General features: G+C 33.0%; 47 protein-coding genes and 1 tRNA gene (1 of these 48 running past the window's edge). 30 read left to right on the top strand and 18 right to left on the bottom strand.

Annotated features, from left to right (window positions below; all coding sequences use genetic code 11):
* The 14 genes from rsmH to ACIQ66_RS04320 form a co-directional block, all read left to right on the top strand.
* Positions 1–274: the 3' end of a 16S rRNA (cytosine(1402)-N(4))-methyltransferase RsmH gene (gene rsmH / locus ACIQ66_RS04385; RefSeq protein WP_396211617.1), read on the top strand. It extends 629 nt beyond the left edge of the window; only the last 274 of its 903 coding nucleotides appear in the window; its start codon lies beyond the left edge, outside the window; it ends in the stop codon at positions 272–274.
* Between the two features lie 75 nt (positions 275–349).
* A complete protein-coding gene (locus ACIQ66_RS04380) occupies positions 350–703 on the top strand; it encodes an FtsL-like putative cell division protein (protein ID WP_396211591.1) in 354 nt (117 codons plus the stop codon).
* Positions 694–2,709, top strand: a complete 2,016-nt coding sequence (locus ACIQ66_RS04375) for a penicillin-binding protein (protein WP_396211590.1) — start codon at positions 694–696, stop codon at positions 2,707–2,709. The genes ACIQ66_RS04380 and ACIQ66_RS04375 overlap by 10 nt, the downstream gene beginning before the upstream one ends.
* Complete coding sequence (locus tag ACIQ66_RS04370) at positions 2,706–4,169, top strand: UDP-N-acetylmuramoyl-L-alanyl-D-glutamate--2,6-diaminopimelate ligase (protein WP_396211589.1); 1,464 nt, start codon at positions 2,706–2,708, stop codon at positions 4,167–4,169. Before ACIQ66_RS04375 ends, ACIQ66_RS04370 begins: the two co-directional genes overlap by 4 nt.
* Positions 4,170–4,211: 42 nt before the next feature.
* Entirely contained in the window at positions 4,212–5,438 is a 1,227-nt protein-coding gene (gene mraY, locus ACIQ66_RS04365) for a phospho-N-acetylmuramoyl-pentapeptide-transferase (RefSeq protein ID WP_396211587.1), read from the top strand.
* A gap of 56 nt (positions 5,439–5,494) precedes the next feature.
* Positions 5,495–6,850, top strand: coding sequence for a UDP-N-acetylmuramoyl-L-alanine--D-glutamate ligase (gene murD / locus ACIQ66_RS04360; protein WP_396211586.1), 1,356 nt, complete (start codon positions 5,495–5,497; stop codon positions 6,848–6,850).
* A gap of 64 nt (positions 6,851–6,914) precedes the next feature.
* Positions 6,915–8,222 carry an FtsW/RodA/SpoVE family cell cycle protein gene (locus tag ACIQ66_RS04355; protein ID WP_396211585.1) on the top strand — a complete coding sequence of 436 codons (1,308 nt, stop codon included), beginning with the start codon at positions 6,915–6,917 and terminating at the stop codon, positions 8,220–8,222.
* A 41-nt stretch (positions 8,223–8,263) separates the two neighbouring features.
* Entirely contained in the window at positions 8,264–9,355 is a 1,092-nt protein-coding gene (gene murG, locus ACIQ66_RS04350) for an undecaprenyldiphospho-muramoylpentapeptide beta-N-acetylglucosaminyltransferase (RefSeq protein WP_396211584.1), read from the top strand.
* Positions 9,356–9,416: 61 nt separating this feature from the next.
* A complete protein-coding gene (murC, locus tag ACIQ66_RS04345; protein WP_396211583.1) occupies positions 9,417–10,757 on the top strand; it encodes a UDP-N-acetylmuramate--L-alanine ligase in 1,341 nt (446 codons plus the stop codon).
* Positions 10,758–10,759: 2 nt separating this feature from the next.
* The gene (locus ACIQ66_RS04340) at positions 10,760–11,485 is read left to right on the top strand and encodes a cell division protein FtsQ/DivIB (protein WP_396211582.1); all 726 of its coding nucleotides are present in this window, start codon (positions 10,760–10,762) and stop codon (positions 11,483–11,485) included.
* A 6-nt stretch (positions 11,486–11,491) separates the two neighbouring features.
* Positions 11,492–12,862: a cell division protein FtsA gene (ftsA, locus tag ACIQ66_RS04335; protein WP_396211581.1), complete on the top strand. Its 1,371-nt coding sequence runs from the start codon at positions 11,492–11,494 to the stop codon at positions 12,860–12,862.
* 85 nt (positions 12,863–12,947) lie between these two features.
* On the top strand, positions 12,948–14,849 hold the full coding sequence (gene ftsZ / locus ACIQ66_RS04330; protein WP_396211580.1) for a cell division protein FtsZ: 1,902 nt from the start codon (positions 12,948–12,950) through the stop codon (positions 14,847–14,849).
* A 336-nt stretch (positions 14,850–15,185) separates the two neighbouring features.
* A complete protein-coding gene (locus ACIQ66_RS04325; RefSeq protein ID WP_396211579.1) occupies positions 15,186–15,635 on the top strand; it encodes a GatB/YqeY domain-containing protein in 450 nt (149 codons plus the stop codon).
* A 71-nt stretch (positions 15,636–15,706) separates the two neighbouring features.
* Positions 15,707–15,780: transfer RNA gene (locus ACIQ66_RS04320), tRNA-Arg, on the top strand.
* Between the two features lie 94 nt (positions 15,781–15,874).
* Here the strand turns inward: ACIQ66_RS04320 and rpe are convergent.
* The 7 genes from rpe to ACIQ66_RS04285 all read right to left on the bottom strand — a co-directional run bounded on the left by rpe (position 15,875) and on the right by ACIQ66_RS04285 (position 22,530).
* Positions 15,875–16,534, bottom strand: coding sequence for a ribulose-phosphate 3-epimerase (gene rpe, locus ACIQ66_RS04315; RefSeq protein WP_396211578.1), 660 nt, complete (start codon positions 16,532–16,534; stop codon positions 15,875–15,877).
* 232 nt (positions 16,535–16,766) lie between these two features.
* Positions 16,767–17,630, bottom strand: a complete 864-nt coding sequence (locus ACIQ66_RS04310; RefSeq protein WP_007804760.1) for an RNA polymerase sigma factor RpoD/SigA — start codon at positions 17,628–17,630, stop codon at positions 16,767–16,769.
* A gap of 362 nt (positions 17,631–17,992) precedes the next feature.
* Positions 17,993–18,259 carry a hypothetical protein gene (locus tag ACIQ66_RS04305; protein ID WP_396211577.1) on the bottom strand — a complete coding sequence of 89 codons (267 nt, stop codon included), beginning with the start codon at positions 18,257–18,259 and terminating at the stop codon, positions 17,993–17,995.
* A gap of 175 nt (positions 18,260–18,434) precedes the next feature.
* Entirely contained in the window at positions 18,435–20,585 is a 2,151-nt protein-coding gene (locus ACIQ66_RS04300; RefSeq protein WP_396211576.1) for a polyribonucleotide nucleotidyltransferase, read from the bottom strand.
* A 163-nt stretch (positions 20,586–20,748) separates the two neighbouring features.
* Positions 20,749–21,015, bottom strand: coding sequence for a 30S ribosomal protein S15 (gene rpsO, locus ACIQ66_RS04295; RefSeq protein ID WP_396211575.1), 267 nt, complete (start codon positions 21,013–21,015; stop codon positions 20,749–20,751).
* Between the two features lie 100 nt (positions 21,016–21,115).
* Positions 21,116–22,060, bottom strand: coding sequence for a toxin-antitoxin system YwqK family antitoxin (locus tag ACIQ66_RS04290; protein WP_396211574.1), 945 nt, complete (start codon positions 22,058–22,060; stop codon positions 21,116–21,118).
* A gap of 14 nt (positions 22,061–22,074) precedes the next feature.
* A complete protein-coding gene (locus ACIQ66_RS04285) occupies positions 22,075–22,530 on the bottom strand; it encodes a GAF domain-containing protein (RefSeq protein ID WP_396211573.1) in 456 nt (151 codons plus the stop codon).
* 71 nt (positions 22,531–22,601) lie between these two features.
* On the opposite strand from ACIQ66_RS04285, the gene xrtF reads away from it, so the two are divergent.
* The 6 genes from xrtF (at position 22,602) to ACIQ66_RS04255 (ending at position 27,515) form a co-directional block, all read left to right on the top strand.
* The gene (gene xrtF, locus ACIQ66_RS04280) at positions 22,602–23,159 is read left to right on the top strand and encodes an exosortase family protein XrtF (protein ID WP_396211572.1); all 558 of its coding nucleotides are present in this window, start codon (positions 22,602–22,604) and stop codon (positions 23,157–23,159) included.
* The gene (locus ACIQ66_RS04275) at positions 23,134–23,574 is read left to right on the top strand and encodes an exosortase F system-associated membrane protein (protein WP_396211570.1); all 441 of its coding nucleotides are present in this window, start codon (positions 23,134–23,136) and stop codon (positions 23,572–23,574) included. The genes xrtF and ACIQ66_RS04275 overlap by 26 nt, the downstream gene beginning before the upstream one ends.
* A 45-nt stretch (positions 23,575–23,619) precedes the next feature.
* The gene (locus tag ACIQ66_RS04270; protein ID WP_396211569.1) at positions 23,620–24,066 is read left to right on the top strand and encodes an HYC_CC_PP family protein; all 447 of its coding nucleotides are present in this window, start codon (positions 23,620–23,622) and stop codon (positions 24,064–24,066) included.
* A 51-nt stretch (positions 24,067–24,117) separates the two neighbouring features.
* Positions 24,118–26,124, top strand: a complete 2,007-nt coding sequence (locus ACIQ66_RS04265) for a TonB-dependent receptor plug domain-containing protein (RefSeq protein WP_396211568.1) — start codon at positions 24,118–24,120, stop codon at positions 26,122–26,124.
* Between the two features lie 56 nt (positions 26,125–26,180).
* Positions 26,181–26,570: a heavy-metal-associated domain-containing protein gene (locus tag ACIQ66_RS04260; protein WP_396211567.1), complete on the top strand. Its 390-nt coding sequence runs from the start codon at positions 26,181–26,183 to the stop codon at positions 26,568–26,570.
* A gap of 264 nt (positions 26,571–26,834) precedes the next feature.
* Entirely contained in the window at positions 26,835–27,515 is a 681-nt protein-coding gene (locus ACIQ66_RS04255; RefSeq protein ID WP_396211566.1) for a DedA family protein, read from the top strand.
* A 106-nt stretch (positions 27,516–27,621) separates the two neighbouring features.
* On the opposite strand, the gene groL is transcribed toward ACIQ66_RS04255, so the two are convergent.
* The 7 genes from groL to miaB all read right to left on the bottom strand — a co-directional run bounded on the left by groL (position 27,622) and on the right by miaB (position 34,380).
* On the bottom strand, positions 27,622–29,253 hold the full coding sequence (gene groL, locus ACIQ66_RS04250; RefSeq protein ID WP_396211565.1) for a chaperonin GroEL: 1,632 nt from the start codon (positions 29,251–29,253) through the stop codon (positions 27,622–27,624).
* A gap of 90 nt (positions 29,254–29,343) precedes the next feature.
* Positions 29,344–29,619, bottom strand: coding sequence for a co-chaperone GroES (gene groES / locus ACIQ66_RS04245; RefSeq protein WP_396211564.1), 276 nt, complete (start codon positions 29,617–29,619; stop codon positions 29,344–29,346).
* Positions 29,620–29,761: 142 nt separating this feature from the next.
* The gene (gene secG, locus ACIQ66_RS04240) at positions 29,762–30,109 is read right to left on the bottom strand and encodes a preprotein translocase subunit SecG (RefSeq protein WP_396211563.1); all 348 of its coding nucleotides are present in this window, start codon (positions 30,107–30,109) and stop codon (positions 29,762–29,764) included.
* 2 nt (positions 30,110–30,111) lie between these two features.
* The gene (locus tag ACIQ66_RS04235) at positions 30,112–30,966 is read right to left on the bottom strand and encodes a tetratricopeptide repeat protein (RefSeq protein ID WP_396211562.1); all 855 of its coding nucleotides are present in this window, start codon (positions 30,964–30,966) and stop codon (positions 30,112–30,114) included.
* 35 nt (positions 30,967–31,001) lie between these two features.
* Positions 31,002–31,505 (bottom strand): LPS assembly lipoprotein LptE, encoded by a 504-nt coding sequence (gene lptE / locus ACIQ66_RS04230; RefSeq protein WP_396211561.1) that lies wholly within the window; start codon positions 31,503–31,505, stop codon positions 31,002–31,004.
* Positions 31,506–31,570: 65 nt separating this feature from the next.
* Positions 31,571–32,833 carry a sigma-54 interaction domain-containing protein gene (locus ACIQ66_RS04225; RefSeq protein ID WP_396211560.1) on the bottom strand — a complete coding sequence of 421 codons (1,263 nt, stop codon included), beginning with the start codon at positions 32,831–32,833 and terminating at the stop codon, positions 31,571–31,573.
* A 98-nt stretch (positions 32,834–32,931) separates the two neighbouring features.
* The gene (gene miaB / locus ACIQ66_RS04220) at positions 32,932–34,380 is read right to left on the bottom strand and encodes a tRNA (N6-isopentenyl adenosine(37)-C2)-methylthiotransferase MiaB (RefSeq protein ID WP_396211558.1); all 1,449 of its coding nucleotides are present in this window, start codon (positions 34,378–34,380) and stop codon (positions 32,932–32,934) included.
* Positions 34,381–34,593: 213 nt separating this feature from the next.
* On the opposite strand from miaB, the gene topA reads away from it, so the two are divergent.
* The 7 genes from topA (at position 34,594) to ACIQ66_RS04185 (ending at position 44,237) form a co-directional block, all read left to right on the top strand.
* The gene (gene topA, locus ACIQ66_RS04215) at positions 34,594–37,110 is read left to right on the top strand and encodes a type I DNA topoisomerase (protein ID WP_396211557.1); all 2,517 of its coding nucleotides are present in this window, start codon (positions 34,594–34,596) and stop codon (positions 37,108–37,110) included.
* A gap of 3 nt (positions 37,111–37,113) precedes the next feature.
* A complete protein-coding gene (locus ACIQ66_RS04210) occupies positions 37,114–38,268 on the top strand; it encodes a formimidoylglutamase (protein WP_396211556.1) in 1,155 nt (384 codons plus the stop codon).
* A 236-nt stretch (positions 38,269–38,504) separates the two neighbouring features.
* On the top strand, positions 38,505–39,914 hold the full coding sequence (gldK, locus tag ACIQ66_RS04205) for a gliding motility lipoprotein GldK (RefSeq protein ID WP_396211555.1): 1,410 nt from the start codon (positions 38,505–38,507) through the stop codon (positions 39,912–39,914).
* Between the two features lie 47 nt (positions 39,915–39,961).
* On the top strand, positions 39,962–40,597 hold the full coding sequence (gene gldL / locus ACIQ66_RS04200; protein WP_396211554.1) for a gliding motility protein GldL: 636 nt from the start codon (positions 39,962–39,964) through the stop codon (positions 40,595–40,597).
* A gap of 48 nt (positions 40,598–40,645) precedes the next feature.
* Positions 40,646–42,184, top strand: a complete 1,539-nt coding sequence (gene gldM, locus ACIQ66_RS04195; RefSeq protein ID WP_396211553.1) for a gliding motility protein GldM — start codon at positions 40,646–40,648, stop codon at positions 42,182–42,184.
* A gap of 47 nt (positions 42,185–42,231) precedes the next feature.
* A complete protein-coding gene (gene gldN / locus ACIQ66_RS04190; protein ID WP_396211552.1) occupies positions 42,232–43,122 on the top strand; it encodes a gliding motility protein GldN in 891 nt (296 codons plus the stop codon).
* 68 nt (positions 43,123–43,190) lie between these two features.
* Complete coding sequence (locus ACIQ66_RS04185; RefSeq protein WP_396211551.1) at positions 43,191–44,237, top strand: NAD(P)/FAD-dependent oxidoreductase; 1,047 nt, start codon at positions 43,191–43,193, stop codon at positions 44,235–44,237.
* Here ACIQ66_RS04185 and ACIQ66_RS04180 read toward each other — a convergent pair.
* Positions 44,234–44,611 carry a DUF983 domain-containing protein gene (locus ACIQ66_RS04180; protein ID WP_396211550.1) on the bottom strand — a complete coding sequence of 126 codons (378 nt, stop codon included), beginning with the start codon at positions 44,609–44,611 and terminating at the stop codon, positions 44,234–44,236. The two genes, ACIQ66_RS04185 and ACIQ66_RS04180, sit on opposite strands and share 4 nt — an antisense overlap.
* Before the next feature lie 161 nt (positions 44,612–44,772).
* Here ACIQ66_RS04180 and ACIQ66_RS04175 point away from each other — a divergent pair, with 161 nt between their 5' ends.
* On the top strand, positions 44,773–46,689 hold the full coding sequence (locus ACIQ66_RS04175) for an ABC-F family ATP-binding cassette domain-containing protein (RefSeq protein WP_396211549.1): 1,917 nt from the start codon (positions 44,773–44,775) through the stop codon (positions 46,687–46,689).
* Positions 46,690–47,079: 390 nt separating this feature from the next.
* Here the strand turns inward: ACIQ66_RS04175 and ACIQ66_RS04170 are convergent, their stop codons facing one another.
* Positions 47,080–48,225 (bottom strand): 8-amino-7-oxononanoate synthase, encoded by a 1,146-nt coding sequence (locus ACIQ66_RS04170; protein ID WP_396211548.1) that lies wholly within the window; start codon positions 48,223–48,225, stop codon positions 47,080–47,082.
* Positions 48,226–48,944: 719 nt separating this feature from the next.
* Here ACIQ66_RS04170 and ACIQ66_RS04165 point away from each other — a divergent pair.
* Positions 48,945–49,814, top strand: coding sequence for a Two component regulator three Y domain protein (locus ACIQ66_RS04165; protein ID WP_396211547.1), 870 nt, complete (start codon positions 48,945–48,947; stop codon positions 49,812–49,814).
* A gap of 274 nt (positions 49,815–50,088) precedes the next feature.
* Here the strand turns inward: ACIQ66_RS04165 and ACIQ66_RS04160 are convergent, their stop codons facing one another.
* A complete protein-coding gene (locus ACIQ66_RS04160; RefSeq protein ID WP_396211546.1) occupies positions 50,089–51,417 on the bottom strand; it encodes a TlpA family protein disulfide reductase in 1,329 nt (442 codons plus the stop codon).
* The gene (locus ACIQ66_RS04155; protein ID WP_396211545.1) at positions 51,417–52,484 is read right to left on the bottom strand and encodes a helix-turn-helix domain-containing protein; all 1,068 of its coding nucleotides are present in this window, start codon (positions 52,482–52,484) and stop codon (positions 51,417–51,419) included. Before ACIQ66_RS04155 ends, ACIQ66_RS04160 begins: the two co-directional genes overlap by 1 nt.
* A gap of 520 nt (positions 52,485–53,004) precedes the next feature.
* Between ACIQ66_RS04155 and ACIQ66_RS04150 the strand changes: the two genes are divergently transcribed.
* The coding region (locus tag ACIQ66_RS04150) for an FG-GAP-like repeat-containing protein (protein ID WP_396211544.1) at positions 53,005–57,671 on the top strand (4,667 nt) is incomplete at its 3' end.

Below are 57,671 nucleotides of genomic sequence, written 5' to 3'. Positions count from 1 at the left end.
AATGGATGTTTTGAAAGAATTTTTATCACAGTCATTAGAGATTCTAAAACCTGAAGGACGATTAAGCGTGATATCGTATCATTCGTTAGAAGATAGATTAGTAAAACGATTCATGAAAAACGGATTGTTTGAAGGTGAGCCAGAACGCGATTTCTTCGGGAATTTTTCAGTTCCATTCAAGTTGGTAGGAAAGTTAATTGTTCCTTCAAATGAGGAAATAAAAATAAACAACAGAGCAAGAAGCGCAAAGTTGCGAATATCAGAAAAAAAATAGTTTCAGTTTAATTGTAAAAAAATAAGACCCGTAAAAATGTCCCTCTACTTTGAAGAGGTACTTAGGGTGAGGAAAATGAAAAGCGGCATCTACGATATATTAAAAGCAAGGTTTCTTATAAATGAAGAAGCAAATGCAGCCAAAAATTGGCGATTTATCGTTTTTATCATTTTTCTAGCAATACTAATGATTGCTAATACACAACGTTACGAACAAAAAGTTTTTAGAATCGTTGCCCTAACAAATGAAGTAAAAGAGTTGCGTTCAAAATTTGTAGACAAACGTTCTCAATTAATGAAACTCAAAATGGAATCGACTGTTTCTCAAAAAATGGAAGCAAAAGGAATTTTTCCTGCATCAGTTCCACCAGTAAAAATTAAAGTAAGTAAAGAAGAAGAAAAAAGTTTTTTCAATAAAATATGGCATTAGAAGATAAATATATTTCCTATCGTATATACCTAGTGGCGTTTGTTATCTTTTTGATGGCAATTGCGGTTACGGTAAAACTCACTAATATACAGTGGGTAGAAGGTGATTATTATCGAAAATTAGCGAAAGACAAAACGGTAAAACGCGTTCCAATTCCAGCCAACAAAGGGAATATTTATTCGTCTGATGGAAGTTTGTTAGCAACATCTATTCCTAATTATATAATTCGTTTTGATGCATTAGCGCCAAAAGCAGAAGTTTTTGAAAAAAATGTAAAAGCACTTTCTGATTCATTGTCAAAAATGACTGGAAAACCGTCAAGTCAATACCAAGCTGAATTCAGAAAAGCAAGAGCTAGCAAAAATAGGTATTTATTGGTGGTAAAAGATTTGAGTTTTACCAAATATATGAAAGTGAAAAAATTTCCACTATTCGAATTGGGAGCTTATAAAGGTGGAATTATTATCGATCAAGAAACAGTAAGAGAACATCCAATTGGAAAAATAGCCGAAAGAACAATAGGTTACGAAAGAGTGGACCCTAAAACAGGCGTTCTAACTGGTAAAGGAATTGAATGGGCTTTTAGAAAATACATCAATGGAAAAGATGGCGAAATTCTAAAACAAAAAATCGCAAAAGGTCAATGGAAACCTATTCGCGATGTAAATGAATTAGAACCTCAAGACGGATACGATATTATTTCAACAATAGATGTTTATATTCAGGATATTGCACATCATGCACTACTAAAACAACTTGAGCTTTTCAATGCAAATCACGGTTGTGTGGTTGTAATGGAAACTAAAACAGGGCAAGTCAAAGCAATTTCTAATTTAGGAAGAGCTTCAGATGGTTCGTATTATGAAACCGAAAATTATGCTGTAGTTGAATCGCATGAACCTGGTTCAACGTATAAATTGGCAGATTTAATTGCGCTTTTAGAAGATAAGAAAGTTGATACAAGTCATGTTTATAATACGTTTGGTGGAACAGTAATGTATTCTGGAAAAAAAGTTAGGGATTCTAACGATGAAGGCTATGGCAAAATATCATTAGCACGAGGTTTTGAACTTTCTTCCAACACGGTTATGGTGCAAGCGGTTTATGAAAATTACAAATCAAATCCGTCGCAATTTGTAAATCATCTTACCAATTTCGGATTAAGCAAACCACTTAGATTGCAACTTAAAGGCGAAGGTATTCCTTATGTTCCAAATCCTAAAGACAAAACTTGGAGTAATATTTCGCTTCCTTGGATGGCTTTTGGTTACGGAGTTTCTTTAACCCCTTTGCAAACATTGTCATTTTATAATGCGGTTGCTAATAATGGAAAGATGGTTCGTCCGCAATTTGTTTCTGAAATAAAAGAATGGAACAAAACCATCAAGAAATACGATACTGAGATTATCAACCCAAAAATATGTTCGCAAGAAACTATTGATAAAGTGAAAGCGGTTTTAGAAAATGTTGTAAAACGAGGAACGGGCTCTAAGTTGTATTCAAAAGATTTTTCAATGGCAGGAAAAACAGGAACAGCGCAGGCAAATTACGGTTCAAATGGTGGTGCAAATAAGCACTATATTTCTTCATTTGTTGGTTATTTTCCAGCGGATTATCCTAAATATTCTTGTATTGTGGTAGTTCATGAACCTGACACTTCTTTGAATAATTATTATGGAGTTGATGTAGCTGGACCAGTTTTCAAAAGAATTGCGCAAAAAATATTTACCGATTCGCCATCAACAAATGAAATTAAAAATTTGAATAAGAAAAACGGCAAACAAGAAATTAATTACGCCGATTATTCTGTAAAGATTTCAAAAACACAAGAAAACAAAAAAACAGTACCTAACCTAAAAGGAATGTCGGGAATGGATGCCGTGGCAATTTTAGGAAATATGGGTGTAAAAGTTAAAATAAAAGGAACGGGCAAGGTCAAATCGCAGTCGTTACAACCAGGTGAAGCTTTGACCAGAAACACAACAATAGTATTAGAATTATCGTGAATTTACTAAAAGACATATTATATAAAGTTGCTATTGAAGCTGTAAATGGTTCAACAGAAATTCTTGTGAATAAAATCGAATTTGATTCGAGGAAAATCCAGGAAAACGATGTCTTTGTAGCTATTCGAGGAACGGTTTCTGATGGTCATGATTTTATTGAAAAAGCTATTAATCTTGGTGCGACTACCGTTGTTTGCGATACATTTCCAACAATAATAGTTTCAGGAATTACCTATGTAAAAGTAAAAGATACAAACGCTGCTTTGGCCTTTATGGCAACAAATTTTTATGACAATCCATCGGCAAAATTAAAGTTAGTCGGAATAACAGGAACCAACGGAAAAACAACAGTTGCTTCTTTGTTGTACCAATTATTCAAAAAAGCGGGCTATAAAGTTGGGTTGCTTTCAACCGTAAAAATAATGGTTGATCATCTGGAACATAAAGCAACACACACAACGCCAGATTCATTGACAATAAATCACTATCTAAACCAAATGATTGAAGCTGGGTGCGATTATTGTTTTATGGAAGTGAGTTCACATGGTGTGCATCAAAAACGTACTGAAGGATTGCTTTTTGCAGGGGGCGTTTTTACCAATTTATCGCATGATCATTTAGATTATCATCCAACTTTTGCTGAATATAGAGATGTGAAAAAACATTTTTTTGATAATTTACCTAAAACAGCTTTTGCATTAACCAATATTGATGACAAAAATGGTCTGGTAATGTTTCAAAATACAAATGCTAAAAAACTGACTTATGCACTAAAATCTTATGCCGATTATAAAGCACAAATTCTAGAAAATCAGTTGTCAGGGTTGTTGTTGAAAATCAATGAACACGAAGTTTGGGTTAGACTAATAGGAACTTTTAATGCTTACAATCTACTAGCAATTTATGGAACTGCTGTTGAACTGGGATTAGAAAATCTTGAAGTCCTTAGATTATTATCAGAATTGGAAAGTGTTTCAGGTCGTTTTCAATTTATTGTTTCTGATAAAAAAATAACGGCAATTGTTGATTATGCTCATACACCAGATGCTTTAGAAAATGTTTTGAAAACCATCAATGATATTCGAACCAAAAATGAGCAACTCATTACGATTGTTGGTTGTGGTGGCGATAGGGATAAAACAAAACGTCCAATTATGGCAAATATCGCTTCATCAATGAGCGATAAAATAATCATTACATCAGATAATCCAAGAACAGAAGATCCAAAAGTGATTATTGCCGAAATGGAAGCCGGTGTTGAGCCTCAAAATTATAAAAAATCGCTTTCTATTGAAGATAGAAAGCAAGCCATAAAGACCGCATGTCAACTAGCCAATCCAAATGATATTATTTTGATTGCTGGAAAAGGACATGAAACGTATCAAGAAATTCAAGGCGTGCGCCACGATTTTGATGATATGAAAATTGTAAAAGAAATTTTAGAACAACTAAACAAGTAAAAGAAATTGAGATTACTAGCTAAACTCATAAACTCATAAACTATGTTATACTACTTATTTGAATATTTAGATAAAACATTCGACCTTCCAGGAGCTGGGGTGTTTCAATATATTACGTTTCGCTCCGCAATGGCGTTGATTCTTTCACTAATGCTTTCAACTATTTTTGGAAAAAAAGTAATCAACTTTTTAAGAAATCAGCAAGTAGGAGAAACCGTAAGAGAACTTGGTCTTGAAGGACAAACGCAAAAAGCTGGAACCCCAACAATGGGTGGGCTTATAATCATTTTTGCAACTTTAATTCCGGTATTACTTTTTACCAAATTAGATAATATTTATATCATTTTGCTTGTTGTTACAACACTTTGGATGGGAACTATCGGTTTTGTCGATGATTATATCAAAATATTTAAAAAAGACAAACAAGGTTTAAAAGGAATTTTTAAGGTAATTGGTCAAGTCGGACTAGGATTAATAGTTGGTTCGGTTTTGTATTTCAGTCCAGCGGTAACCATCAGAGAAAAATCAGCTAAACCCATTACTTTCAATCAAACTGAAAACATAATTGCTCCAGTTGCAAAAGATATAAAATCGACTACAACGTCAATTCCGTTTACTAAAAATAACGAACTTGATTATGCCAAAATACTTGAACCCTTTACCGATGATTATCAAAATTGGGCTTGGTTAGTTTTTATTCCAATAGTAATTTTTATAATTACTGCGGTGTCAAACGGTGCCAACTTAACAGATGGAATAGATGGCTTAGCAGCTGGAACTTCAGCAATATCGGTAATCGCTCTCGGAATTTTCACATTCGTTTCGGGTAACTTGATTTTATCGAGCTATCTCAACATTATGTTTATTCCTAATTCGGGTGAAATGACCGTGTTTATAGCAGCATTTGTTGGGTCATTAATCGGTTTTCTTTGGTATAATTCATATCCAGCATCTGTGTTTATGGGTGATACAGGTAGTTTGACTATTGGTGGAATTATTGCTGTATTAGCCATTTCGGTTAGAAAAGAAATGTTATTACCACTTTTTTGTGCCATTTTCTTTGCCGAAAGTGCTTCTGTAATTATTCAGGTAACGTATTTTAAGTACACAAAGAAGCGTTTTGGAGAAGGTAGAAGAATTTTCCTAATGTCGCCATTACACCATCATTACCAGAAAAAAGGCTATCACGAAAGTAAAATAGTAACACGTTTTTGGGTAGTAACGATATTATTTACAATTGTTTCGATAGTAACATTAAAATTGAGATAATAAAATGAATACTATAAAAATTTTTTCTTTAAAAAAGTAAATTGTATCGAATACAAATGAATAATAAAATAAATGAGATGAAAAGGTTAGTAGTGTTAGGTGGTGGTGAAAGTGGAGTAGGAACAGCCATTTTGGGAAAGAAAAAAGGATATGATGTTTTTGTATCTGATTTTGGAAAAATAAAAGAAAAATACAGACAAGTTCTTATAGATAATGAAATAAAATGGGAAGACGAACAGCACACAGAATCATTAATTCTAAATGCTAATGTGGTAATGAAAAGCCCAGGAATTCCAGATAAAGCGCCAATTGTAAAAAAACTGCTGCAAAAAGGAATACCTGTAATTTCAGAAATAGAGTTTGCTTCTGAATTTACAAATGCAATTACCATCGGAATTACTGGTAGTAATGGTAAGACAACCACAACAATGTTGACGTACCATTTGTTAAAAGAAGGTGGATTGAATGTAGGTTTAGGCGGAAACATCGGAAAAAGTTTTGCTTGGCAAGTAGCAAATGAAGAGTATGATTATTATGTGTTAGAGTTAAGCAGTTTTCAGCTAGATGGTATTGTAAAGTATAAACCACATATTGCAATTTTAGCCAACATAAGTCCAGACCATTTAGATAGATACGATTACAAATATGAAAATTATATAGAATCAAAATTTAGAATAACATTAAACCAAACTGAAGACGATTATTTTATTTATGACGCAGATGATCAAACAATCAAAAATTGGTTAACAAACAACAAAACTAAAGCACAACTAATTCCTTTTTCAATTACCAAACAGGTTGAAAACGGAGCATTTTTAAAAAACAATACTATGGAAATCAACATTAATCAAGAAGAGTTTTTAATGGAAACAGCTCAAATTGCACTTGAGGGAAAACACAACATGAAAAACGCAATGGCAGCAACATCGGTTGCACAGTTAATGCGTATTAGAAAACAGACTATTAGAGAGAGTTTGTCAAATTTTCAAGGCGTAGAACATCGTTTAGAGAAAGTGTTAAAAATACAAAGTGTGCAATATATTAATGATAGCAAAGCTACCAATGTAAACGCTACTTTCTTCGCGTTAGATAGCATGACTACACCAACTGTTTGGATTGTTGGAGGTGTTGATAAAGGAAATGATTATACCGAATTAATGGCTTTAGTTCATGAAAAAGTAAAAGCAATTATATGCCTTGGTGTTGATAATAAAAAAATAATTGATGCTTTCGGAAACGTAGTAGATGTAATGATTGAAGTTTCAAGTATGAATGATGCTGTAAAAATGAGCCAACGCCTTGCCGAAAAAGGAGACACGGTTTTATTATCACCGGCATGTGCCAGCTTCGATTTATTCGAAAACTACGAAGACAGAGGAATACAATTTAAACAAGCAGTAAAGAATCTTTAAAAAAAGTTTCAAGTTTCAGGTTTCAAGTTGTGTAACCTGAAACCTGAAACTTGAAGCAAAAAAAATGAAAGAACTTGTAAACAGATTAAAAGGAGATAGAGGCATCTGGTCATTCGTGGCCTTGCTTGGCCTGTTCTCGTTTATGCCTGTTTTTAGTGCAAGTAGTAATTTAGCTTATATAGGTCTAGGAACCGGAAATACTTTAGGTTATTTGGCAAAACATTTAGTTCATATATCTATCGGTTTCTTAATGATTTATTGGGTTCATAAAGTACCGTATCATTATTTTAGAGCGATTTCTTTGATTGGCTTGCCTTTTGTCTGGGTACTTTTAGCCTACACATTGGTAAAAGGAACTGTCATTGCAGGAGCCAACGCAAGTCGGTGGATTCAAGTACCATTTATTGGTGTTTCGTTTCAAACATCTACTTTGGCGTTTATCGTTTTAATGGTTTTTGTGGCACGTTATTTATCTAAGAAAAGAGAAGCAGCCATAAGTTTTCAAAATTCTTTATGGGAATTATGGACACCAGTTTTTGTGACATTAATGTTTATTTTGCCTGCCAATTTCTCCACTGCAGCTTTGATGTTTTCAATGGTCTTGATGTTGGTTTTTGTAGGTAAATACCCGATTAAATATATCGGATTTATTCTTGGAATGGGTCTAGCAGCTTTGATGATTTTTGTTTTGTTGAGCAAAGCATTTCCAGACAATAAACTCTTTAGTAGGGTAGGAACTTGGGAAAGTAGATTTGAAAATTTCACAACAGACAAGCCAGGTGAAGATGATTATCAAATAGAAAAAGCTAAAATAGCAATTGCAACTGGCGGAATTCAAGGTGTTGGTCCTGGAAAAAGTGTTCAGAAAAACTTTTTACCACAATCATCTTCGGATTTTATTTATGCCATTATTGTTGAAGAATATGGATTAATAGGCGGAATCGCAATTCTAACGTTGTATTTATTGTTGTTTTTTAGATTCATAATTGCATCGCACAAAGCCAATACGCTGTTTGGAAAATTAGTAGTTGTTGGACTCGGATTTCCAATCATTTTTCAAGCATTAATTAATATGGCGGTTGCAGTCGAATTGCTTCCGGTAACCGGACAAACATTGCCATTAATAAGTAGCGGAGGGAGTTCTATCTGGATGACATGCATTGCGCTGGGAATTATAATTAGTGTGACCAAAAAAGACGAAGAAATTGCCGAAGAAAAGGCAGAAAAAGATAGAAGAGAAGAAACATTACGTCGAATGATAGACGAACAAATTGCAAAAGAGGAAAGAGCAGAAGCGCAATTGTTAGAAGATTTTTCAATTGAAGATAATGCTGAAAACCCAATGAATGCAGTTATTAATAATAAAATATAATCTGTGCTAATCTGTGTAATCAGTGGCAAAAAAAATAAAAAATGAGAAACTATAAATTCATATTAAGCGGCGGCGGAACAGGAGGACATATCTATCCTGCGATTGCAATTGCTAATGAATTAAAATCTCGTTTCCCAAATGCAGAAATCCTTTTTGTAGGAGCGCAAGACAAAATGGAAATGCAAAAAGTTCCTCAAGCAGGCTACAAAATTGATGGTCTTTGGATTGCTGGTTTACAACGAAAATTGACATTGCAAAACATCCTATTTCCATTAAAACTAATGAGTAGTTTGTGGAAATCAAGAAAGATTATTAGAAGCTTCAAGCCAGATGCTGTAATCGGAACTGGCGGTTTCGCAAGTGGACCATTGTTGCAAGCCGCAAATAGTTTCAATATCCCAACAGTAATTCAGGAACAAAATTCGTATCCTGGCATTACTAACAAATTGTTGAGCAAAAAAGCCAATGTCATTTGTGTGGCTTATGAAAATTTAGAACGATTTTTTCCAAAAGAGAAAATTGTTTTTACCGGAAATCCAGTACGTCAAGATTTGGTAGAAGTTAATTCTAAAAGAAAAGAAGGAATTGAGTATTTCAAATTGGATTCAAACAAAAAAACGATTTTAGTTCTCGGTGGAAGTCTTGGAGCAAGAAGGGTAAATCAACTAATTGAAAAAGAATTAAATTTTTTACTAGAACAAGGAATTCAAGTTTTTTGGCAATGTGGAAAATTGTATTTTGAAGACTATAAAAAATACAACGACAAGCAAAACGTGCAAGTCGTATCGTTTATAGATAGAATGGATTTGATATACGCAGCTGCCGATTTCGTGATTTCACGTGCCGGAGCATCATCGGTTTCAGAATTATGTTTGGTTGGAAAACCAACTATTTTTATTCCTTCGCCAAATGTGGCCGAAGACCATCAAACCAAAAATGCCAAAGCAATTGTAGATAAAAAAGGGGCAATTCTTCTAAAAGAAAATGAATTAGATGAAAAGTTTGAAACTACTTTTTCTGATTTAATTTCAAATGAAAAATGGCAAAATGAAATAAGTAACAATATCAAAAGCTTGGCAAAACCAAATGCAACAAAAGAGATAGTTGAAGAAATAGTAAAACTAATACAATAGCAATAGCAATTTCAATAATAAAGTTTGAAATTGATATTGAAGTTGAATTTTGAAATTTAAAATGAATTTAAACCAAATACATAACGTCTATTTTATAGGGATTGGAGGCATCGGAATGAGTGCTTTGGCTCGTTATTTTCAAAATATTGGAAAAAATGTTTCGGGTTACGACAAAACACCTACCATGCTAACTAACGAACTTATTGCTGGCGGAATAGAAATTCATTTTGAAGATAAAATAAGTTCAATTCCAACCGATTATTATCCCGAAAATACATTAGTAATTGTTACGCCAGCCGTTCCAACGTCGCATTCGGAGTGGAACTATTTCGTCGAAAGAGAATATACTATAAAAAAACGTGCTGAAGTTCTCGGAATTATAACCAAAGATACTTTCTGTTTCGCAGTGGCTGGAACTCATGGTAAAACTACAACATCAAGTATTCTTGGGCATATTTTATACGAAAGCGCTGAAGATGTAACGGCTTTTTTAGGTGGAATTGTAGAAAATTACAATTCTAATTTGATTGGAAGTGGCAAAACTATAACGGTTGTCGAAGCCGATGAGTTTGATCGTTCGTTCTTGCATTTGCATCCAAATATCGCTTGCGTAACTTCGATGGATGCAGATCATTTAGATATTTATGGCGATAAAAATGCAATTGAAGATTCGTTTAGAGAATTTGCCAATAAAGTAACTGACAAAACCAAATTGTTTGTCCCAAAAGGATTGCCGCTTGAAGGTTTAACAATTGCCATAAATGAAGAAGCAACTTTCAAAGCTTTCAATATCAGAATTGAAAATAGTAGTTATGTTTTTGATGTGCAAACGCCAACAGAAACGATTCAAAATATAGCGTTCGGGTTACCAGGGCATCATAATTTAATGAATGCTTTAATGGCTTTAGCTATGGCTGTAACGTACGGTTCCTCAATCGAATCCATTGTTAAAGCTTTAGCCTCATTTAAAGGAGTTCAACGTAGATTTTCGTATCAAATAAAATCGGAAAATCTTGTTTATATTGATGATTATGCGCATCATCCAACCGAAATAAATGCGGTGCATCAAGCGGTGCGCGAATTGTATCCAAATCAAAAAGTCCTGGCTATTTTTCAACCGCATTTGTTTAGTAGAACTAAAGATTTTGCCGATGATTTTGCTAAAAGTCTTAGTCAATTTGACGAAATTTTGTTGCTAGATATTTATCCAGCACGCGAACTGCCAATGGAAGGCATAACATCAACTTGGTTGCTCTCTAAAATAGAGAATGTTTCCAAACGTTTAATCTCTAAAGTAGATTTGATTCCGGCCATTTTGCAAAATGAGGCAACGGTAATTGTTACCATTGGAGCTGGCGATATTGGTGAGTTAGTGCCGTTAATTAAAGAAGCATTACTGTAAATATGAAAAAGCACTTTAATTGGACAAATGTTAGAATCGTGTTACTTCTAGGAGTAATGGTGTTTTTGTATGCTTTTACTTCATACAGAAATGGAAATCGAAATTTAATTAAATCCGAAGTGTTTTTTATCGATGAAAATGGTGCTTTTATCGAACATGAAACGGTTAATAAATTGTTAATAGAAAATAATACAGATGTAAAAAGTATTAAAAAAGTAGAAGTAAATTTGAACAAATTGGAAAAATCGGTAAACAGTAATCCTATGATTGAAAGATCAGAAGTTTATCTGGGTATAGATGGTGTGCTTAAAGCAAAGGTTAAACAAAAAAATCCTATTGCGAGAGTGTTTAATGAAAAAAGCTCATTTTATATTGACTATAAAGGAAATAAAATGCCTTTGTCAGATAAGTTTACAGCCCGTGTTCCAATTGTTTTGGGGGAAATCAATAAAGAATTTAAAGACGAGTTTCAAAAGTTATTACAATTTGTGTACAACGACGATTTTTTAAAAAAAAATATAATTGGAATACAAATTTATTCTAACGGAAGTATAAGAATGCAAAATAGAAGTTTTGATTTTGTGATTGAATTCGGAAAAGCTCAAAATATAGAAACAAAGTTTAATAATTATAAAGCTTTTTTTCAAAAGACAACAGCCGATAATTCGATTAGTAAATACAAAAACATAAATCTGATTTTTACGCAACAAGTAGTTGGCACAAAATAATAGAATATGGAAAAAGAAACAATTGCAGTTGGACTAGATATTGGAACTACCAAAATCGTTGCCATGATTGGTAAAAAAAACGAATACGGTAAATTGGAAATTCTAGGCGTTGGAAAATCCAAAAGTCTTGGAGTGGCTCGTGGCGTTGTAAACAATATTACACAAACGATTCAATCTATACAGCAAGCAATTCTGGAGGCAGAAGAAAATTCAGGTTATCAAATTAAAGATGTGGTTGTTGGAATTGCAGGTCAACACATTCGTAGCATTCAACACAGTGATTATATCAGTCGTAGCAATCCCGAAGAAGTAATCGGTGGAAAAGATATCGACTTGTTGATTAATCAAGTACACAAATTAGCTATGCTTCCAGGAGAAGAAATCATACACGTTTTGCCTCAAGAATTCAAAATCGATGGGCAATCGGATATAAAAGAGCCAATCGGAATGTACGGCGGAAGATTAGAGAGTAGCTTTCACGTAGTAGTAGGGCAAGCATCATCTATTCGTAATGTTGGACGTTGTGTTCAAAGTTCAGGAATTGAATTATCAGGCTTGACATTAGAACCATTAGCGTCATCAGATGCGGTTTTAAGTCAAGAGGAAAAAGAAGCAGGTGTTGCTTTAATAGATATTGGTGGTGGAACAACAGATTTGGCCATTTTCAAAGACGGAATTATTCGTCACACAGCAGTAATCCCCTTTGGAGGAAATGTAATTACCGAAGATATCAAAGAAGGTTGTTCTATTATAGAAAAACAAGCAGAATTATTGAAAGTAAAATTCGGTTCGGCTTGGCCAGGCGAAAACAAAGACAACGAAATTGTTTCTATACCAGGATTAAGAGGTCGTGAACCAAAAGAAATTTCGCTTAAAAACTTATCCAAAATAATTCATGCTCGTGTAGTAGAAATTATTGAACAAGTTTTTACCGAAATCAAACTTTATGGACACGAAGATCCAAGAAAAAAACTAATTGCAGGTATTGTATTAACAGGTGGTGGAGCACAATTGCAACACATCAAACAATTGGTAGAATACATCACTGGAATGGATACTAGAATTGGGTATCCAAACGAGCATTTAGCAGGAAATTCAAGCGAGGAACTTTCAAGTCCATTATACGCTACGGCTGTTGGATTAATGATGAATAGCATCGAAAATCAAACGGAAAGCGCCGTAAAATTTGAAAAATCAGTTCCAGAAAAAGTTTCTTTTCAAAGAGAAAAAATTATAGAACCTGTTCAAGAAGTGTTACAAGAAGTGGTACAAGAAGTTGAAAAAGTAGAAGTAGAATCTACTGAAACTAAAATAAGAAGATCTTTTTTTGAGAAGTATGTAGATAAAATAAAAGACTTCTTAGATAACGCAGAATAAAGAAAATAATAACCGCATAATAATGAATTAATTTCACAACTTCCTTTTCTTTAGAGAGGGTTGGGGTGAGGAAAAACCAAAAAGTATGACAAGCAACTCAGATTTTGGAAACATTACATTTGACTTACCAAAAAATCAATCAAATGTAATTAAAGTAATCGGTGTAGGTGGAGGTGGAAGTAACGCAATCAACCACATGTTTAAACAAGGTATCAAAGGTGTAGATTTCATCGTTTGTAATACCGATGCGCAGGCTCTTGATAATAGTCCTGTTCCTAACAAAATTCAATTAGGTGTTAACCTTACTGAAGGTCTTGGAGCTGGTGCTAATCCTGAAGTTGGGCAACAATCAGCAATTGAAAGCGTTGCTGATATCGAAAAAATGTTGGATAGCAATACCAAAATGGTTTTTATCACCGCAGGTATGGGAGGTGGTACTGGAACGGGTGCCGCGCCTGTAATTGCTCAATTGGCTAAAGAAAGAGATATTCTTACCGTTGGTATAGTAACAATTCCGTTTCAATTTGAAGGAAAATCGCGTCAAGAACAAGCATTAGCGGGTGTTGAACGTTTAAGAAGACAAGTTGATTCATTAATTGTTATCAATAATAACAAGCTTAGAGAAGTTTACGGAAATCTTGGTTTCAAAGCTGGATTTTCTAAAGCGGATGAAGTTTTAGCTACTGCCTCTCGTGGAATTGCAGAAGTTATTACGCATCACTATACTCAAAATATTGACTTAAAAGATGCTAAAACCGTATTGTCTAATAGTGGAACTGCTATTATGGGATCGGCAACAGCTATCGGTGATAACAGAGCCAAAGAAGCTATTATAGCTGCTTTAGATTCGCCATTGTTAAATGATAATAAAATAGCAGGTGCCAAAAACGTATTGTTGCTTATTGTTTCTGGAACTAATGAAATCACAATAGACGAAATTGGAGAAATCAATGATCATATCCAAGCGGAAGCTGGTTTTAATGCTAATATTATTATGGGTGTTGGTGAAGATGAAACACTTGGAGACTCTATAGCAGTTACTATTATCGCTACTGGTTTTAATCCAGAACAACAAAGCGAAATCGTAAACACAGAACCAAAAAAAATCATTCACGCTCTTGAGGATAATCAAAAAATTGAAAGAGACTTAACCGCTGCCAACTTTGTTCCAACAACTCCAGTTATTGAAAATGTAGCTGTAGAAGAAAAAGTAGTTTTCGAACTAGTTGAAGAGTTTGTAGAAGCGCCTCAACCTGTAATTTCAGAAAACGAATTGGTATTTATAACTGATTTAATTAGAAATATTGATGTTGACTTTGAAATCGTTTCGCCTGTCAAAGAAATCGATTTTACTTTTACTAAACCAACTATCGAAATCAATGATATTCCTGTTGTTGATTACAAAGAAGTTGAACAAGTTGCTTTTTCTTTCGACTTACCAATTAGCGAAACTAAATCAGTTGAAGAAAATAAATTTGTTTTTGATTTATCGCCTGAAACCAAAAATATTGACGTAAAAGAAGCTATCGAATTTATTCCTATTACTGAAGTACAAGAAAACGGAATAATAAAATATTCATTAGAAGAATACATGGAAATCGAATCAGATTTAATTGGCTCAAAACCTGTTGCGGCTGTCCAAGAACCAGTTAATGAAGAGCTAAATATCACAATCAAGCAGGTAGAAACAAATGCTGTTACTTCAACGCATGGAACAATTTCGCCAATGGAAATGTCAATCGAAGAAACTTTACGATTCCGTGCCGAAGAAAGAAGACGTAAATTAAAAGAGTTCAATTACAAATTCCACAACAATCCATCAAAAGTTGAAGAGTTTGAAAAAGAACCAGCTTACAAACGCTCAGGTATTGACATCACTACCAACCAAGCGTTAAACAATAATTCGCGCATGTCGTTGGGAACAGACAGTAATGACGATATTCAATTGCGTTCTAATAATTCTTTTCTACACGATAATGTAGATTAAGAACTAAATATCCAAAACCTAACTAACCCGAATTTTCTTCTGAATTTTCGGGTTATTTGTTTTTGTTAGGGTCTAAGCAATCTTCAAATTATTAATAAAAATTTCACTAAATTTGCAAAGCTTATGAGCGAAAGTGTTGGGCTTTTTCGACAAACCATTCTTGTCCGCCGAAGGAGGATTCCTGCTTTCTATTGCAATCTTTTCCTTTTTAAAGAAAAAAGAAAAAGGATTTCCATTGCAAACGAAGTTCACTGAACTCCAATGGAAATAAAAATATGTGAAGTAATCAGTGCTAATTAGCAAACTATAAGTACAAAATCTAAAATCTAATATAAAATGAGTTTATCAGCAAAAATAATGGAAGTAATGAAAGATGCTATGCGTTCAAAAGATACCATCGCATTAGAAGCATTGAGAGCCATCAAATCGGAGTTACTATTAGCGCAAACAGCATCGGGAAGCAAAGAAGATATTTCAGAAGCAGACGAAATCAAAATTTTGCAACGATTAGTAAAAATGAGAAAAGACAGTTTTGAAATCTTCACAGCTCAAAACCGTCCAGACTTAGCCGAACCAGAATTGGCGCAAATCGCTGTAATCGAAAAATTCCTTCCAGCACAACTTTCAGAGACCGAAGTAGAAGCAGTCGTTTCCAAAATCATTTCCGAAACTGGAGCATCAGGCATAGCCTCAATGGGAAAAGTAATGGGACTAGCCTCAGCTCAAATAGGCGGTCAAGCAGAAGGAAAAACCATTTCAGCAATAGTGAAAAAACTTTTAATATAAATGTGAAGTGCAAAATACGAGGTACAAGAAAAAACTTCGTACTTCGTATTTTGTTCCTCGTACCTAAAAAAGGCTGCGTAGTTCAACTGGATAGAATATCAGATTTCGGCTCTGAGGGTTGAGGGTTCGAATCCTTCCGCGGTCACAATTAAATATTTACTAGTCTTAAATAATCGATACAGATTATTTAGGACTAGTCAATTGTTTTTAAAGCAAAGCTTTAAGGAATATTAAGATTTTTATTTAGTTATTTGTTTCAAATCAGCAATGGTAGCAACTGGGTCTTGCGCGCCAAAAACAAAACTACCTGCCACTAAAACATCTGCACCAGCATTAACTAATTTTGAAGCATTTTTATCTGTAACACCACCATCAATTTCAATTAGTGTTGAAGCATTTTTTCTAATAATTAATGCTTTTAGCTTTTCAATTTTTGAATAGGTGTTTTCTATAAATGATTGTCCGCCAAAACCAGGGTTAACACTCATAAGGCATACCAAATCTATATCTTGAATTACATCTTCAAGTAAATCTATAGTAGTATGTGGGTTTAAAGCAACGCCAGCTTTCATTCCTTCCGCTTTTATAGCTTGCAAAGTTCTGTGAAGATGTGTACAGGCTTCATAATGAACGGTAAGGATATTGGAGCCTAATTGTGCAAAAGTTTTAATGTATCGGTCAGGATCAACAATCATTAAGTGAACATCTATTGTTTTTTTAGCATGTTTAGAAATAGCTTCTAAAACGGGCATTCCGTATGAAATATTCGGAACAAAAACACCATCCATAATATCAATATGAAACCAGTCGGCTTCACTGTTATTAATCATTTCGATGTCGCGTTGTAAGTTGGCAAAATCTGCAGCGAGGATAGAAGGTGCAATTAATGTGTTTTTCATTTTGTAGTTAGGTTGTTTTGACAAAGATAGTTTTTAGTTTAAAAGTTTAAAAGTTTATGAGTTTAAAAGTTCGGATATTAGAATAAAATGCAAATTCTCATAAACTCAAGTAAAGTGAACAGAACTAAATTTTGTTTTTCATATAAAGTAAAAAACCTCGGTAATCAGCCGAGGTTTCAATCATCAATCAAAAAACGAACAGTTTTAAACTGTTGTTATCGTGAATTAGGTATTATCCTAAATACGTTTTCAAGATTTTACTTCTTGATGTATGTTTTAATCTGCGAATTGCTTTTTCTTTAATTTGACGTACACGCTCACGAGTTAAATCAAACGTTTCTCCAATTTCTTCTAGAGTCATTGGGTGTTGGTCGCCTAATCCAAAATACAAACGAACTACGTCTGCTTCTCTTGGAGTTAAGGTTTCTAACGAACGCTCAATTTCTGTACGTAAACTTTCGTGAATCAATTCTCTATCAGGATTTGGAGACTCACCAGAGCGTAAAACGTCATAAAGGTTAGAATCTTCACCTTCTACAAGTGGCGCATCCATTGATAAATGACGACCAGAGTTTTTCATAGACTCTTTTACATCATTTACCGTCATATCTAGCTCTTTTGCAATTTCCTCAGCACTTGGTGGACGCTCGTTAGATTGCTCTAATAATGCGTACATTTTGTTGATTTTATTGATAGAACCAATTTTGTTTAATGGCAAACGAACTATACGAGATTGTTCTGCAAGCGCTTGAAGAATCGATTGACGGATCCACCAAACGGCATAAGAAATAAACTTGAAACCACGAGTTTCGTCAAAACGCTGAGCTGCTTTTATCAAACCTAAATTTCCTTCATTAATCAAATCTGGAAGGGTTAGACCTTGATTTTGGTATTGTTTTGCAACAGAAACCACAAAACGTAAGTTAGCTTTAGTCAATTTCTCCAAAGCGCGTTGGTCACCAGCTTTTATTCGTTGCGCTAATTCTACTTCTTCATCAGCAGTAATAAGGTCAACTTTTCCAATTTCTTGAAGGTATTTGTCTAAAGAAGCAGTTTCACGATTGGTTACCTGCTTGGTGATTTTAAGTTGTCTCATGTATATTTTTTTCCTTTACTTTAAAGTGTTCAGATGGTTATACGTAAACGGTTGCAAAAAAGTTACAAAATGAAATGAAAAATTATTTCTTCAAGCTTTTTCAAAATTTCAAAACTTTGCTAAAACCAATATTCAAACTTTAAAACCAATCAGTTTTCAAAATCAAAATCACCCCAATTTATAGGATCATTGTAGTCATCATCACTTGGACGAATTGCGCCTGGTGGATTGAACAATTCCCATTCGTCCCATAAATAATCTGATTTATCAAAACTAGCTACCCAGTCTATAAAGAGTAATCTAAATTCTTCAATTTCTTTGCGAATTAGCTCTACATAATCGTTTGAAGTAAAACCTTCATGTTAGCGCAAACCACCAACAAAAACGTACAAATCCATGGCGCATTGTCTTATGATTGCTGCATTTTGCATTCTTATACTATACAAGCCAACACTACTCTCGCCCGCTAATTTTGAACAAATCATCATGCTATCGCTCATCATCAAGCCAGCTTGCGATTGTAAAAAATCATCTTCTTCTGGAATGGCGTTTACCAAAGCTTCAACTTGTTTAAAAATGGAATCTGCTTTTTGGATTATAGGAGAATCTTCTTTTCTTTTTTTAGGCATTGTTTTAAATATTTTACGAGTATCAAATTTAATTATTTTTGCTTCAAAATTAAAAAACGAAGAGATTAAATTATTTTTAGTTATATATACTTTTTCTAAAAAAAAGTTGAATCTAAAACCAAAAACCCCAACTCAACTAAATGAATTGGGGTCCTTATATTTTGAAAAATTTGAATTATTCCGCTTTAGGAGTAATTTTATTTTCTTCTCTTGGAGGTCTTGGTAAAAGTGCTTTTCTAGAAACTTTCTCTTTTCTAGTTTTTGGATCAACACCTAAGTATTTCACTTGGAATATATCGCCCATATTTACTACATCGGCAACATTTTCAGTTCTTTCCCAAGCTAACTCAGATACGTGTAATAAAACTTCGTTTCCTGGAGCAGCAGTATATTCAACAACAGCACCAAAATCTAACATTTTAATTACTTTTACTTCATAAGCTTCTCCCATTGCTGGTTTGAAGATGATTGAGTCAATTTTAGCTAAAACAGCTGCAATTCCGTCTGGGTCAGTTCCTAAGATTTCAACTACACCTTGCTCGTCAACTTCGTTAATAACGATAGTACAACCCGTAGCTTTTTGTAGTTCTTGAATTACTTTTCCACCAGGTCCAATTAAGGCACCAATAAAAGCACCAGGAATGGTTCGCATGATGATTTTTGGAGCGTGAACTTTAACATCACTATTTGGTTGAGGAAGCGTTTCTAATATTTTACCTAAAATATGCAAACGTCCATCACGAGCTTGAGCCAAAGCTTGCTCCATGATTTCGTATTTCAATCCGTCAATTTTGATGTCCATTTGACAAGCTGTAATTCCTTCAGAAGTTCCAGTTACCTTGAAATCCATATCTCCTAAATGATCTTCATCACCTAAAATATCAGATAAAACCGCAAAACGTTCCCCGTCAGTAATCAATCCCATCGCAATTCCAGAAACTGGACGAATCATTTGAATTCCAGCATCCATTAATGATAATGTTCCAGCACAAACAGTAGCCATTGAAGACGATCCGTTAGATTCTAATACTTCCGAAACCACACGAATGGTATAAGGACAATCAGCAGGAATCATGTTTTTTAATGCTCTTTGTGCCAAGTTTCCGTGACCAACTTCTCTTCTTGAAGTTCCTCTCAATGGACGAGCTTCTCCTGTTGAAAATGGTGGAAAATTATAGTGTAAATAGAATTTTTCTTCTCCTTGTTCAGATGGTGAATCAATTTGGTTTGCTTCTCTAGAAGTTCCTAAAGTTGCTGTTGCCAAAGCTTGCGTTTCTCCACGAGTAAACAGTGCCGAACCGTGAACTGATGGTAAATAATTTACTTCACTCCAGATGTCTCTGATTTCGGTAGTTTTTCTTCCGTCAAGACGAGTTCCTAAATCTAAAGTTACGTTACGAACTGCTTCTTTATTGGTTTTGTAGAAGTATTTAGAAACTAAATCTCCGTTTTCTGCTAATTCTTCTTCTGTAAATAAAGCCTTTACTTCTTCTTTGACAGCATCAAATGCAGCTGAACGTTCGTGTTTAGCCGAACCTTTGCTAGCAATTGCATAAATTTTATCGTAAGATGCTTCTCTAACTTTAGCGTAAATTGCATCGTCTGATTTTTCTTGTTCATATGTACGAACTTCTTTTTTTCCAAATGCTGCTGCCAATCTTTCTTGAGCATCGATTTGTACTTTAATATGTTCGTGAGCAAATTTAATTGCTTCTACCATTTCTTTTTCTGAAATTTCTTTCATTTCTCCTTCTACCATTGCGATAGAATCTCTAGAAGCTCCAATCATCATATCAATATCAGATAATTCTAATTGTGCTCTTGAAGGATTGATGACAAATTTACCATCAATTCTTCCAACTCTAGCTTCAGAAATCAAAGTTTCAAATGGAATGTCAGATAAGGCAAGTGCTGCCGAAGCTGCTAAACCTGCTAATGCATCTGGCATAACTTCATCATCATGAGACATTAATTGAATCATAACTTGAACTTCTGCATGGTAATCTGATGGGAAAAGTGGACGTAATACACGGTCAACTAATCTCATTGTTAGCACTTCGCTATCACTCGGACGCGCTTCTCTTTTGAAGAAACCACCAGGGAAACGACCTGCTGCTGCAAATTTTTCACGATAATCTACCGTTAACGGTAAAAAATCGATACCTGGACTTGCTTTTCTTGCGGAAACTACTGTACCTAAGATAACAGTATTTCCAATTCTTACTACTACAGAACCATCGGCTTGTTTGGCCAAACGTCCTGTCTCGATTGTGATGCTTCTGCCATCACCTAAATCGATTTTTTCTACAAATAATTGTGGAATCATAAATTTAATTCTCTAAGTTAAACATGGGTTTTAGTTGTGTTGTTGTTGCGTAGTTATTGCCTAAAACCCAATGAAAAACTATACTTTTTTTATTCTTAACCCTAATGGATATTCTATTTTTATTAAAAAAAAAGAGGCGCGTGAGCACCTCTTTATATTTGAATTATTTTCTAATTCCTAATACTTTTATAATCTCACGATATCTGTTGATTTCGGTTTTCTTTAAGTAGTCAAGAAGACTTCTTCTTTTACCTACCAACTTTACCAACGAACGCTCTGTATTATAATCGTGACGATTTTTTTTCAAGTGCTCAGTTAAGTGATTGATTCTAAATGTAAACAAGGCAATCTGTGCTTCAGATTTTCCTGTGTTTGTTGCTTCTCCGTGTTTAGCGAAGATTTCGGTTTTAACTTCTTTAGTTAAGTACATGCCAATATTCTTTAAATGATTATTATGTATGAACTAGGCGTTTCCTAATTCGTGTGCAAATGTAAAAAATAATTATGAATTACAAATTATGAATTACGAATTATTTTGCAGGTTGAACTTTAATAGGGATTTTATGTGCGAATTTCATTTTAATGCCTCTATATTCGCCAGGGATCCAGTTGTCATATTCGCTAACTACTCGTATAGCCTCATTATCAGATTCAGGATTAATACCTTGTACAATTTCAAAATCGCATAATTTACCAATCTTATCAACGTTGAAACTAAGTATTATTAATTGTTCTTTAAATATTCTTTTCGATACATTATATTTCTTTGTAATGTATTTGTAAAAGTTATTAATTCCTTTTTTTGGTTCTGGTGAAGTATATATTTTTTTATAAGAGTGTTCATTTTTTAATGAATCTATGCTAATGCCAGCAATAAAAACTCCATTTTCATAATTGTCTTTAAAGGTTATTTTTCGTTTTTTATCAGTACCTATCCATATTCCATTTTTATCTCCATTTTTAACAAAACCACTTGAAAATGAATCTTCATCGTCATTAAAATATTCTCCATTACCATTAATTACTTTTTGAACATTATTAGAATCCCAATACTGGTATATTGCAAGTTTACTGAAACTTGATTGTTCTTTGACTTCAAAACATTCACCTTCTAATTTTTTATTTCCATTTTCGTACCAAAAAAATATTTTACCGACATTATTTCCTTTGATATAATTTTGTACAGATTGCTTATTTCCATTTTCGTAGTAATAAATAAATTCTCCTTCTTCTCTTAAGAAATCTTTTGCAGAAGTTTTTCCTTCTTTAAGAATTTTGCCACTTGCATAATATTCTTTAACATTATAGATGCTTTTTTCTTTATAGTATTCCTCAATTACTCTATAAATTTTACACTTTTCTTTTATTGTTTCGTATCCTAAAGAGTCAACATAAATTATCTTGTCAAATATTTTTTGAGAAAACATCTGCAAATTAAAAAGAATTAGTACAAATACTATTTTTTGGAATTTCATATTAGATAAAAATATTAATATAACTTCGCAACTTCTTGATTTACAAATTCCAAAAATACTTCATCTTCATTGGTAAATGGGTCAAGAACATGACTGTCAATATCTATTTGACCAATATTAGTCCCATTTACGAAAAGCGGTACAACAATTTCTGATTTAACCGTAAAGCTACAAGCAATATAGTTGTCTTGTGCTGATACATCAGGAACTACAAAATTTTGATTAGAAACGGCTACTTGACCACAAATTCCTTTTCCAAACGGAATTACAGTATGATCTGTTTCTGAACCAGCATAAGGACCAAGATGCAAGGTTTTAGCTTCGTGATTGGCAAAGTAAAAGCCAACCCAATCGTAATAGCTAATTTCATTTTTTAATAAATTGCATATTTCTTGTAGTTTTTCTTCTTTTGAAAAAGCTTCTTTTGCAACAATTGTACTTATCAATGGTTTTAGTTCTTGAAATGTCATTTTTTTAAATTTTGACAAAAGTATTTAATTAACCCAACTTAAAAATATATAAATTTGTTAAAAATTTTCTAGTGAAGCATTATTTAATCGAATACAAACCTTTTTTATTGTTTTTGGGTAAATTCTTAATCAGTTATTTGATTTTGTCTTTTATTTACCAAAGCTATTTGACTAGTTTTGATGTTAAAAATCATGAAGTTGATGGATTCACACAAGTGGTTTCTAATCAAACAGAAAAATTGCTTTTGTTTTTTGATTGTGATGTAAAAACTATGAAACATCCAACTGAGCCAAGTATAAAACTAAACTACAATCAAAAATGGATTGCAAGAGTTATTGAAGGTTGTAACGGACTAAGCGTTTTAATTTTATTTATCAGTTTTATTATTGCTTTTTCTGGAAAAATAAATCACACTTTAGTATATATTCTTTTTGGAATAATTGTAATTCATACTTTAAACATTGCTCGAATTGCTTTGTTGGTTGTTTTAATGTACCATTTCCCTGATTATAAAGAGTTTCTTCATGGTGTTTTGTTTCCATTGTTGATATACGGAACCGTGTTTTTGCTTTGGATTATTTGGGTTAATAAATTTTCGTTTTATGCTAAAAAATCTTTTGAAAAATAAAGGACGAGTTGGTGTTGGAGTATTTTTAGTAGTATTTTTAATAGCTATAAGAGCTTTTGAGAATACTATTTTTTACGATCCTTTTTTAGATTATTTCAAAGGTGAATATTCTAATTTATCTTTGCCACAAAACAATCCAATAAAGTTATTCTTGAGTTTAGGATTTCGATTTTATCTTAATTCAATGATTTCGTTGGCGTTGTTGTACGTTATTTTTAAAGATAATAAAATCATCAAGTTTTCTATTTTCTTGTTTTCAATTTTTGGAATTATTTTGATGGTAAGCTTCTTTTTTACGCTGAATTTCTTTCCTGCCGAAAAAATGACGTTGTTCTATTTAAGACGTTTCATTATTCAACCAATTTTTCTAATTCTTTTTATTCCAGCTTTTTACTATCAAAAAAAGATGAAATAACATTTATTTATGATTTCAATCCATTCTTTTTCATAACTTTGCCTCATGCAGTTTAAAAAGCACATAAGTTTATTTTTAGCATTTTTTGTTTTGGTTTCCAATTCGGGATTGGCTTTTAATGTGCATTATTGCGAAGGGAAAATTGCCGCGATTTCTTCTGTTTTTTCAAAAGAAGAAGTTTGTGACACGAGCAATAGCGAACTGGCGAAGCAGATGCCTGTAAAAGAAACAAAATCTTGCTGTGCAAAAGAACAAACAACTCATAAAAAATGTTGTTCGGATAAAGAAGTAAAGCTTGAAAGTAAAACAGAGAAAGTAGTTATTAAAACTTTTTCTTTCGACTTACAATCGGTTTTTTTTATTCAGGATTTAAACTCTTTTGATTTTGTTTTTTTACCTAAAACTGTACTAAATCAAAACGTTACTTACTATTGCGATGCTAATGCGCCACCATACTACAAACTCTATTGTCAATTTACGCTTTTTGGTTAAATTTTGATATTTAATTAGTTACAACTATTATAAATATTAAAATTTTAAAACATGAAAAAATATGCGTTTTTCGCAATACTGCTTTTTACAACAATTGCTTTTTCTCAAGAAAATTTAGAGGAAGTAAAGGTAGAAAAAAAGCAAAAAGGAATTAAAAAATCATTATCGCTTACTTCAAACACTACCTTGGTTTCGAGCAAGGAATTGTTAAAAGCGGCTTGTTGCAACCTTGCCGAAAGTTTTGAAACCAATCCATCAATCGATGTTAATTTTTCGGATGCTTTAACTGGAACCAAACAGATCAAAATGTTAGGTTTGACCAGCCCATATTTGATGATTACCGAAGAAAATATTCCGTCGGTTCGTGGCGCCTCACAAGCTTACGGATTGTCATTTACACCAGGAACTTGGGTTGAAAGCATCCAAATTACAAAAGGTGCAGGAAGTGTCGTAAACGGGTATGAAAGCATCACCGGACAAATAAATACCGAATTGCTAAAACCATTAAACGATATTCCGTTTTTTTTAAATGTTTATGGTTCAACCGATTCGAGATATGAATTGAATACGCATTTCAACAAAAAAATATCTGATAAATGGGCAACAAGTTTATTTCTTCACGGAAATACACGTGTTTTGAAAAACGATATGAATAAAGACCATTTTCTAGATAATCCACTTGGCAAACAGGTAAATCTTACCAATCGTTGGCAGTATTCTAATCCTGAAACGGGTTGGACTTCTTTTTTCAATGTTAAATTTATGAACGATGAAAAACAAACGGGCGAATATGATTTTAATCCAGATTTAGACAAATTGACAACCAATCATTGGGGTTCAGAAATAAATACCGAACGACTGGACTTTACTTCAAAAATCGGCTATGTTTTCAAAGAAATGCCATATCAAAGTATTGGTTTTCAGAACGCTCTTAGCAATCATAACCAAGATTCTTATTTTGGTTTAAATCAGTATAATATTAAACAACAGAGTTATTATTCCAATTTAATTTTTAATTCAATCATCAATAATACGATGAATAAATTTTCAACTGGATTGAATTATACTTATGACAAATATGCCGAATTTGTTAATCTAAAAAATGTGAGTAGAATTGATAATTCGGTTGGTGCTTTTTTTGAATATAATTTTGATAACCTTGATAAGTTTAGTTACACACTTGGTGGTCGAATTGATTATCACAATAGGTTAGGGGTTTTTGTTACACCAAGATTGCACGTAAAATATAACCCTTGGGAAAAATCGGTTTTCAGATTTTCTGCTGGACGAGGAAAGCGCGCAGCTAATATTTATGCTGAAAATCAGAATCTTTTTGCTAGTTCAAGAGTGTTTTCAATTATAGATTCTAACGGAAAAGTTTATGGATTAAACCCTGAAATTGCTTGGAACTATGGTTTAAGTTTTTCGCAAAATTTCAAATTTTTTAAAAAAAATGCAGATTTTACAATAGATTTTTATCGAACCGATTTCCAGAATCAAATAGTAGTTGATGTTATGCAAAGTTCGCAACAGGTTTTGTTTTATGATTTAAAAGGAAGTTCGTATGCCAATAGTTTGCAAGTTGATTTTAATTTGGAAATTATAAAGCATCTTAATTTGAGAACGGCTTACAAGTATTATGACATTGCAACCGATTATCTTTCTGGTACTTTTCAGCGACCATTGCAAGCAAAACATCGTTTTTTTGGAAATATTGAATATGAAACTCATATAAGCGATGAAGGGCAACAATGGCGATTTGATGCAACAATTAACTGGCTTGGTAAACAACAATTACCAACAACTAGTGCCAATCCTGTTGAAGATAGATTTCCTAATTTTTCACCTTCATTTTCAACCTTGAATCTGCAAGCAACTTTACAGCAATCAAGTACATTTGAAATGTATTTTGGAGCAGAAAATATTGGAAATTATAGACAAACTAATGCAATTTTAGGAGATCACAATCCTTTTGGTATGTATTTTGACACATCAATTGTTTATGCGCCTGTTTTTGGTCAAATGTTTTATGCAGGGTTACGTTTTAAAATCAAATAAGTCAATTACAATTAAAATATCAAAATTCAAATTCAATAACAATAAAGTTAAAAAAAATGAAATCGAAGATTCACGAATACAAAATAAATAAATATAAAATCATGAGTAAAAATATAATTTTTGGAATGATGTTACTGTTTGTAACACTTTCAACACAAGCACAAGAAAAAAAGAATAAAAATGCAAATTATGATATAGAAGTCAATGGCAACTGCGAAATGTGCAAAAAACGTATTGAGAAAGCTGCTTACTTAGTAAAAGGTGTTAAAAGTGCTGAATGGCATATAGACGATCATACTTTACATCTAATAATTAATGAATCAAAATGTTCTTTGATAGATGTTGAAAAAGCAGTTGCAAAAGTTGGTCATGATACATATAACGTAAAAGCAACAGATGAAGAATATGCTAAACTCCATGGTTGTTGTCAATATGAAAGAAAATAAAGTTAGTTGTTTTATTATTTTGATATAATTACAAAATGAGAAATGAAACACTATGCTTTTAGAAATTGTCTATATAAATCAGCTATTAAATTCAATATCAGGAAGTGATGATATGAATCATACTATTTCAGTATCATTATTGCAAAATTTGATTTTTTATAAAGAATAAAAATATGTTATATTTAAGTCAAAAAATCAAGTAAGATTACTAAATCAAATAAATTATAATTACTTTCACGCTCTAAAATAATACTCAGATTTTTTATGACAAACTTTGATTGGAAACAACTCATCAACCCTGAATTTTATATTCTATTAGAATTTGGTGGTATTAAAATAGGTTTATACGTCGTTTTATTTATCATTTTTGCCGAAACTGGCTTGCTTGCAGGTTTCTTTTTACCAGGTGATAGTTTGTTATTTCTTTGCGGAATATACAGTGAATTATTAATGAGAGAATTTTCATTAGGAAGCGATTTTCTTAATGTTACCTTGTTAGCAACATTAATTTCGCTTATGGGTATTTTTGGAAATATGTTTGGCTATTGGTATGGACAAAAAAGTGGAAATTATTTATTCAAACGCCCCGATAATTTTATTTTTAAAAAGAAATATTTATATGACGCTCAAAACTTTTTTGAAAATCATGGAAGTAAAGCCGTTCTTTTTGCAAAATTTATTCCTATAGTAAGAACTTTTATTCCTGTAATAGCTGGTATTGTTGGAATGGATAAGAAAAAATTCATGTTTTTTAATGTTGTTGGTGCCTTTTTGTGGTCATTTTCATTGATTTTTGCGGGTCATTATTTGTATAAGTTTTTCCTTGATGAGTATCAAATAGATTTGAAGCATTATATCGAATATATTGTAATTGGTATTGTATTGGTAACGACTTTGCCAGTAATTTTAAAGTTTATAAAGAAAAAAGTTCATTTAGATGAATAGAAAATAATTCGAAGTACAAAAAATCCGTCTAGTTCTGCAACAAGACGGATTTTTTTATTTTTAACTTCGTACTTCGTACTTCGTATATTGTAACTCGTACTTAGATTTACATCATGCCTGGCATTCCGCCACCCATTGGCATTCCACCACCTGCGTTTTCTTCTTTAATTTCAACTAAAGCACATTCTGTAGTTAGAATCATTCCAGCAACAGATGCTGCATTTTCTAGTGCTACACGAGTTACTTTTTTAGGATCGATGATTCCAGCTTTTAGCATGTCAACATATTCATCCGTTTTTGCGTTATAACCAAAATCTCCTTTTCCTTCAGAAACTTTTGCTACTACTACTGAACCTTCAAGGCCAGCATTTTCAACAATAGTTCTCAATGGAGATTCAACTGCACGGAAAACAATTTGAATTCCTGTAGCTTCATCAGCATTGTCAGCTTTTATCGATGCTAAAGCATTTTTAGCTCTTAAAAGCGCAACACCACCACCAGCAACAATTCCTTCTTCAACAGCGGCGCGAGTTGCATGTAAGGCATCGTCAACACGGTCTTTTTTCTCTTTCATTTCCACTTCAGAAGCGGCACCAACATAAAGAACGGCTACACCACCAGCTAATTTAGCCAAACGCTCTTGCAATTTTTCTTTGTCATAATCAGAAGTCGTAGTTTCCATTTGACCTTTGATTTGGTTTACTCTATTTTTAATTAAATCTGCATTTCCTGCGCCATTAACGATAGTTGTATTGTCTTTGTCAATTGCAATTTTCTCGGCAGTTCCTAGCATTTCTAATGTTGCATTTTCTAGTGTGTAACCACTTTCTTCTGCAATTACAGTTCCGCCAGTTAAGATAGCGATGTCCTCTAACATTGCTTTTCTTCTGTCACCAAAACCTGGAGCTTTTACAGCTGCAATTTTCAAGGCACCACGAAGTTTATTTACAACTAAAGTTGATAGAGCTTCACCATCAACATCTTCTGCAATAATCAATAATGGTTTTCCAGATTGAGCAACTGGTTCTAAAACAGGCAATAATTCTTTAAGTGAAGAAACTTTTTTGTCGTATAAAAGAATGTATGGATTTTCTAATTCAACATTCATTTTTTCTGGATTTGTAACAAAATAAGGTGATAAATAACCTCTATCAAATTGCATTCCTTCAACAACATCAACATAAGTTTCTGTTCCTTTTGCTTCTTCTACAGTAATTACACCTTCTTTTCCAACTTTTCCAAAAGCAGTAGCGATTAAATCACCAATAACTTCATCATTATTAGCAGAAATAGAGGCAACTTGTTTGATTTTTTCTGATGAAGAACCAACTTCTTGAGCTTGTTTTCCTAAATCTTTTACAATTGCTTCAACAGCTTTATCAATACCACGCTTTAAGTCCATTGGGTTTGCACCAGCAGCCACGTTTTTCAATCCTTCTTTTACAATTGCTTGTGCCAAAACGGTTGCAGTTGTAGTTCCATCTCCAGCTAAATCGTTAGTTTTTGAAGCTACTTCTTTAACCATTTGAGCGCCCATATTTTCCAATGGATCTTTCAATTCAATTTCTTTTGCAACGGTAACACCATCTTTAGTAACGTTTGGTCCACCAAATGATTTTCCAATAATTACATTACGACCTTTTGGTCCAAGAGTTACTTTAACTGCATTTGCCAATGCGTCAACGCCACGTTTTAATCCGTCACGTGCTTCAATATCAAATTTTATATCTTTTGCCATTTTTAATTTTTGTTTAATGTTTAAAGTTGTTTAATGTTTAAAGTTTTATTTACAGGATTCAAACTTGAAACCAGAAACTTGAAACAAAATTTAGATTATTGCTAGAATATCATCTTCACGCATGATTAAGTAATCTTTTCCGTCAAATTTTAGATCGGTCCCTGCATATTTTCCATAAAGAACGCTATCGCCAACTTTTACAGTCATTGGTTCGTCTTTTTTTCCATTTCCTACTGCTACAACAGTTCCTTTTTGAGGTTTTTCTTTGGCAGTGTCAGGAATGATAATTCCAGAAGCTGTTTGCGTTTCGGCAGCAGCTGGTTCAACTATTACTCGGTCTGAAAGAGGTTTAATGTTTAAACTCATAATCAATATATTTTAATTAAGTTATAATTTAATTGTTACATTCGTTATTTCAGAAATTATGCCAACACTTAAAAACTGACATTTTGCCAAAAAAAATGCCAGCTTTGACAGGCTGGCATTTCAATTTATTTATTTTTGAATATTATTTTACAGGAGCAACAGGAGCAGTTGAAGTTGGTGCTTTTTCTGCTGGCGTATTTGTTTTAGCTGGCGCAGGAGCTTCTGTAGTATCAATTATTTTAGAATCTGAATCGCTTAATGAACCTGTAAAGCTCAAACTTGATAATAAAATTAATGCCATTAATACAGATGCTAATGTCCATGTGCTTTTGTCTAAAAAGTCAGTTGTTTTTTGAACCCCACCAAGCATTTGTGATCCACCAATAGAAGAAGATAAACCACCTCCTTTAGGATTTTGAACCATAATGACGATGATTAATAAAAAACTAACTATAGTTATAAGAACTAAAAAAATTGAAAATGTGCTCATTGTTATGTATTATTTTGTTGTAAATTTTTAATATCTAAAATTCGGTCTGCAAAGAAACTACTTTTTTCTGGATATTTCAAAATTAATATTTCATAAGCTTGAATTGCTTTTTGATATTTATGTTGTTCCAGATAAACGCGTGCTAAAGTTTCGGTCATCAAATAGGAATTATCTTCTTTTGAAGGCTCGAAAATAAAGGCTGAGACAGAAGTATTTGATTTAATTGGTGGGATTTTTGGATTGGCTTCAATGAATTTATCGATTAACTCATTTTTTTTTTGTTTTTCTATATCAGTTTCAGAAATTTCGCTTGCCATTGTATTTTCTTCTCTAATTATAGGTTTTACCTTTGCCAATTGCAGCCATTCCTGAAAAGAATATTTCTCTTTTGAGGAGAATTCAAGTGGTTTTCCTATTTCTAAGTTTTCTTTTGCTATTTCAAAGACGGGATCAGCAACTGTTAAAATTTCTTCATTTTCTTCAATCTCGTTTCCAGAGGCTTTTATAGAATCAATAATTGATTGTTCAATTTTATATGGAGCGACCACAACGCTATTTTCGACTTGAATTTCTAAAATTTCGGTTTCATTTGCAGATTTTTTTTCTTCATTAATAGTTATAAACTCATCAGAAGTTATAAAATCGAACAAAACGCTTCTATCGGTTGTGTGTGCAGCAGTAACTTTTAGAGCATAATTATATTTGAAACTATTTTGATTATATAATCCTTTTAAATAAAGTGCACGAGCAGGTTGAAAATAGGGAAACTCTTGTACAACATTTTCCAACGCCGATGTTTGTTTATCATTGACAAAAAATGGTTTGTTGAGTAAAGTTGTAATTTCCGAGGTTGTCATATTTTAATTTAAAGCTGTAAAATTATGAAAATAAATTACCATTTAGCCAGTGTATCATTAAAAATATCTTGTGTAATTCTTTCAAAAATTTCTTCTAGAGCATTGTCTAATTCTCTTCCTATTAATTGTGAAGAGGCAGGATAGTCATAAAAGAAAGAATATCTTTTTTCAAAATCGTCTGTATCCTTGTTTTTATTGCTATATCTTAAATTTACGGCAATTGTAACTCTGTTTTGTGCGGCTTTAATGTCGGCAGTTGCAGTCATTGGCGTGATTCTGAAATCTACAATTTCACCTTCGTAAAGTAAGTCGCCACCAGAACTAATCAGGTTAAGATTGGTTTGATTTTGAATTAAGTCTTGTAAGCGCAAGGTAAAAGTTCTTTCGATTCCAGGTTGCACAATTTCTGCATTATTCTGAAAATAATTTACCTGAAATGTTTTGGCATCAATTTTTCCTGTTCCTGTAAAATTATAAACCGAACAGCTATTTATCGAAAACAAGCCAATAGTGGCGAGTATTAAATATATTTTTCTCATAAATTTAGTATTCAAATTTCTTCCATCTTCCAGCCTCAAAAGTACAATTTTAGAATATAATTCTTTTACAAATCAAATTGTTTTATCTTTCTATACAAAGTTCTTTCCGAAATACCCAATTCATCGGCAGCTGCTTTTCTTTTTCCTTTGTTTTTTTCTAATGATTTTTTTATTAGTTCGATTTCTTTTTGTTCTAATTTTAGAATCTCTTCTTCTTCAACTGTTTCTGCAAAAAGGTAATTATCATCGTTTTCTTGAAAATCGTCTTCTTCGTTTTGTGCTTTATATTCAGGTTTATAAACAGCAGTTCTTGGTTCTTCTTCAAATGAAATTTCACTTTCGTTTGAACCATAAATTTTCTGAATCAAATTGGTATTGATTTCCTGAACTTTTGCCGAACCGTTTTTCATCAATTCGAGCGTAAGTTTTTTCAAATCATTCAAATCACTTTTCATATCAAAAAGCACTTTGTATAAAATATCTCTTTCGGTAGAAAAATCATTTTCCGCTTTTTTTCCGCTTATAACCGAAGGCAAATTGTTTCCTTCTTGTGGCAAATAAGATAAAAGTGTATTGGCAGAAACATCGCGATTAGTCTCTAAAACAGAAATTTGTTCGGCAACATTTCTCAATTGACGAATATTTCCGCTCCATCTGAATTTTTGCAAAACTTGAACTGCATTTTCATCTAATTTTAATGGAGGCATTTTGTATTTATGAGCAAAATCGGCCGAAAATTTTCTGAAAAGCAAATGAATATCGTCTTTTCGTTCACGAAGCGGCGGCAAAGTAATATCAACTGTGCTCAAACGATAATACAAATCCTCACGAAATCTCCCTTTTTCGATAGCGTCAAATAAGTTGACATTGGTTGCAGCAACAATACGAACATTGGTTTTTTGAACTTGGGAGGACCCCACTTTAATAAATTCGCCATTTTCAAGAACACGAAGCAATCGCACTTGTGTTGTCAATGGTAATTCTCCAACTTCATCAAGAAAAATTGTTCCACCATCGGCTACTTCAAAATAACCTTCACGAGTTCCTGTTGCGCCTGTAAAGGCACCTTTTTCATGTCCAAAAAGCTCACTGTCTATTGTTCCTTCTGGAATGGCACCACAGTTTACGGCAATGTATTTTCCGTGTTTTCTATGCGAAAGCGAATGAATTATTTTAGGAATATTTTCTTTTCCGACACCGCTTTCACCAGCCACCAAAACCGAAATATCAGTAGGAGCAACCTGAATAGCTTTTTCTATTGCGCGATTGAGCTTTGGATCGTTTCCAATAATCTCAAATCGTTGTTTTATACTTTGTACTGTTTCCATATTTATTTCGTAAAGAGAGGCAATCTCATTCTTTTATTTTTGCCACAGATTCAAAGATTTTTTTAATATTTACAATCTGTGAATCTGTGGCAAAATTTTTAATTCATTTCACTGTAACCAACTGTTGCACCAATCAGAGTTCCGCTAGTACAATTGGTTATTTTTACATTTACGAAATCTCCAATTTTGTAATTTTCTTTTGGAAAAACTACTGTGATACTTTGCGAATTTCTTCCAGCCCAATCATTTGGTGATTTTTTGGATTCTTTTTCTATTAAAACTTCTACTGTTTGTCCTAAGAATTCCTGTGTTCTAAAAGTGCTGTGTTTTCTTTGTAAATCGACAATTTCTTGTAATCTTCTAAATTTGGTTTCTTCTGGCACATCATCTTCCATTTTTCTGCCAGCTAGTGTTCCTGGTCTTTCTGAATAAGCATACATGTATCCAAAACTATATTTCACACGCTCCATCAAACTCAAAGTGTCCTGATGATCTTCTTCGGTTTCTGTAGGAAAACCAGCTATCATGTCTTGTGTTATGCAACAGTTTGGAATGATAGTATTGATTTTATTGATTAATTCAATATACTCTTCGCGAGAATGTAAGCGATTCATTTCTTTTAAAATACGATTGCTTCCCGACTGAACAGGCAAGTGAATATGCTTGCAAATATTTGGATGTTTGGCTATTACATGTAAAACTTCTTCATGCATATCTTGCGGATTTGAAGTAGAAAAACGGATACGCATTTTCGGAAAAGCTACTGCAACCATTTCTAGTAACTGATCAAAACCAACGGCTGTAGCTTTTTGCATATCGGTTGCTTTGTCAAAATCTTTTTTCAATCCGCCACCATACCATAAATAGCTATCCACATTTTGACCTAAAAGTGTAATTTCTTTGAATCCTAGACTCCATAAATCCTGAATTTCTGTCATTATACTTTGAGGTTCACGACTGCGTTCACGACCGCGAGTGAATGGCACAACACAAAACGTACACATATTATCACAACCACGTGTGATTGAAACCAATGCGGTAATTCCGTTGCTCATTAATCTTACGGGCGAAATATCTCCGTAAGTTTCTTCTTTGGATAAAATTACATTTATAGCATCACGACCCTCTTCAACTTCGGCTAATAAATTTGGCAAATCCTTGTAAGCATCTGGACCAACAACCAAATCGACAATTTTTTCTTCTTCAAGAAACTTTTCTTTCAATCGCTCGGCCATACAGCCAAGAACACCGACTTTCATTTTAGGATTTACTTCTCTTTTGACAGCATTGTATTTTTCCAATCGTTTTCGAATGGTTTGTTCTGCTTTGTCTCTTATTGAGCAAGTGTTTACCAAAACCAAATCGGCTTCTTCTAAAATTTGTGTTGTATTGTAACCGCCATTAACTAAAATAGAAGCCACGATTTCGCTATCAGAAAAATTCATAGCACAACCATAACTTTCAATATAAAGTTTTTTGGTGTTTTCTTTTTTAGTTTCAAGAACTAAACTTTGTCCTTGTTTGTTTTCTTCAATAATCTTTTCCATAAGTCAAATTCTTTGGCAAAGATAATACTAAATTATAAAATCTGACAAGATGGCAGATGTGATTTAACAAAAGTTTTTAGAATTTGATCTGTTATAAGATTATTTTAATCTCTAATAAATAAGGCTTAACTTATCGTTAAAAAACTCAAATTTTCGATTAAAAACACAATATTTAAAAAAAACTTCTACTTTTGCCGAACAAACAAATGTGATATGGCAAAGAATTTAGTTATCGTAGAGTCACCAGCAAAGGCAAAAACAATCGAAAAATTTCTTGGAAGTGATTATCAAGTAGAATCAAGTTATGGGCATATTGCCGACTTGCCTTCTAAAGAAATTGGAGTAGATGTTGCAAATGGATTTAAACCCAAATATGAAGTTTCGCCCGACAAAAAAGCGCTGGTAAGCAAATTGAAAACGTTAGCTAAAAATGCCGATATGGTTTGGTTAGCATCCGATGAGGATCGAGAAGGAGAAGCTATTTCATGGCATTTATCAGAAGAATTAAAATTAGATAAAAACAAAACCAAAAGAATTGTTTTTCACGAAATTACCAAAAATGCAATACTTAAAGCAATCGATAATCCTCGTGAAATTGATTATAATTTAGTAAACGCTCAACAAGCAAGAAGAGTTTTAGATAGATTGGTTGGATACGAATTGTCTCCTGTTTTATGGAGAAAAATTAAAGGTGGTCTTTCCGCTGGCCGAGTGCAATCGGTTTCTGTTCGACTTATTGTTGAAAGAGAACGCGAAATCCAAAATTTTAAAGCTGTAGCAAGTTATTCAGTCGTTGCAGAATTTTTAAACGAAGCAGGAAGATCATTTAAAGCTAAATTGCCAAAAAATTTCTCCACTAAAAAAGAAGCCGAAGATTTTTTAAATAAAAACATTGGTTCTATATATAAGGTAGCCGATTTAGAAACCAAACCTACCAAAAAGACACCTGCTGGTCCATTTACAACTTCTACTTTACAACAAGAAGCAGCTCGTAAATTATATTTGCCAGTTGGAATTACTATGCAGTTAGCACAACGTTTGTACGAAGCTGGTTTAATTACCTATATGAGAACTGATAGTGTCAATCTTTCCAAAGAAGCAATTGATGCAGCTCAGGCTGAAATTATTAAGTCGTATGGAAAAGAGTTCTCAAAACCAAGAACTTTTGCAAACAAAAGTAAAGGTGCTCAAGAAGCTCACGAAGCTATTCGTCCAACAGATATGTCTCGACATACAGTTAATATTGATAGAGATCAAGCTCGTTTATATGATTTAATTTGGAAAAGAACATTAGCTTCTCAAATGAGCGATGCCGAATTAGAAAGAACAAATGTTAAAATTGAAGCCAACAATCATAGCGAAGTTTTTGCGGCTTCTGGTGAAGTTATAAAGTTTGAAGGATTTCTAAAAGTTTACTTAGAAGGTCATGACGATGATGATGATGAACAAGAGGGAATGTTACCAGCCTTAAAGCTTAACGAAAAACTTCAAAACAATAATATTACTGCAACCGAGCGATATTCTAGACCAGCTTCAAGATACACTGAAGCTTCTTTGGTAAAAAAACTTGAAGAATTAGGTATTGGTCGTCCGTCAACTTATGCTCCAACTATTTCTACCATTATCAATAGAAATTATGTGGAAAAAGGAAATCTTGAAGGTCAAGAACGAAAATATACACAGTTAACATTGCAATCAGGCCAAGTTAGCGATAAAGTTCTTAAAGAAAATACTGGTTCCGATAAAGGGAAATTAGTTCCAACTGATATTGGTACAATCGTAACGGATTTTTTGGTTAAAAATTTTGAAACTATTTTAGATTATAATTTTACAGCAAAAGTTGAGCAAGATTTTGACGAAATTGCCGAAGGAAATATAGAATGGTCAAAAATGATGAATGAATTTTATTCTCATTTTCATCCAAATGTTCAAGATGTTGAAAAAAATGCAGATCGCGAAAGTGGTGAAAGAATTTTAGGGAAAGATCCAAAAACAGGAAAACAAGTTTCAGTTCGTTTAGGAAAGTTTGGGCCAATGGCTCAGATAGGAGAAGCCGAAGATGAGGATAAACAATTCGCAAGTTTACGCCAAGATCAGAATATTGGAAATATAACCTTAGAAGATGTTTTGAATTTATTTTTACTTCCAAAAAATTTGGGTGTATATAAAGGAGAAGAAATTGAAGTTAATAATGGTCGATTTGGGCCGTATGTTCGTTTTGGAAAACAATTTATTTCATTGCCAAAAGGAATGGATCCAATCGATGTGACTTTGGAAACAGCTCAAGGTTTAATTAGTGAAAAAGAACAAGCGGATGCTCCAATAGCAATTTATAAAAATGAACCTGTTCAAAAAGGGACTGGTCGTTTCGGGCCATTCATCAAATGGAACGGAATTTTCATAAATGTTAGCAAGAAATATAATTTTGATAATCTTTCACAATCAGACGTTGCCGAATTGATTGAAGATAAACTTCAAAAAAACATTGATAAAGTAATTCATAACTGGGAAGCTGAAGGAATTTTGGTTCAAAAAGCACGCTGGGGACGAAGTGAAATCACCAAAGGAAAAATCAAAATAGAACTTAGTAAAGATATTGATGCTTCTAAATTAACTTTGGCGCAAGTGCAAGAAATGATTCAGAAAAAAATGCCAGCTAAAAAAGCTCCTGCAAAAAAAGCAGCCACTAAGAAACCAGCAGCCAAAAAAACTACAGTAAAAAAGAAATAATAAATGGAATTTGATTTTCTTGAACCAATAGATACTGATTTGCTTATCGAATTAAAAAATCTTTCTTCGCAACATTTAGCGAGCAAAGTTGTTTTTCATTCGGATGAGAGTTTTCCAGATATTGATAAAGTTCAGATTGCAATTATTGGTGTTCTTGATAATAGAGGAAATAATAAGTTGAATGATGAAGTGAATTTGACTTATGTTAGAAAACAATTCTATTCGCTTTACCCAGGTAATTGGTTGTCTTCTATTGCTGATTTAGGTGATATAAATGCAGGAAATTCAATTGAAGATACTTATTATGCTTTACAAAGTATTATTTCTAAATTAATAAAGAGAAAAATTACACCTATAATAATCGGTGGCTCTCAAGATTTGACCTATTCTTTGTACAGAAGTTATGATAATTTAGATCAAATGGTAAATTTAGTTACTATTGATAATAAATTTGATTTTGGAAAACAAGAAGATACCGTTTCTGCAGAATCGTATTTGTCTAAAATTGTTATCGATGAACCAAACAATTTGTTTAATTATACAAATGTTGGTTTTCAAACTTATTATAATTCACAAGAAGAAATCGATTTGATTGAAAAAATGTTTTTCGACGCCTATAGATTAGGTGATATTTCTAATAATATAGCATTAGCTGAACCTGTTTTTAGAGATGCAGATTGTGTAAGTATAGATTTGTCTTCGGTTAAGTCATCAGATTCTGGTAATTTCAGTTTCTTTCAGCCTAATGGGTTTGACGGTAAAGAAATTTGTGCTCTAGCAAGATATTCAGGGATTAGCGATAAGGTTTCTTTGTTCGGAATCTTTAATCATAATAGTAGTGAAAAAGAAGCTGTTTTGATTTCACAAATATTATGGTACTTTATTGAAGGCTTTAATTATCGTTCAAATGAATATCCATTTGGAAGCAAAGAAAATTATTTAAGATATATTATCCCGTTTGATGAAGAAGAGTTAATATTTTATAAAAGTAATAAAACAGAAAGATGGTGGTTAGAAATTCCGCAACAAATTTCAAATTCAAACAATAAAACAAAAAAACAAGCGTTATTACCATGTTCTTATGAAGAATATTTACAGGCATGTAACCATGAATTTCCAGAAAGATGGTGGAAATTTCAAAGAAAGAATATGACATAAGTAGTTTTTAGGTATTTTATAAAATCTCAAAGTGTTTAAAGATAAGGTTTTTCAACGGCTTTTTTGTAGAATTATCGGTTTTTTTTCGCATTTTATCGATAAAATATTTTTTAGTTTTAATAATTAATTCTACTTTTGGTGCATGAAAATAAATTTATTAGAATAATTGTTTTTTTAAAAAATAATAAATAGGTTTACGCCCTCAAATTATGAATACAATAAAAACCCAAAATTATATGAAGAAATTCATTGCATTTACATTATTTTCAGCTCTTTTGGTAGGCTGCGGCGGATCAGGAGATAAAGGCGAGTTAGTAGGAGCTAAAGGAAGAAAGTGGTATCCAGAGAAGCCATTTGGTATGTCTTTGATTCCAGGAGGGTCATATATTATGGGTAAATCAGATGACGATTTGGCTAATATTGGTGATGCTCCAACTAAAACTGTTACAGTTCGTTCTTTTTATATGGATGAAACTGAAATTACTAATAGTGAGTATCGCGAGTTTGTAGAATGGGTAAAAGATTCTACCATTCGTGTTCGTTTAGCAATCATGGCTGATGAAGTTGGTGGTGGTGGTGCTACTGCGGGCGGTGGTAAAAGTGGTAAATCTACCGGAAGTATTGGGGACTTTGCATTTAATGATGCAGAACCAGAAAAAATGACACCCTATGATAAGTATATGTATGAAAACTATTATAGTATTGGCACAAGTGAAGATCCTTATGCAGGTAGAAAATTAAATAGAAAAGTAAAATTAGTTACTGATACTTCTAAATATCCGGATGCTTACTATGTTGAAGTAATGGATAGTATGTATGTGCCAATTGCTGAATCATTTAATGGCTTGAGAACTATAGATGTTTCTAAATTGAAATTCAGATACTCTTGGATGGATATTCAAGCAGCTGCAAAAGCTAAAGTTGGAAAAAGAAAAGACTTTATTAAAAATGAACAGGTTGAAGTTTATCCTGATACTACTGTTTGGGTTAAAGATTTCTCTTACTCATATAATGAACCAATGCATAATGACTATTTATGGCACCAAGCATATGGTGATTATCCTGTAGTTGGTGTTAAATGGACTCAGGCTAAAGCGTTTTGTGCTTGGAGAACTTTAAAGAAAAATACTTTTATTAAGCAAAAAACAAAAGGCAGAGACTTGATAAACACTTTCAGGTTACCAACTGAAGCAGAATGGGAATATGCTGCTAGAGGTGGTTTACAATCTGGAGCTTACCCATGGGGAGGTCCATATACAAAAAATGATAGAGGTTGCTTCTTAGCAAACTTTAAGCCAAATAGAGGTGATTATGCAGCAGATAATTCATTATATACTGTAGAGGCAAAATCATATGATCCTAATGGTTATAATTTATACAATATGGCAGGTAACGTTGCTGAGTGGACTGATTCCGCTTATGATGCAAGTGCTTATGAATATGTTTCTACTATGAATCCAAATGTTCAAGATAACAAAAATAAACGTAAAGTGGTTCGTGGAGGTTCATGGAAAGATGTTGCTTATATGCTACAGGTGAGTACAAGAGATTTCGAATACCAAGATACAGCAAGAAGTTATATTGGCTTTAGAACTGTTCAAGATTACATGGGAACAAACATTACTTCTACTAATAAAAGGAGATAATTATATTAACAAACCTAAATTAAACTAACAAAAAAATTTTTATTATTATGGCATTATTAAGCAAAAAAGCAATGAACTTTGCATACGGTATGGGAGCTGCGGTTGTAATCGTTGGAGCATTATTCAAAATTACGCACTTTGAGTTAGGTCCTTTAACAGGAACTTTAATGCTTTCTATTGGACTTCTAACTGAAGCATTAATCTTTGCTTTATCAGCGTTTGAACCTGTAGATAACGAATTAGACTGGTCATTGGTATATCCAGAATTAGCAGGTGGTGAAGCTAAAAAGAAAGCTCCAAAAGAAGATGCGCAAGGGATGCTTTCACAAAAGCTAGATGCGATGCTAAAAGAAGCTAAAATTGATAGTGAATTAATGTCAAGCTTAGGAAATAGTATAAAAAACTTTGAAGGTGTTGCAAAAGCAATCTCTCCAACGGTTGATTCTATTGCAGGACAAAGAAAATATGCTGAAGAATTATCTACAGCTGCTGCACAAATGGAATCATTAAACAGTTTATACAAAGTGCAATTAGAAAGCGCTTCAAGAAATGCTCAAATAAACAACGAAGTTGCTGAAAATAACTTGAAATTAAAAGATCAAATGCAATCATTAACATCTAACTTATCTTCATTGAATAATGTTTATGGTGGAATGCTTTCTGCAATGAGTAATAAACAATAAAATTAGTTTTTTAACTATATAAATTATTAACAAACTAATTAAGAAAAAATGGCAGGAGGAAAATTAACCCCTAGACAGAAGATGATTAACCTGATGTACTTGGTTTTCATCGCGATGTTAGCAATGAATATGTCCAAAGAAGTTTTGTCTGCTTTTGGATTGATGAATGAAAAATTTGATGCAGCTAATATATCTGCTCAAAGCACAAATGACGGTATGTTAGCCGCTTTAGTAAAAAAAGCAAGTGAAGATTCTCACTTTACCCAAGCTGCAGTTGATGCTAAAAAAGTATCTTCTTTGACTAAAAGCTTTTATGATTATGTAGGTTCTATCAAATCTGAAATCACTAAAGGTGTTGAAGTTGATAAAGAAACTGGAAAAATGCCTTATGAGTCTATGGATAAAGCGGATGTTATTGATCAGATGTTTTTTAATGGAGAAGGTTATACTCCTAAAGGAACTGAATTTATTACTAATTTTAATAAATATGTTACCGATATGAAAGCGGTAATCGGAAGTAATTCTAAATTGAATGGAGTTCTTTCAGAAATCACTACTAAATTTAAGACTACAGATGTTAAAAATAGGGAAGGTGTAGCTATTAAATATTTAGAATACCATTTTAAAGGTTTTCCTTCAATTGCCTCTCTTGCTAAGCTTACTTCATTTCAAAATGATGTTAAGAAAGCTGAAGCTGATGTTTTTAGTATTCTATTAGGTAAAGCTGCTGTTGAGGCTTCTTCTATGAAGAATTTTACCGCATTGGTTGTTCTTGACAAAAGTGCTTATTTTCAAGGAGAACAAGTTACCGGAAAAGTTGTTTTAGGAAAATATGATGAAAATACCAAACCAACCTCTTTTCAGGGTCCTGGTAAAATTGTTAACGGTCAAGCTATTATATCTATGACTGCTGGTGCTGTTGGAGAACAATCAATAAATGGTAAATTTACTTTTGTTCAAGATGGTGAGACAATTCCTTTGCCTTTTGAAGGTAAATATGTTGTTGTTCCAAGACCAAATTCTGCTACAATTTCTGCTGACAAAATGAATGTTGTTTACCGTGGTGTTGTTAACCCAATATCTGTATCTTTTGCTGGTATAGGTGAAGATAAAGTTTCTGCATCTGCGCCTGGTTTATCTCCAGCTGGTAAAAAAGGTAAGTATAATATGAGTCCAGGTGCTGGTACTGAAACAACTATTGTTGTAACTGGTAAGCTTCCAAATGGTCAAACGGTTTCTGATAAAAAAACTTTTAGAATTAAAGGTATTCCTGCACCAGCTGGAACTGTTAGAGGTGAAGATGGGGTTGTTAAAGGACCAAAGTCAAGTTTGATGGTTTCTACTGTAGGAGCAAAGATGTTAGATTTTGATTTTGAAGTTTCATTAAACGTAGTTGGTTTCAATTTTAAAATTTCTGGACAACCAACAGTTGTAGTTCAAGGAAATAAAATTAATTCACAATGTGCTGCAGTTTTATCTAAAGCTAGTAAAGGTGATCAGGTAACAATTTCTGAAATTAAAACTAAATTAGTCGGATCTACTTTAATGTTGCAAAAAACTTCTCCTGTAATTTACGAAATACAATAATAATTTAAGTTTTACGTTTACTTAAATAACTTACAAATCTTATAAAGATGAAAATTAAAAATTTAGTAATAGCTTTAACAATAACTTTTGGAAGTTTAACTACTTTCGCTCAGTCAAATTTGCTTAATGCAAAAACGCCTGACGAAATTGGTAAAAAAACAGAAGCTCAATTAAAATCTGATAATGACAATCCACTTGCTTATGGATATGTGCACGACAGAGATGTATTGATGGGGAAAACTACTTGGGAAATAATTGACCTTGATGAAAGAATCAATTTTCCTTTTTACTATCCTGTTGATAGTGCAAACATTGGTAAAGACAGACGTTCTTTATATGATGTATTGACTAAAGCTATGAAAGAAGGTAAAATTACTGAGGTATACACTGATAGTTATTTTAATTCCAAAAAATCTTTAAAAGATATCGAAGCTTCTTTAACTAAAATTGATACTACTAATCCAGGTAGAGAGCAATTAAATGCTGGTTTACCTATTTCTCCTGAATATATTGTTAAAATAGATTTGTCTGCTTATGATGTTTCAGATTATAAAATAAAAGGTTTTTGGTATTTTGATAAGCGTCAAGGTGAATTAAAATATAGACTTCTAGGTATATGTCCAGTAACCCCTGATGTTTATACTATTGGTGCTGAAGAGCAAGATTATATTGAATTATTTTGGGTTTACTTTCCATCAGCAAGAGAGGTTTTGCATAATGCGTACGCATTTAACGATAGAAATACAGCAATGCCTTTCTCTTTTGATAGATTGTTAAATTCTAGAAGATTTAATGCAGTTATTTACCAAGAAGAAAACGTGTATGGTGATAGAAGAATTGATAAGTATATGAAAGACAATGCTCAAAATCAATTACTTGAATCTGAAAGGGTTAAGAGCAAAATTCGAGATTTCGAGCAAGATATGTGGAGCTACTAGTTTCATTTAATAATAATTTACAACTCTCATTAGTTTAGGCTAATGAGAGTTTTTTATTTAGGAAATTTATGTTAGATTATATTATTGTTGGTAGTGGTTTGGCTGGATCGTCTTTTGCGGAAGTAACTTTAAATGCTAAAAAGAGGATAATTGTTTTTGAAAATAAATCACATAATTCTAGTAAAGTGGCTGCTGGTTTGTACAATCCTGTTGTTTTAAAAAGATTTACAGCAACGCCAGAAGCAAAAGAACAGCTGGATCTTTTGAATATTTTTTACAGAAATATAGAAAACAAATTGAACTGTAAATTTCTTTTTGAATTACCTGTTTTGAGAAAGTTCTTTTCAGTTGAAGAGCAAAATAACTGGTTTACAGCTTCTGATAATCCGCTATTGACTCCATTTTTAGCTGCTAATTTAGTAACTAACAAGTTTGATGGCGTTGACTCACCTTTTGATTATGGTCGGGTTTTGCATACTGGATATTTAGATTCGGCAATCTTTATTGATTCTTATAGAGAATTTCTAAAGTCGAATTCATTGCTAATTGAAGACTCTTTTGAACATGAGCAACTTCAGTTTGAAGACGATTTAATTGTATATAAAAATTACAAAGCAAAACATATTGTCTTTGCTGAAGGATTTGGAATGCATTCTAATCCATTTTTTAAATTTTTGCCTCTTGACGGAACAAAGGGTGATATTTTACTTATTAAAGCGCCTAATTTGAGTTTTGAAGTAATTATAAACGCAAGTGTTTTTATTCTTCCTATCGGTAATCATTATTTTAAAGTTGGAGCTACGTACAATTGGCATGATAAAACTACGTTACCAACTGATGAAGGCAAACAAGAGTTAGTTGCAAAATTAAAAGAAATTATCAATTGTGATTTCGAAATTATTGAGCATCTGGCAGGTATAAGACCAACTGTTCGTGATAGAAGACCACTTTTAGGAACGCATTCTGAGCATAAAAATATGCATATTCTAAACGGATTAGGAACCCGTGGCGTAATGCTAGCCCCTTATTTGGTAAAAGCACTTTTTGAAAATATTGAATTCGGAAAAGAATTAAAACCAGAAATGGATATTAAAAGATTTAAAAAGAAGAATTAATCTTTTGCTTTGTCATATGAAACAAACATGTTAATATAGGTGTTTCTAGATAGTCTCGCTATAAAAGGCATTAGAAGGATCAATCCAATAATAATTACTATAAATGATGTCACTAAACTTAAGCCTAAAAATACTTTTGAAATAATAAAGAAAGCAACGCCAAAAGCTACCGAATAACCATAACTCACATACATAGCTCCATAAAAAAAGGCAGGTTCAATCATGTATCTCATATTACAATGACTGCAAGTATCATGCATCTTGTATAAATTCTTCAGATTGTATGGGTTTTTATCCACATACATGCTTTCATTTTGACATTTAGGACAAGTTCCTGTTAAAATACTATATAATTTGGATCCTTTTTTTAACATTTGCAAAAATTTTTCTGTAAAGGTAAGTCTTTGTAGTTTTACTAATGTAACAAATATTACAATAATCAAAATAAATAAGAGTCTAGAGTTTAAATTTTTAATATGATTTTAAACTTTTAAACCCTTAAACCCTTAAACTTTTAAACTCATAAACATACTAAATGCTAAACATACATAATTTATCGATTTCTTTTGGTGGAACTTATCTTTTTGAAGAAGTAACCTTCCGAATGGGAGCAGGCGATAGAGTAGGACTTGTCGGAAAAAATGGCGCAGGAAAATCTACCATGCTTAAAATTTTAGCTGGTGATTTTAAACCAGATTCTGGGCAAATTGCAACCGAAAAAGAAGTCAGAATTGGTTTTCTTCGTCAGGATATCGACTTTGAACAAGGGCGAACTGTTCTAGAAGAGGCATACCAAGCTTTTACAGAAATTAAAGAAATTGAAAAAAAGTTAGAAGAAATTAATCATCAGTTGGTTACAAGAACCGATTATGAAAGCGAAGAATATTCCCAAATCATTGAAGATTTATCTGATTATACACATCGTTTCGAACTTCATGGCGGCTATAATTATGTTGGTGATACCGAAAAAATTCTTCTAGGTTTAGGATTTAAACGTGAAGTTTTTGATAATCAAACCGAAACTTTTTCTGGTGGATGGCGTATGCGTATTGAACTGGCTAAGTTGCTTTTGCAATCAAACGATATTTTGCTTCTTGATGAGCCAACCAATCACTTGGATATCGAAAGTATCATTTGGCTTGAAAATTTCTTGCGTAATTATCCTGGTGTCGTTGTGATAGTTTCGCACGATAAAATGTTTTTGGATAACGTAACCAACAGAACTATCGAAATTTCTCTCGGCAAAGCTTACGATTTCAACAAACCGTATTCTCAATATTTAGAATTACGTCATGAAATTCGCGAAAAACAATTGGCAACACAAAAAAATCAAGCCAAGAAAATAGAAGAAACTGAAAAGTTAATCGAGAAATTCCGTGCCAAAGCTTCCAAAGCCTCTATGGCGCAATCTTTAATTAAAAAATTAGATAAAGTAGAACGAATTGAAGTCGATGAAGACGATAATTCAGTTATGAATATCTCTTTTCCAGTTTCTAAAGTGCCAGGAAAAGTAGTTGTTGAAGCCGAAAATGTTACCAAAGCTTATGGCGATAAAGTTATCCTAAAAGATATTTCTTTGTTGGTTGAACGTGGTAGTAAAATTGCTTTTGTGGGTCAAAACGGACAAGGTAAATCAACGTTTATCAAGGCAATTGTAAACGAATTTAAATTTCAAGGTTCTATCAAGCTCGGCCACAATGTGCAAGTCGGTTATTTTGCACAAAATCAAGCCGAATATCTCGATGGCGAAATCACATTACTCGAAACCATGGAAAATGCCGCAACCGACACCAATCGTTCTAAGGTTCGCGATATGTTGGGGTCGTTTCTTTTTCGAGGTGACGATGTAGACAAAAAAGTGAAAGTTTTGTCTGGTGGAGAGCGCAACCGATTGGCTTTGTGTAAATTATTACTGCAACCTATCAATGTTTTGGTAATGGATGAGCCTACAAATCACCTAGATATAAAATCCAAAAATGTACTAAAAGCTGCCTTGCAAAAGTACGAAGGAACTCTGTTGCTGGTTTCTCACGATAGGGATTTCCTTCAAGGAATGTCAAACATTGTTTACGAATTCAAAGACCAAAAAATCAAAGAATACCTTGGCGATATCAATTATTTCTTAGAACAACGCAATCTCGAAAACATGCGCGAAGTCGAGAAAAAAGACAAATCCGATTTGTCATCCCGAGCACAGTCAAGGGAACTCAACAAAGTGTCGTACGAAGACCAGAAGAAAAGTAAGTCGCTTCAAAATCGTCTTAGCAAAATAGAAAGTCAAATTAAACAACTCGAAATCGATATACAAAACAACGATAAAGCGCTGGCTTCTAACTACGATAAACATATAGAAGACGCTAATTTCTTCATGGCTTACAACAAGAAAAAGCAAGAATTAGACAAACTCCTCGAAGACTGGGAAACCGTTCAAGAGGAAATTGACAGTTTATAGTTTTTAAGTTTTTTGCATTAGGAGCTACTCCAACTTTACATTGCAAGCTTTTCCCTGCGTTACTTTTTTTCTAACTCAAAAAGGAGCTTCCGTTGGGCGCTCTTTTTAAGCAAGAAAAAATAGCAATCCAAAGAAAAGGCTTTTCATTTCAATCTGGGCTAGTTTCTATTGCTTCTAAAAAAATTTCGTTTGTAAGTCAAAATACTTTTTTGAAATGAAAATTTACAATAAATCTAAAGAACATTTTTTATTCAATAAATCCGAAAAAAGAAATGAATAATTATTTCTTATTGTTTATTTAGGTTTTTTTTTCAATTAAAATGACTTTCTTTCGTTAGATTTAAATTAATAAAAACATATTAGAGGGTCAAATTTTTTAAAATCTATTTTTTACTTAAAAGGATTTCTTTGCTGCCAATGTAGTGTTGGCTCTAATTTTTTGAATAATTGTTTAATATATTTAGTAACAAACTTGTTGTTGTGGTATATAAAGCCAGACATATTTACAGGAATTGCACCTATTGAACTCTTAATTTCTAAAGCGGTTCTTCCAAAAATTATTTTTTTATAACCATTTTCAATTCCGTAGGCTGTCATGTTATATAGCATGTTCAAATACAACATGTTTTCTTTTTGAATTTTGGCATCGTAACCTAAAAAGTAGGTTTCTAAAACAGTTCCATTTAACAACATTGTATGAAAACCAACTAACTTTTCTTCTAAGAAATAACCATAAATCAAAAAATGTTCTAAACACTGTTTTTTCATAGTAGAAAAATGATTTTTTGACAAGAAAAAAGTGTTAAATGGCGCATTTTTAGCTACATAATGATACAAGTCATAGATGGTTTCTTCGTGCTCAATAATCTCATCAAATGATAAATTCTTCAGAACTATTCCATCAAATTTTTTGTGAGCTCGTTTGTATTGATCACGGTATTTTTTTGACAATACGGCAACATAATCTTGTTCGTTTTTCCATTTCTCATCCAAATAAAAGATCATATTTGGCTGTGTATTAAATTCATACACGTTTTTGAAAGCATGTTTCTTTAGTTCGGCCGAACATTTTTCATAAAAATCTTTAAACGAAACTAAATGAATCTTTATGTCTTTGTTCTTGAAATGGGTTGTTATTTCAGCAGCACTTTTAAGTAAAATCGAACTTAATTCTTTATAGCTAATTTCTTTGATAAAAGCATAACCATTTTGACCTGTTATCATATTATTTCCCAAAAATAAAGCGTGAGAAGCAAATTTTTTGAAAATAAAATTCCGAATAAAAGTTTTAAAACATTTGTCTCTTTCTCCAAATGATTCTAGTTTATTTAAGTCGAGATATTGTGCAAGAGCAACCCCTATTAAGGTTTCTTTTTCAAAAATTCCAATATAAAAACACTCCATATTTACAGGAGCAGAATCTTCAAGCACTTGTAAATAATGAGATTGCAGAAAAATATTTGAAATTGCAACAGCATTCCAATTTTTTGGAAGTGAAGTAACGGTATTGTAAATTTTAAATGTGAGTTGTTCCAAAATAAAAAAAATAGAACCACAAATGTAAAACCATTACTGTATAAATAAATGTTAAATTATCTCCAAGTGCAAATAATTCAGTCCATAATCATTAGCAAACAATCCAATAACCTTTAGTAATTAGAATGTATCTTTATGACTTTTGTTCAAATATATCATTTATCGAAATTACTAGAAGTATAATGAATATTCCCATAGAGCTCCATGTTTAAAATATCTTAAAGCATGATTATGAAACGCCATAAATCCTTTTTAGGCTATTTCTTCAGTATTTTCTCCAGCACATTCTAGCACGTTTACTTATTGAATTACTAATTGTGGTAACCATATTGAAAGTAGCAATGAATAGAAAATTTTATGCCTAATGATCTTCAATATAGTTGATTTTTTAGCTTTTCCTTCAAGCATTCCGGTTTCTTTCCTCCAGGTTGTGCCAAATGCTTTTGGGTTGTATCATGCAAATTCAATTAATAATGTAACTAGTTATACCACTTAACTGCAATTAAATCAAAGGCATACTAATTTAGCTTTTTGGTTAATGATGCAAACATTAAAATATTTATAAAACTATTTAATTTAATACTTTATGTAAGATAAATAATATAAATATATAAAATTTATGTATTTAATCGATTTTATTTGCTTATTAACGATTTTTCTTTGTAGTTTTACATAACCCAATTAACAAAATCCATTTATTAAATTTAAAACATACTATTATGAAAACTATCTCTACACTAGCACTTGTATTTTTTGTAGCATTCTCAATGACAGCAAAAATATCTAAAACAGAAAAAGAAGCATTATTAAAATTATATTCAACTACTAATGGTGCAAATTGGACCAATAAGTGGGATTTGAAACAAGACGTAACTTCTTGGTATGGCATCAAAATTAAAAATGATAGAGTGATTGAAATCAATCTTTCTGACAATAACCTTGTTGGCGAAATTCCAGCTTCAATTACTGATTTGACAAATTTGGCAAAATTAAACTTGTTTAAAAATCAATTATCAGGCGTTATACCATTCGAAATTGGAAATTTAACAAACTTGAGATTGTTAAATCTGTCTTTTAATCAATTAAAAGGTAAAATCCCGTTCTCTGTTGGAAATCTTAAAAATCTTCATTCTCTTGAGTTGTTTATGAATAATTTGTCTGGAAAGTTGCCAGCTGAAATTGGAAATTTAAAAAAATTAACAACATTATCTTTGCATAGCAATACTTTTGAAGGCAAGATTCCTAAATCAATTTATAATTTAAAGTCATTAAAAACACTATTATTGAATAGTAATAATTTTTCTGGAAGCCTTGATAAAGCTATAGGTGGCATGTCTTCACTAGAACACTTAAGTTTATTTGATAATAGTTTTTATGGTAATATTCCTTTTGAGTTGGAAAAGCTTACAGCTCTAAAAGAAATGAACATTTCCTATAACAACTTTGATGGATTTGTGTCTGAAAAAATGGTAAAACTTGATACACTCAAAATGACAATGGTAAATACTAGAGGTCTTGCGTTTGCTTTGCCAGTAGAATCTAAGAGTGCTACTGAAACAACAAAATCTGCATTGGCTTCAGAAGATTAACTTTATAAAGCAGGCAAAAAAATTGAGTAATACTGATATGGTAATGCTCAATTTTTTTGCTTTTATAGAATAATTTACTTCTCTGCAGTTTTATTAATTTTTCTTTATAGTATTTGTTCAAAAAACAACAAAAAACCCACCAATTTTTTTGGTGGGTTTGCTTTAGTAGCCTATCCAGACGATATCTCGAACCAATTGTTGGAAGATTATGAGCGGTTTTTGGGTTTTTTTGAGAATAAAAAACCCTAAAATAATTTTAGCTTTTTTAGATTGTTTATTTATTAATTAACTCCTCAATTGCTTTGATGTTAAATGTTTTTAGAATCACATCACCTGATTTATTTATTAAGAAGTACGAAGGATTTGAATAAGCATTAAAGTCCTCTTGGTATTTTCTTTTTGAATCTTGAGATTTTAAATTTAGCCAGGAATCCAGTTTCTTTTCGCTAATAAATTGAGTCCAATCGCTTTCGTCAGCATCATTTATAACGGCAATTAATTGAATTTTCTTTGCTGGGTATCTATTTTTTAAATTTTGAAACGAAGCACTTACTACAGGCATTTTTTCTTGGCAATGAATACAAGAGGGACTGTAAAATGCGATAAATGTAAAATCATTTTTCGGGAATACTTCGGATAATTTATAGGCAATAGTGTCTTTTGAAACCAATTCAAAATCGGGGCATTTGGTTCCGATAGGGACTTTTATATTGGTAGCATATTTATTAGAATAGCTGTTGTAATCTGCTGCGGAAAAAATATCACAAGGATTTTTATCTATATAATTTTTGTATAGATGGTTGAAGGCTTTTTCCAATTGATTGGTTTCAAAAAAGGCAAGATTAGAAATAAAATAATTTGAGAATACATCATAATTTTTAGATTTACAATCCAACCCTTTTAGCAAATTATCAATATTATCAATGTAATTTTCGGCTGTAATTGGTAGTAGGGTAACATATTTGTACAATAATTTAGTGGTGTTGGGCAGAAACAAAATACGTTTGTCTGTGCGGTCTAAAAACGTAAAATAGAAGTTTCTATAGTTTATTTTCTCTTCTAATGTGGCTGGTACTTTTTCGGCAATTTTATTTTCAGCGGCCAAATAAAGTTGTAAAATGGAATTTGGGTAACGACTTAGTAAGACATTACGTGAGTTGGTTTTTTGTTCTGGCGTTGCACTCTTGTCTAGTTGCTGGTACTCAATAAAATCTTTGTTAATGGCATTATTGCTACAAGTTATTTCTTCAATAGTGTTGGAGTTCAGATATAAATCCATTTTTATGCCGTTATCTACTGCAATTCCAACGCCATTTTTTTGGGTGCTAAACTTTAGATAGTAAATAGCGTCAATAATCTTTTTAGGCTGTTTAAAAACAACGATTTGGTTGTTGTCTGTTATCGTGAGACTATCGGTAACAAATTGTTTTTTAGTAACTCCAGAAATTAAATACAACTGTAGTTTTTGATTTTTAAGATTAGCAGTGTGAATGGATATTTGAAATCCATCTTTAACCACTTTAGTTTGCTTGTTTTTTTGCTGGGCTAAAAGAGTTGTACTTATAATTAAAGTAGCAATTAAAATAATTTGTTTAAGATGCATTATTGTTTAGTAATAATTTTAATAAATTCTAGTGGAGTGTAACCCGTTACTTCTTTAAATGTTACAAAGAAATTCGTTCTTGACGAAAATCCTGTTTTTGGCCATATTCCCTCCATTGAAACCCTTTTTAACGAGTCACTTAACAATACTTCTTTAGCATACTCAACTCGCATTTGCGTCCTTAATGTTGTAAATTTTATATCAAGTACCGAGTTTAAGCAATAATAAAGATGATGCTTCGGTACGTCTAACTGTTTGGCTAAATCGTCTAAGCTAAATTTTGGGTCAACAAAAGGTTTTTCAGTTTTTAAATAATTTAGCATTACAATAGTTAAAGCCTTCATTTCATTGTTTTCCTCTTTTTCTGTAGGGTTTAATTTTGATTTTTTCAAAATATTATTTTTCGGAACATGTATTTTTATTTTAGTCTTATCCAAAATAGGAAGTCCATATAATACAGAAGGTAAAATTAGTATAGAAATTGGGATTAGAAAAAAGGAAAAGGCAGAAATGTAGTTCATTGACATTTCGTTAATTTGTGCTCGAGTGTGCATTCGTTCATTCATAAACTTTATTATCATAAGTAAATAACTAATTCCGCTAATTACAACATTAATAGTAATAAAATACAACCAAGTTATTGTTTTGCTCTGAACCAATGTTTGGGTTTTATAAGTTTTGTTTCGGATAGTGTATTTTATTAATAATGCAAAAGAGAATAAACCATAAACTATAAGTGATATAGTTCTTGCCGGTAAATTTATAAATTGATTTCCAATGTGAAAATTTGCAATCGTATAGATAACATTTGGCGAGGTTATAATTTTATTTGCTAATGCGATCTTAAAACTCCAGGGTTTAAAATAATAATCAAAAACAGAAATAAACGCAATTAGAAACGGGAGAAAATGGATTAGTTTTTTCCATCCAAATTCAAATCTATCTTTAAGTGTTCCAGATACATAAAAATAAAGCATGGGTCCTTGAAGGTATAATATAGGCATAAAATGGGTGTAGATTATGGCAACACCTTGAGCTGATTCTGAAAAAACTATATAGTAATGCATCAAACCTGAGATGGACAACAGGAATAATAAACCACTTAAATAAAAGCTATTCTTATTTATAGAATAATTTGAATACGTTAGAATTATCGTTAAAAATAAAGTGGCAATCGAAATTGATAAAATCATAATTGAGGGGGGCATTTTATATAACAATATTACAAAATATTGTTGTATTTACCATATAATTATAATTATTAGTTAGTTCTAAATCTTTAAAAGTGAACTAAATACAATGGAATAAATTTTCTTAAAACGAACGTATTTCTAATTTTGATGCAAAATCTTTTTTGATTTAAAATCTATTCTCCTGAATTATGATTTTTTCCCAAAAATAAAGTAAACCTACATTATGAAAAACTCTTTTATTTCTATTGACTCTTTAGCTCCACAAGTAGCGGAGAAGTCTTGTCCTGTCATTTCAACGGATAGAATATAGGCATCTATAATAGTGTCGCAGAACATTGTGACAAAACCCCAATCGAAAATTTCAAAAAAAATCCCCACATTTTATACACATTCTATGAGTACCATTTTACCAACTTGTATTGCCAATTTAGTAACTACTAACCGTTCTCAAAACCCTACTATCAAAACCAGCAATGGTTTCATCAAAAATTTGATGGCAACTTTTGCATTGGGATGGTTATTGCTTGGCGCAAACATTACCGCTAATGCACAAACCAATGCCAATTGCTTTGGGCCTTATAACCCAACTCCTGCACAAGTTTGGGGGATTGCTGAGAAATTTCAGTCCAATCCTGTAATTTGGAATGGCTGTACGCCAACCGCTGCCGATTTGGATGGCGATGGGATTTCGGAAATATTAGCTACCGCTTCTGATAATTCAGGCTATTTTGTTTACAAAGGAAACGGTTCGAATAAAACCACTGCGACGAAAAAATATGTAATTGCTACCTCTAATGCTCGTTCAGTGCAACCTGCTATTGCGAACATTATTGGTGCAGCTTCTTCAGCTCCCGAAGTAGTGATGGTCAACAGTGCAGGTTTTGTTTATATTTTTGATAATGTAGCCGGAACAGAAACCAATTTTTTATTCAAATCAACTACTGCATCTCAATATACAAATCTTGTAACTCCTTACATCGTTGATATCGACGAAGATGGTACAGCCGAAATTGTATTAGGTTCAGATATCTTTGGAATTGTAAATGGTGCATTGGTTAAAAGAGTTGCTGGAACTCCTTTAAATTATATTGGAGCAACTTCCGGTTCTACAGGAACTGCTATTGATGTAGTAGTAGTAGATATTATCGCTTCCAATCCTGGGAAAGAGTTAGTGTATGGTTCTAGAGTTTACGCAGTAAATATGACTGCGGGTTCAATGACTGTATTGAAAGATTTAAGTACAATTGCTGGTTCTGGAGCAGCAGCTGGAGACAATGGTCCGACTGCCGTAGCCGATATGGATTTGGATGGCGACTTGGACATTGTGTACAATGGTTCAGTCAATGTGTACATTTGGGATCCTAATCAATCGTTGGTGTTATTCAAACGAGTTCCACCAGCATTCAACTATGGAGTGAGAGGTTTACCAATGATTGCCAATGTGTACAATGAAAAAGTAAACAATGCAAAAGCAATAGATTTACCTGAGGCTTTAATTATCAACTCTTCAGGAGCTTCGTCAGGTATTGTTACGGCTTATAACTTGAACTTTACTACCGCAACTGGAACGGCAACGCAATACATTTGGTCTTTTGCTACTAATGACATGTCAGGTTCTACAGGTATTACGGCCTTCGATTTTGATGGAAATGGAATTCGTGAAATTGTGTATCGTGATCAATCTTTACTAAGAATAATTAATGGGAATTTAGCAACGCCTGTAAATTACGCTTCTATTCCAGTCACTTCTGCTACTTGGGGAGAATACCCAATTGTAGGTGACTTTGACAATGACGGCGAAGCGGATATTGCGGTTACAGGTAACAGCATGTTACGTGTATTCAACCGTGCTGCCAATACCTTTGCTTGGAAAGATGCTCCGAGTTATTGGAACCAACGCAACTACAGAATCGTTAATATTAATCCTAATTTAACAGTGCCTACTACCGAAACGAGTGTGATAGGTTCAGCTTCGGTTAATAATAATATGGCGCAATTACAGTTTTTAGACGCGCCTGCAGGAACAACTGCGCCTTATGGAACAATTGCAGTAGCTGATGCAAGCATTACGCTTTCAACTGTGGTGGGTTCGTGTCCAGCTTTGACAATTTCAGCAACGATTACCAATAATGGCGCAGCAGCTTTACTAGCTGGAACTCCAATCGCTATTTATGATGCCAACCCAACAACGGGAACAGGTGCTATTCTAGTAGGCACTTTTGTAACAACTGCCGAAATTGCAGCTGGTGCGACTTTAAATGTGAGTATTCCAGTTACTTTGATTAATAATACAACAACAGTTTTTGCTGTAGTTAACGACAATGGAACTACTGCACGACCGTATGCTTTCGCTACTGCTTTTCCAAATTCAGGAATTTCAGAATGCGATTACACGAACAACATGGCGAGTGCTGCCGTGGTTTGTTTGGATTCTGATGCGGATGGCATTGCAAATATTGACGATCTTGACGACGATAACGACGGTGTCTTTGATGCAATCGAATCGCCTTCATGTTTCTTCTCGGCGAACAATTGGAACACCATCAACAAATCAAGTATTGCGAGTGTAACTACTGAGTTAAACATGGTAGCCGCCAATTCAAATGTAGCCGCTTTAACAGACGGATTGAATACTGCAGCTGTACAATTTGTTTCTGCAGTAGCACAATCACAATTAAATAAGGAATTGTTGAAAATTGAATTGGTGCGTCCAACGCAATTGTCAACCATTTACATCAACAAGACAACCGGTGCAGGAGCAGAAGTTTTTGGACTAACAGCCAATACGTTGAGAGTACAAGGATCAAATGACGACATCGTTTGGACAAATTTAACTCCTGCCATGACCTTGCCAGCCAATGCGACCAATGTGACCAACAATGGTGCAGTTACGTTGACAAATTCCAATAAATTTACCTTAACAACCAATTTAGCCGCTTACAAATACTACCGTATTTATGGAGTAGCTGCTGCCAATACCGGTGCAGGTATCATTTCCGAAATTTACATGGATGTGAACACTGCGCTGTACCAAGGTTCTTTGTATCCTGCAGCTACGTGTACTGCGGATATTGACAATGATACGAAATTAAACCATTTGGATTTAGATTCAGATGGAGACGGTTGTTCCGATGCCAGAGAAGCAGGAACGACGACTTCAAATACAACCAATTTTGCCTTCACAGGTACGATGGGAACCAATGGTTTAGATAATTCCTTAGAGACCGTTGCCGATAATGGCATTTACACAGGAACGTATACTTATTATTTTGCCAATACTGCATTAGTTAATGCATGTACCGATACCGATAGTGACGGTATTATGGATGTAAAAGATTTGGATGATGACAACGACGGCGTAACGGACTGTGCTGAAGGAATTACCAAACCGTTTAATTTTTCAGCTCCAGCGTTATTTACCAATAGAAATGTTGATACAGCAGGAATTGCTCAATTTTCTTCTTATCAACTAACGCCATTCTCCTCACAAATAGCGCTTCCTACTGGAGATGCGAATGGTAATATTTCGTTAGCTCTTCCTGCTGGAGTTGGTGTGAATACCAATTATAATTTAGGCTTTTCAATTCCAACCGGTATTAAAGTTTCATCTCAAGGCATTTCGATTAGTGGATTTTTAACGAATGACGAATACCACGAATTCAATGCCAATGGTGTGCGCATGATGGTCTTTGACCCAGCCAATGAATTAGATTTATGGACAGGAACGGCTTGGATAGACATGCCAGATAATTTTGCTGGAACGACCATTCGTTGGAGACCAAAATTGAATGGTACAAATTTCTACTTCTTAATACCAGAGGTGACTACTTTGAGTTGGAAATACTTTAATAACAGTGTTACCAATCAAAACGGAACGACCATTAATATTTCGCGTGCATGTATTGAGCAAGATACCGATGGCGATGGAAAACCAAATCATTTAGATTTAGATTCAGATGCTGACGGTTGTGCCGATGCTATTGAAGCCGGAAGTTCAACTACAGCAACAAGTACAACGGCGTACCCAACAGGTGCCGATGCCAATACCAATGGTTTATTAACTACTTACGAAAATACAACCGTTGGATTAGAAGGATTTACCAATTATACGTCTTCATACGATCCAGATGCTTTGTCCTACAACGTGGCGTTGTGTCGTGATTTTGACAATGATGGAATTATAGATATCGATGATGTGGATGATGACAACGACGGAATCTTAGATGTCGTAGAATCGCCTTCTTGTTTCTTCTTGAAAACAGATTGGAATCAAAAACCGAAGAGTGATTTTGTAAGCGTTTCAACAGAAGTAGCGCTTTTAGCTACTTCGAATAACATGGCAGGCTTGAGTAATGGTGCTACTGCAGCAGCCGTAACATTTGCCACAGCAGCAGCACAATTGAACAAGGAATTGTTTAAAATGACCTTCTTACGACCGGTTCAATTAGACGCGTTTTATATTAATAAAACAGGTTCAGCCAATCTTTTAGGCAATGTAACCAATAGTATAAAAATACAAGGTTCAAACGATAATACGGTTTGGACAGATTTGACAGCAGCTATTACTCCGCCGTTAAATGCAACCAACAATATTCCAGCAGGACTTACAACTGCTTTAGCCAATTCGAACAAATTTACCATTGCACAAAATGCTGCGAAATATAAATATTACCGTATTTATGGGGTTGCAGCTGCTACAACTTTAGGAGGTGTCGCATCGGAAATTTATTATGATTTAAATGCCAATTACGATGGGTCGATGTTCCAATTACCGATTTGTGAATCGGATGCCGATGGCGATGGAAAATACAATTACCTCGATTTAGACTCAGATGCTGATGGATGTAGCGATGCTTTAGAAGCAGGCGCAACAACTAGCACAACGGCTAATTTCCAATTTACAGGAACAGCAGCTAGTTTTGGAACGAATGGATTAATCAATACCTTAGAAACAGTTGCGGATAATAGCATTATTAATTACACGTCTACGCATGTCAATGCCGTTTCAAACAACATTGCGTATTGTTCGGATACGGATCAAGACGGGATTAATGATACCGA

The sequence above is a fragment of the Flavobacterium sp. genome (assembly GCF_044377315.1).
GTDB lineage: Bacteria > Bacteroidota > Bacteroidia > Flavobacteriales > Flavobacteriaceae > Flavobacterium.
The sequence above is the reverse complement of the archived record's forward strand: the minus strand, read 5'-3'. Positions and strand labels throughout refer to the sequence as shown.

Bases quoted from the DNA above. Each gene is read 5' to 3' on its own strand.
- ACIQ66_RS04380 (WP_396211591.1), top strand. From the start codon at position 350: ATGAAAAGCGGCATCTACGATATATTAAAAGCAAGGTTTCTTATAAAT.
- ACIQ66_RS04375 (WP_396211590.1), top strand. From the start codon at position 694: ATGGCATTAGAAGATAAATATATTTCCTATCGTATATACCTAGTGGCG.
- mraY (WP_396211587.1), top strand. From the start codon at position 4,212: ATGTTATACTACTTATTTGAATATTTAGATAAAACATTCGACCTTCCA.
- murD (WP_396211586.1), top strand. From the start codon at position 5,495: ATGAATAATAAAATAAATGAGATGAAAAGGTTAGTAGTGTTAGGTGGT.
- ACIQ66_RS04355 (WP_396211585.1), top strand. From the start codon at position 6,915: ATGAAAGAACTTGTAAACAGATTAAAAGGAGATAGAGGCATCTGGTCA.
- murG (WP_396211584.1), top strand. From the start codon at position 8,264: ATGAGAAACTATAAATTCATATTAAGCGGCGGCGGAACAGGAGGACAT.
- murC (WP_396211583.1), top strand. From the start codon at position 9,417: ATGAATTTAAACCAAATACATAACGTCTATTTTATAGGGATTGGAGGC.
- ACIQ66_RS04340 (WP_396211582.1), top strand. From the start codon at position 10,760: ATGAAAAAGCACTTTAATTGGACAAATGTTAGAATCGTGTTACTTCTA.
- ftsA (WP_396211581.1), top strand. From the start codon at position 11,492: ATGGAAAAAGAAACAATTGCAGTTGGACTAGATATTGGAACTACCAAA.
- ftsZ (WP_396211580.1), top strand. From the start codon at position 12,948: ATGACAAGCAACTCAGATTTTGGAAACATTACATTTGACTTACCAAAA.
- ACIQ66_RS04325 (WP_396211579.1), top strand. From the start codon at position 15,186: ATGAGTTTATCAGCAAAAATAATGGAAGTAATGAAAGATGCTATGCGT.
- rpe (WP_396211578.1), bottom strand. From the start codon at position 16,534: ATGAAAAACACATTAATTGCACCTTCTATCCTCGCTGCAGATTTTGCC.
- ACIQ66_RS04310 (WP_007804760.1), bottom strand. From the start codon at position 17,630: ATGAGACAACTTAAAATCACCAAGCAGGTAACCAATCGTGAAACTGCT.
- ACIQ66_RS04305 (WP_396211577.1), bottom strand. From the start codon at position 18,259: ATGCCTAAAAAAAGAAAAGAAGATTCTCCTATAATCCAAAAAGCAGAT.
- ACIQ66_RS04300 (WP_396211576.1), bottom strand. From the start codon at position 20,585: ATGATTCCACAATTATTTGTAGAAAAAATCGATTTAGGTGATGGCAGA.
- rpsO (WP_396211575.1), bottom strand. From the start codon at position 21,015: ATGTACTTAACTAAAGAAGTTAAAACCGAAATCTTCGCTAAACACGGA.
- ACIQ66_RS04290 (WP_396211574.1), bottom strand. From the start codon at position 22,060: ATGAAATTCCAAAAAATAGTATTTGTACTAATTCTTTTTAATTTGCAG.
- ACIQ66_RS04285 (WP_396211573.1), bottom strand. From the start codon at position 22,530: ATGACATTTCAAGAACTAAAACCATTGATAAGTACAATTGTTGCAAAA.
- ACIQ66_RS04275 (WP_396211570.1), top strand. From the start codon at position 23,134: ATGCTAAAAAATCTTTTGAAAAATAAAGGACGAGTTGGTGTTGGAGTA.
- ACIQ66_RS04270 (WP_396211569.1), top strand. From the start codon at position 23,620: ATGCAGTTTAAAAAGCACATAAGTTTATTTTTAGCATTTTTTGTTTTG.
- ACIQ66_RS04265 (WP_396211568.1), top strand. From the start codon at position 24,118: ATGAAAAAATATGCGTTTTTCGCAATACTGCTTTTTACAACAATTGCT.
- ACIQ66_RS04260 (WP_396211567.1), top strand. From the start codon at position 26,181: ATGAAATCGAAGATTCACGAATACAAAATAAATAAATATAAAATCATG.
- ACIQ66_RS04255 (WP_396211566.1), top strand. From the start codon at position 26,835: ATGACAAACTTTGATTGGAAACAACTCATCAACCCTGAATTTTATATT.
- groL (WP_396211565.1), bottom strand. From the start codon at position 29,253: ATGGCAAAAGATATAAAATTTGATATTGAAGCACGTGACGGATTAAAA.
- groES (WP_396211564.1), bottom strand. From the start codon at position 29,619: ATGAGTTTAAACATTAAACCTCTTTCAGACCGAGTAATAGTTGAACCA.
- secG (WP_396211563.1), bottom strand. From the start codon at position 30,109: ATGAGCACATTTTCAATTTTTTTAGTTCTTATAACTATAGTTAGTTTT.
- ACIQ66_RS04235 (WP_396211562.1), bottom strand. From the start codon at position 30,966: ATGACAACCTCGGAAATTACAACTTTACTCAACAAACCATTTTTTGTC.
- lptE (WP_396211561.1), bottom strand. From the start codon at position 31,505: ATGAGAAAAATATATTTAATACTCGCCACTATTGGCTTGTTTTCGATA.
- ACIQ66_RS04225 (WP_396211560.1), bottom strand. From the start codon at position 32,833: ATGGAAACAGTACAAAGTATAAAACAACGATTTGAGATTATTGGAAAC.
- miaB (WP_396211558.1), bottom strand. From the start codon at position 34,380: ATGGAAAAGATTATTGAAGAAAACAAACAAGGACAAAGTTTAGTTCTT.
- topA (WP_396211557.1), top strand. From the start codon at position 34,594: ATGGCAAAGAATTTAGTTATCGTAGAGTCACCAGCAAAGGCAAAAACA.
- ACIQ66_RS04210 (WP_396211556.1), top strand. From the start codon at position 37,114: ATGGAATTTGATTTTCTTGAACCAATAGATACTGATTTGCTTATCGAA.
- gldK (WP_396211555.1), top strand. From the start codon at position 38,505: ATGAAGAAATTCATTGCATTTACATTATTTTCAGCTCTTTTGGTAGGC.
- gldL (WP_396211554.1), top strand. From the start codon at position 39,962: ATGGCATTATTAAGCAAAAAAGCAATGAACTTTGCATACGGTATGGGA.
- gldM (WP_396211553.1), top strand. From the start codon at position 40,646: ATGGCAGGAGGAAAATTAACCCCTAGACAGAAGATGATTAACCTGATG.
- gldN (WP_396211552.1), top strand. From the start codon at position 42,232: ATGAAAATTAAAAATTTAGTAATAGCTTTAACAATAACTTTTGGAAGT.
- ACIQ66_RS04185 (WP_396211551.1), top strand. From the start codon at position 43,191: ATGTTAGATTATATTATTGTTGGTAGTGGTTTGGCTGGATCGTCTTTT.
- ACIQ66_RS04180 (WP_396211550.1), bottom strand. From the start codon at position 44,611: ATGTTAAAAAAAGGATCCAAATTATATAGTATTTTAACAGGAACTTGT.
- ACIQ66_RS04175 (WP_396211549.1), top strand. From the start codon at position 44,773: ATGCTAAACATACATAATTTATCGATTTCTTTTGGTGGAACTTATCTT.
- ACIQ66_RS04165 (WP_396211547.1), top strand. From the start codon at position 48,945: ATGAAAACTATCTCTACACTAGCACTTGTATTTTTTGTAGCATTCTCA.
- ACIQ66_RS04160 (WP_396211546.1), bottom strand. From the start codon at position 51,417: ATGCATCTTAAACAAATTATTTTAATTGCTACTTTAATTATAAGTACA.
- ACIQ66_RS04155 (WP_396211545.1), bottom strand. From the start codon at position 52,484: ATGCATTACTATATAGTTTTTTCAGAATCAGCTCAAGGTGTTGCCATA.